Source organism: Campylobacter sp. CNRCH_2016_0050h, assembly GCF_025772605.1.
Lineage (GTDB): Bacteria > Campylobacterota > Campylobacteria > Campylobacterales > Campylobacteraceae > Campylobacter_D > Campylobacter_D lari_D.
This window is the reverse complement of record NZ_JAKMSK010000012.1, coordinates 1-44,682: the sequence shown is the minus strand read 5'-3', so window position 1 is coordinate 44,682 and position 44,682 is coordinate 1. Positions and strand designations below refer to the sequence as shown.

Sequence of the window (44,682 nt, the reverse complement as noted above, 5' to 3'; positions counted from 1 at the left end):
TTAGTTTACAAAATAAAAAGAAGGTTATAGTACTTGTTAAGTGGTAGAAAATCAGAAAAGTTATTTAGAAATTTTATTTAGTAGTAATACTTTAATTTAATATTTTTAATTAACCATAGTTGATATTTTTGGTTTTTGATATAAAATATTAATTTTTATAATGTATTGTATCTTTTTTATTTTTGGAGGATATATGAAAAAATTATTTTTAACTTTAACGCTTGGTTTTACAAGCTTATTGGCTAATGAAAAAATATTAAATATTTACGAAAGTCCCACTTGTGGATGTTGCGATCTTTGGGCTAATTATATGAAAGATAAAGGCTATAAAGTGCAAATACACAAAAGTGAAGATTTTTTAAAAATAAAAGAAAAAATGAATATTCAGCCTATGTATCAAAGCTGTCATACTGGCGTGATTGATGACTATGCTATAGAAGGGCATGTTCCTGAAGATGCAGTTGCTTGGCTTTTGGAAAATAAACCTGAGGATGTTATAGGTATTTCTGCTCCTGGTATGCCTCAAGGAAGTCCTGGAATGGAACAAGGTTATGAAGAAGAATATCCTGTAGTTTTGATGCTTAAAAATGGAGATTATAAAATTTATGGGATCTATAAAGGACATAATTTAATCAAGACAAACTAAGTAAAATTGCTTAGTTTATTTTGTATATTAAAGGTATTCTTATATGAAAAGTTTTTTCATATTGTGGAAAATTCTTAGATGCTATGCGTATAGTTTCTAAGGCACTATCATTTAATAGTTTATATTTTGATGGTTTTAATATTTTTAAGTTTAATAAGTTTTTATCCTTAGTCCATGTGAATTCTACTAAAATTTCACCACTCATCCGCATTTTTCGAGCTTGCCTAGGATAAATTAAAGCTTTATCTATAGCTTGCTTAACTTCTTTTAAAAGTTCATTGTTATTAGTTAAAGATATACTTTCTTGAGAATTTATCAGGATGTTTTTTTCTTGAGATGTTATTTTTTGAGATTTTATTTCCTCTTTTAATCGATTTGTTGCTTTAGTATCGGTTGAAGTATTTATTTTTTTAGGTTGAACGATAGGTTTTTCTTTTACTTGTTCTATTTTTTTTATTTTTTCTTGTTTAGATTGTTCGTTTTTTACTTTAGGAGAATCTTGTAAAAATTGTTTTATAGCTATATTAAATTTTTCTTCCTTTGTAGTGTTATGTTGTATATGTAAAAAATTCTTAGTATAAAGAAAAACAAAAAGTAAAGGTAAAAAGATAAATAAAGTAATGAAAAATGATTGATTTTTATGATTACTTATAAAAGTCTTCATCTTTTGTGCTCTGTTAAAATTTGAAAATTTTCATGATTTTTATTTTTTAAAATATCAATAATTTTTACAAAGCTTTCAAATTTTGCCTCTTTATCGCTTTTTAACTCTACTAAGGTTTTAGAATTTATAGTGTCAAATTTTTCTTTTATTTCTTCTATGGAAACTGTTTTTCCATCGATATAAAATTTATTTTCTTTATCGATTAAGATGCTTATTTTGTCTTTATTTTCACTTATGGAATTTGAATTTTCACTTTGAGGTAGATTGATTTTGATTTCACCATGTGCGATAAAAGTGGATATACTTAAAACAATGGCTAGTAAAACAAGCATTATATCTATAAAAGGAATAATATTTAAACTTTCATTTTTTGGTAATTTAAGCATTTTTATCCTTAAAAATACGATATGCATTACTCAAAGTTGATATTTTTCTAAGCAACCCATTATAAGCCATCAAAGAAGGGATGGCAACTAAAATTCCCAAAGCAGTAGCCTTTAAAGCCAGCGATAAGCCAATAACAATAGATTTTACATCAATATTTCCACTTGCTCCCATGTCGTAAAATGTAATTATAATCCCTACTACAGTTCCTAAAAGTCCTACATAAGGAGCGTTAGTGTAAATAATATAAAGCATGGTGATATTTTCACTAATTGCATCATCAAATTTTTCTTGGCATTGATAATCATTTAGTTTAATTTTTCTAAAAAATAAGATGCGTTCTATAGTGCACCATATAGCAATAAATGCCATTAACCCTAAAACAATAAATATAATTAAGTCAATATAAGTTTTTAAAAATTCCATACATCCTCGCTTTAAAAATTTTTGTGATTATATTACTGAAAATTAAATTATTTATTAATAACAATTATCATAATTGATATAATAAATTTATTTTAAATTAATAATTATTATCATAATATTCCAACTTTGAAAATTTTGTTTATTTAAGAAAGGAAATAATGAAAAATTATTGCTTGTCAGTTTGTGTTGCTAGTCTTTTGGTCTGTAATGCTTTATCACAAGAAGTTTTATTAGATAGTTCTATAGTGAGTGCTTCGGGATTTTCTCAAGATATTAAAGAAGCTCCTGCTACTATAAATGTGATTGGTAAAAAAGATTTAGAGAGTAAGCCTTATAGAGATGTTGCTGAAGCTATTGCTGATATTCCTGGTGTAGATTTATTTGCTAGTAAAGGAAAAACAGGCTCTTATAATATTACCATGAGAGGTATTACTGGATATACTTTAGTTTTGATTGATGGGCGTCGTCAAGGAATAGGCGGAGAAGTAGGACCTAATGGTTTTAATGAAATTTCAAATTCATTCTTACCACCAATTTCTAGTATAGAAAGAATAGAAGTAATAAAAGGGCCAATGAGCACTTTATATGGTTCTGAAGCTTTGGGTGGTGTTGTAAATATCATCACAAAAAAAGTAAGTAACGAGTGGGAAACATCATTTAGTTTGGATAGTATTTTTAATGCACATAAAGAATGGGGTAATACTTATGGCGCAAGTATATATTCTAGTGGTCCATTGATGAATGATCGTTTGGGACTTACTTTGCGTTTTAGAGAGTTTTATAGAGAACAATCTAATGTTGAATTTAGTAATGGGAGTGGTCAAAGAGTGCAAGGTGATCAAGCACAAAGTCCTACAAAAGCAAGTAATTTTAATTTAGGAACTAGATTAAATTACTTAATAGATGATTATAATACTTTGATATTTGATATTGATTTTTCAAGAAATCATTATGATAATAAAAAAGGCCAACTCGGTACATTAACAAAACCAACAGATAAAAATAATGGCTCTTTAACAGGTGGTTATACAGATACCATGCAAGTGGATAAGTTGGTAACTTATTTAAGTCATGAGGGGGTATATGATGATTTTTTAATTACTTCTACTTTGCAGTATAACCGTGTAAGTAACGATGGGCGTGAGGTAGTTGGCCAAGCAAATCAGCCATTTTTAGGGCAAAATAGAGATATAGTTGCTGAAGATATTATTATAGATACAAAATCAGTTATTCCTTTAGGTCAAAGTCATATTTTAAGCGTGGGTGGTGAGTATAGACTTGAGAAAATGCAAGATAAAATTGCTAATCCTACTAATTTTGATCAATATTTATTAGCTTTTTTTGCAGAAGATGAATATGGTATAAGAGATGATTTAAGATTTACTTTTGGAGCAAGATATAATTATCATGAAATTTTTGGAAATAACATTTCTCCAAGAGCTTATTTAGTTTATAATCCTACTAGTGAGCTTACTTTAAAAGGCGGTGTTTCAACAGGCTTTAGAACCCCATATGCTAATAGATTGATAGCTGGTGCTTATAATTATAGTGGACAAGGTAAATATCCTATGTATGGAAATCCGAATTTAAAAGAAGAAACATCGCTTAATTATGAACTAGCCGCTGTTTATAATAATGATTTGTTTTATATTTCAGCAACTGGCTTTTTAACAAATTTTAAAGATAAAATTTCTAGTCAAAAATTTAGTAAAGATAGTATGATTTTGGGTATTGGAAAATGTGAAGCTGATACATGCTATCAGGCGATTAATCATGGCAAGGTTGAGTATAGAGGCATAGAACTTGGAGCTGGGATTACTCCTGTAGAGCATTTAAATTTAGATCTAGCTTATACTTATCTTGATAGTGAAATTAAAGATGCGCAAGATGAAACTATGATAGGAAAACCAGAAATTGATAGTCTAAAACACAATATCATGTTAAAAGCAAGTTATAATATCTTTAGTAAATTCACTCCATGGATAAAAGGCGAATGGCAAATAGATCGTTATATGGGTGATACAAATATTAATAGAGAGTATTATCAAGATGTCTTTTTAGCTTCTATGGGTGTGCGTTATGATATTAATAAAAAATGGAATATTAATGCGGCAATTTATAATCTTTTTGATAAAAGTTTTACAAATGATTGGGAGTCTTATAAAAACAAAGGTGAGGATACTTGGGTAAATACTTATAATCGCATAGAAGAAGGAAGAAGAATTTATATTTCAATCAACGGCAGTTTTTAATTTTGTATAGTTGGGGAGCCAAAGAGCTTATTGAGAGCTTCTTTGGTTTCGTCTTTAGGATCGTATTTTTTAGCATCTTTTTTAAAATTTTCAAAATGTTCATTTAAATTCGGAGTACTTTTTATTTCTTGTTTTATAGGAGTTTTGAATATATCTTGTAATTTTTGGGTATCTATAGTTTCTATTTTTTGAATTTTAATTTGTGTTTTTTCTCCAAAAAGCTCATGAAGCAAGACTTTGATTAATTTAAAGCCATTGTTTAGGGTTTTTCTATCATCATCTTTAGCATGTGAGCTAATACTTAAAATATCATCTTCAAAAGAAATAAACTGCGTAGTTTTTTTGAAAACTTCAGCTAAATCATAATCTCTTTTGTAAATAGCTTTTAACAAACTTTCATAAGGATTAAGTTTTTCTTCTTTAATTGTTTGTGTAGAAAGAATTTCTTGTTGTTTTGGGCTTGGTGTGTTATCTTGTTTTGGACTTTTACTGTAAATAGCCTCATCAATACTTTTTAGATAAGTTGCTTCTATAAGCATGAAAGCCATAACACAAAGTACAAAACTATCATCATCGCTAGAATTTAACATAGTCTTAGCACGCGAAAGAATTCTAAAAAATCTTTCGTAAATTAACATAGAAAAAAGATTGTTTTTGGCAAAAAATGCTTCTTTTAAAAAAAATATCATCTCATCAATGACATTGCTTGCCTCGTAATCTTCAAATTCTTTTAAAAACTCAAGAACTTTATCTTTATCGCTAGCTAAAATGGCTTGATAAAATTCTTCAATTTTAGATGGATCTAAAAAGCCTAGCATCGCAGTAATTTTTTGTGTTTGTATATGATTTTGACAATATACTATGGCTTGATCTAATAAAGTTAGAGTATCTCTTAAAGAACCGTTTCCACTTCTTGCTATGAGTTTTAAAGCTTCTTTTTCATAATTGATATTTTCTTTTTCTAAAATCCACTCAAGATGATTTAAGATATCGTGAATAGAAATTTGCTTAAATCTAAAATGCTGCGTTCTTGAAAGAACCGTAGCAGGAAGTTTTAAAGGGTCAGTTGTTGCTAGTATAAATTTTACATAGCTTGGTGGTTCTTCCAAGGTTTTAAGCAAGGCATTTGCTGCTTGTGGGGTAAGCATATGCACTTCATCGATAATAAAAATTTTAAACCTAGCTAAAGATGGAGCGTATTTAACTTGCTCGATAAGCTCTTGAATGTCTTCTAAGCTTCTATGGCTTGCAGCATCCATTTCTATAATGTCTATATTAGAGCCACTGAGTGAAGATAAGCATTGAGAACATTCTCCACAAGGGTTAGCACTTGGTCCTTTTTCACATACTAGGGCTCTTGAAAAAATTCTTGCACTTGAAGTTTTTCCACTTCCGCGTAATCCTGAAAATAAATAAGCATGTGCTAAGCGATTATTTTCAAGAGCATATTTTAAGCTTGTAGAAACAGTATTTTGCCCTACAAGCTCATTGAAATTTTTTGGTCTGTATTTAACAGCAAGAGCTTGGAGCATTACTACTCATTCATGATGGATAACAACTCTTCATTGCTTTTGGTTTTTAGCATTTTAGAGTATAAGAATTTTAAAGCTTCTATATCATCCATTTGTGAAATAGCTGATCTAATTGCCCAAATTTTTTGAAGTTTTTCAACACCTTGGAGTAATTCTTCTTTTCTAGTGCCTGATTTTATGATGTTAATTGCAGGGTAAATTCTTCTGTCTGAAATATTTCTATCAAGAACGATTTCGCTATTTCCTGTTCCTTTAAATTCTTCAAAAATCACTTCATCCATTCTTGAGCCTGTTTCTATCAAAGCAGTTGCTATGATGGTTAATGAGCCACCATGTTCTATATTTCTAGCTGCACCAAAAAAGCGCTTTGGCTTATGCAAGGCATTTGCATCAACCCCGCCACTTAAAACTTTACCACTGCTTGGTGTGGCAGTATTATAAGCTCTTGCTAATCTTGTAATAGAATCAAGTAATATAATGACATCTTTACCTGTTTCTACCATCCTTTTTGCTTTTTCTATAACAAGTTCAGCCACTCTAACATGATTATAGGCAGGTAAGTCAAAAGTAGAGCTAAAAACCTCGCCTTTAACACATCTTTGCATATCTGTAACTTCTTCAGGACGCTCATCTACTAAAAGTACAATCAAATGAGCCTCCGGATGATTTTTAGCAATAGCGGTAGCTAGTTCTTTCATTAACTCAGTTTTACCAGTTCTTGGAGGTGCTACTATTAAGCTTCTTTGACCTTTTCCAATAGGAGCAAACAGATCAAGCATTCTACCTGTTAATTTTAAAGGATCATATTCTAATTTGATTTTTTCAGTTGGAAAAATTGGAGTAAGATTGTCAAATAAAGGTCTTTCTCTAGCTTCTTTTAATGGAAGATAGTTGATTGCTTCAATTTTTAATAAAGCATAGTATTTTTCTTGATCTTTTGGCTCTCTAACTTGACCAGTAACTATATCTCCTACACGCAGAGCAAATTTGCGAATTTGTGAGTTTGATACATAAGCATCATTTACACTATCGCTTAAATTTGAGTCCATTCCACGCAAGAATCCATAACCTTCAGGCGAAATTTCTAAAATTCCTGTAAAGAGTATAAAGCCACCTTTTTTGGTTTGTGCTTTTAGAATTTCAAAAATAAGATCTTGTCTTCTAAATTCTCTTGGATTTTCTATTTCTGCTTCATTTGCTATTTTTACTAAGCTTTCTAAATCAAGCAACTTTAAATCTTCTATTTTATAACCTTCAACAGGAATGTGTGTTCTTTGGTGTTGTTTCTTTTCTTTTGTATTTTCCATATATCCTCATAAAATGTAGAAAATGTAGTTTTTGTTTTAGTTTATTCAAAAAAGATTTTATTAAAAAAAATACTTTTTTGTCAAATTTTGGAAATTATAATATAGCTTTGTAAATAATTTTTAAAATTGAAAGTTTGAAAAAATGATAAAATATTGTAAAAACTTATAAAGAAAGTATAAAATGAGATGTAAGCATTGCCAATTAAGCTTTAAACAAGAACAAATGATAGAAAAAAATGGAAATTATTTTTGTTGTAAAGGCTGTGAAAGTGTATATGAAATTTTACAAGAGAATAATTTGGAGGAATTTTATGAAAAACTTGGTAATCAAACTTTAACCCCAGTAACAATAGAATATAGTATTAAAGACTATGAAAAATACATACAAAAAACAAAAGAAGGCTTTAGCGAGGTTTTTTTACTGATAGAAGAAATTCATTGTGCAGCCTGTGTTTGGCTTAATGAAAAAATTCTCATTAAAAGCGAAGGAGTGATAGAAGTTGATATTAATTCTATTACCCATAAAGCTAGAATTGTTTTTGATGAAAAAAGCATAAATTTAGCAAAAATTATCCAAAATATAGAAAGCATAGGCTATAAAGCTAGTGTGTATTTACCTACAAAAAATGAACAAAGAGCAACTCAAACCAAAAGAGATTTTTATGCGAAATTAATAGTTGCTATAGCTTGCGTAATGAATATTATGTGGATATCTGTAGCTAAATATGCTGGGTTTTTTAGTGGTATGGAAGCTGATATTAAAGATATTTTACATTTTGCTGAATTTTTACTTTGCACTCCTGTACTTTTTTACACAGGCTCGATTTTTTATAAAAATGCCTATTATGCTTTGAAATTTAAAAATGTTAATATGGATACTTTGGTAATTAGTGGAGCAAGTTTAGCTTATATATATTCAGTGTGGGCAATGTTTTCAAGAGCTTCACAGGTATATTTTGACTCTGTGGCGATGATTATTTGTTTTGTTTTTATAGGAAAGTATTTAGAGCTTTTAAGTAAGAAAAAAGCCCTTGATACGCTCGATCATTTGAGATCGTTTTTAGGTAATGAAGTAAGGGTATTAAAAAATGAAAAAATAGAAAATATTGATGTAGAAGAGGTGCAAATAGGAGATATTATAGAGTTAAAAGAAGGCGATAGGGTTTTAATAGATGGAGTGTGTATTAGCGGTAATATTAGTTTAGATATGTCTAGTTTAAACGGAGAGAGCTTACCACTTGATGTGCAAAAAGATGATATGATTTATTCTGCTTCTTTAGTTTTAAGCGGGAATGCTTTATATAAGGCAAATGCGCTTTATAAGGATTCTAAATTAGCTAGGATTATTAATTTACTTGAAAATTCAAGTGCTAAAAAAGCCAAAATAGAAAAAATGGTACAGCAAGTAAGTAAGTATTTTTCGCCTATTATTTTAATTTGTGCTTTGTTGTGCTTTGTTTTTACTTTTTTTGTACTAAATTTAGGTTTTGAAGAAGCCATGATACGCATGGTTTCTGTGCTAATCATAGCTTGTCCATGCGCTTTGGCTTTAGCTACACCGGTGAGTTCTTTAGTAGCAATTAGTGCTGGTTTGAAGGAAAAAATTTTATTTAAAGAAGCAGGTGTTGTGGAGGATTTGAGCAAGTGTAATGTGACTGTATTTGATAAAACAGGGGTTTTAACAAAGGCTAGTTTGGAAGTTAAAAAAAGCTTTTTAGATGAAAGGTTGGATAAAAATGAATTATTAAATTTCTTACATTTAACTAACCACCCAGTGGCTAAAAGTATTTTAAAATTTTTAGATAGAAAAATAGATAGTAGAATAGAATTTGAAAAAGTTCAAAATTTTCAAGCAAGAGGCTATAAAGCCTTTTTAGACAAAGATGAATTTTTGGGAGGGAATGAGAAATTTTTCAAAGAAAATCATATGCAAGTACAAGAATTTCAAACTACGCATTTTATATTTGCTAAAAATAAAACTATATTAGCAGTTTTTGAATTAGAAGATAGCATGAGAGAAAGCTCTGAAGAGTTGATTGAATTTATGAAAGAATGTAAAATGCAAATTTATATATTAAGTGGCGATAATTTAAATGCTGTAAGTAAGGTGGCTGAAAAATTAAAAATAAATAATTTCAAAGCTTCATGTATGCCAGAAGATAAGATGCAAACAATAGCTAGGTTAAATCAAATAGGTAAAGTTTTAATGGTAGGAGATGGAGTAAATGATGCTTTAGCACTTTCTTATGCAGGTGTTGGAGTTTCTTTAAAAGAAGGTTCTGAGCTTGCTATGGAAAATAGTGATATTATATTGTTAAAAAACGACTTAAAAAGCTTGCAAAAGGCTATACAAATAGCTAAAAAAACTTATCAAATTATTAAACAAAATTTAGCTTTTTCTTTATTTTATAATGCCTTGAGCATGCCTTTAGCTTTTTTTGGTTTGATTAATCCTTTAATTGCAGCTTTATCGATGTCTTTTAGTAGTATAATAGTGATTTTAAATGCTTTAAGGATTAAAAAATGAATGGTGTTTTAATGATGATGATAGGTGTTTCTATGGTTGCTTTATTTTTGGCAATTTGTGCTTTACTTTGGGGGATCAAAAATAAGCAATTTGACGATGATTATAAATTTACTATTTTAAATGATAGCGAAGAAGCTTTAAATGATGCAGCGATTTTGGAAAAAAGAAAAAAAGAAGCTTTGGAAAAGAAAAATCAAGAAAAACAGCCATAAAGGCTGTCAAATTATTTTTTTAAGCTCTCGATGTATTCTTCAATTGCTTTAAAATCTGCTTCTGTTAAACCTTTAAGGTTAATCTTCATGATTGCACCTTGGCCATAAGCATTTCTTTTACCTGCTGCATAATCTTTCATGTATTGTAATCTTTCAGCTGCAGTTAAAGTATTTAAAGCAGGAACTTTATTAAGATAAACTTTATCTGCTTTAGCACCATGACATACTGCACATTTTTTATAAAGTGTAGCACCATCCGCAGCAAAAGCTGAAACACTAAGACATGCCAAAGCTGATAAAACAAGTAGCTTTTTCATTGTATCACTCCTATATAAATTGAAAATAAAATGTTTTTAATTATATGCTTTTTTTATTTAAAGTCGCTTAAAAAACTTTTTTACTTGATAAATTATAGAATCTTAAAAAAAATTCATTATAATTTTTTTATGAAAACAAAGGCGTTATTTTTAGATAGAGATGGGATTATTAATATAGATAAAAAATATGTTCATAAGATTAGTGATTTTGAATTTTGTGATGGTATTTTTGAACTTTGTGAATTTTTTCAAAAGCAAAATTTTTTAATTTTTATAGCTACTAATCAATCAGGTATTGCAAGGGCTTATTATAATGAAAAAGATTTTGAAATTTTAAGCTCGTATATGCTAGGTGAATTTTTGAAAAAAGGCATTAAAATAGAAAAAATTTATCACTGCCCTCATTTAGAAAATTGTGAATGCCGTAAGCCAAAACCTGGCATGCTTTTAAAAGCACAAAAAGAATTTAATATAGATTTTTCACAATCTTTTTTTATAGGAGATAATTTAAGTGACATGCAAGCTGGAATTAATGCTGGTATAAAAAATCTATTTTTGATTAATGAAAATTATAATGATGATAAAAACTATAAGGTCTTTAAAAATTTAAAAGAACTTTTGTATTATTTAAAGGATAGGAAATGAAAATTGTGATAACAGGTGGAGCAGGTTTTATAGGCTCTGCTCTTGCTCTAGAACTTCAGGATAAACATGAGGTTTTGATTGTGGATAAAATGCGATCAAGTGCTACTTTTGAAAATGGAAATTTAGAAAGTTTTGGTCATTTTAAGAATATTTTAGATTTTGAAGGTGAGCTTTATGTGGGCGATATTAATGATGAAAAAACTTTAAAAGCTATAAAAGCTTTTAAACCTGATGTGATCTTTCATAAGGCTGCAATTTCAGATACAACTGTTTATGATCAAAACAAAGTTTTAAAGACCAATTTAAACACTTTTAAAGATTTTATAGAACTTGCTTTGGAGCTTAATGCAAAACTAATCTATGCAAGTTCAGCCTCAGTTTATGGAGATGCTCCAAGCCCGCAAACTGTAAATTTAAGTGAAGCCCCTAAAAACCCTTATGCATTTTCAAAATTAATGATGGATAAATTAGCAAAAAAATATTTTGATAAAATGCATATAGTTGGGCTTAGATATTTTAATGTATATGGCAAGGGAGAATTTTTTAAAAATAGCACTGCTTCTATGATTTTGCAATTTGGACATCAAATTTTAGCGGGTAAAAGTCCGCGTTTGTTTGAAGGAAGTGATCAAATTTATCGTGATTTTGTGTATATTAAAGATGTTGTGAGTGCAAATTTACAAGCTTTAGAAGCAAAAAGTGGAATTTATAATGTAGCTACAGGTAAAGCAAGAACTTTTCAAGATATAGTAGATATTTTACAAAAAGAATTAAATACTAATTATCCTTGTGAGTATATTCCTAATCCTTACAAAAATGCTTATCAATTCCATACTCAAGCAAAATTAGATGAGAGTTTTTCATATAAAGCTAAATTTAGTCTTGAAGAGGGTGTAAAAGATTATTTAGATGAGATCAAAAGGCTTTATGAAAAGGAAGTAAATGTTTGATTTTTTAAGTTCTAAAAAGCCAAAAATTTTAGTTGTTGGAGATTTTATGGTGGATCATTATATATGGTGTGATTGTACTAGAATTTCTCCAGAAGCTCCTGTAATGGTGATGAAATCACAAAAAGAAGATAAAAGACTAGGTGGAGCTGGTAATGTGTATGCAAATTTAAAAAGTCTTGGTGCTGAGGTTTTTGCTCTAGGGCTTGTGGGTGATGATGAGAGTGGGAGGTTTTTAAAAGAGAATTTAAATGCAAAATTATTAGTGGAAAAGGATAGAAAAACCCCTCTTAAGAGTAGGATTTTATCACATTCTCAGCAAGTTTTAAGACTTGATGATGAGAATGATTTTGATACTAAATTAGAAGATGAAATTATTCAAGAGTATAGAAAAATCGCAAAAGATTATGATGCAATTATTTTGAGCGATTATGCTAAAGGAGTTTTAACTTCAAAAGTAACAAAAGCTTTGATAGAGCATGCAAATACTTTAAATTTACCTATTTTGATTGACCCAAAAGGAAGTGATTTTAGTAAATATCAAAATGCAACCTTACTAACCCCAAATAAAAAAGAAGCTATTCAAGCTTTGGGTGTAGAAAAAATTGATAATTTGGAAAAAGCTTTAAAAAAATTAAAAGATAATTTGAATTTAGCTTATTCTATTATAACTTTATCCGAAGAAGGAATAGCACTTTTTGATGAAAAATTACATATTATTCCCGCAAAAGCCTTGGAAGTTTATGATGTAACAGGAGCTGGAGATAGTGTTATAGCTATGCTTGCTTATGCTTTAGCCTTAAAAGTTGATATTGTAAAAGCATGTGAGTTAGCAAATGATGCAGCAGCTGTTGTGGTAGCAAAAGTAGGAAGTGTGAGTGTAAGTTTAGAAGAGATTAAAAATCTAAAAAAAGCTTCTTTTGAAGATAAAATTAAAAGCAAAGAAGAGCTTGTGAAGTTGATACAAAATCAAAAAGTAGTTTTTACCAATGGATGTTTTGATATTATGCATTATGGTCATATAAAATACCTTGAAAAAGCTAAAAAACTAGGAGATATCTTAGTTGTAGGTTTAAATTCAGATGAAAGCGTAAAAAGACTAAAAGGAAACTCAAGACCTATAAATTTAGAATTCCAACGCGCATGTATGCTTGCGAGTATGTATTTTGTAGATTATGTAGTGATTTTTAATGATGATACTCCTTATGAACTGATAGACTTTTTAAAGCCTGATGTGCTAGTTAAAGGAGCTGATTATAAAGGCAAGGAAGTAGTGGGTTCAAATTTAGTAAAAAAAGTAGAATTAATTGACTTTGAAGATGGATTTAGTACTACTAATATAATTAATAGGATTGCAAATGATAAATAAAATTGAAAAGGAATTTATTCAACATCAAAAAACTTTAGAGCAAAGTTTGAATTTAAAAGAGCAAATTGCTACGGTTGCTCAAGAATTAAAAGTGTGCTTGAAAAGTGGTGGGAAAATTTTAATTTGTGGAAATGGTGGAAGTGCTGCAGATAGCCAACATTTTGCAGCTGAACTTAGTGGAAGATATAAAAAAGAAAGAAAGGCTTTAGCTGCTATTGCTCTAAGCACTGATACTTCTGCTTTAAGTGCTATAGGAAATGACTATGGTTTTGAATTTGTTTTTTCAAGACAAGTTGAAGCTTTAGCTAGCAATAATGATGTATTGATTGGAATTTCTACTAGTGGAAAAAGCCCAAATGTGATCAAAGCTTTTGAAAAGGCCAAAGAAATTGGCACTAAATGTATAGGGCTTAGTGGAAAAGGTGGTGGAGCGATGAATGCATTATGTGAGCATAATATAGTCGTCCCAAGTGATGATACGGCCAGAATTCAAGAAATGCATATTTTAATCATACACTGCTTGTGTGATCTAATAGAAGAAGAATATTAAGTTTGGGTTATTTTCCCAAACTTAAATAATATTCAATTTGATCTTTTTGTAAAATTCTAATTAAATTTGTACTTCCTGCAACACCTACTGGAAATCCTGCAGTAAGAGTGTAAACCCCATCTTTTTTCATAAGGCCTTTTTCAACTCCAAGTTTTACAGAATTGCTTAAAAGTTCTGTTAAATTTTCATGCTTTTCTATCAATATAGCAGGTTGAACTCCCCAGACTATACTTAAAAAATTTAAAGCTTTTTTGGAATGAGTAATAGCTATGATATCCATTTTTGGACGATACCTTGCTGTTTTAACCGCAGAAGCACCACTGCTTGTAATGGTAAAAATTGCATTTGCATTTAAATCAGTAGCTAATTGTGTGCTTGATTTGGCAATGATATCAGTTTCGTTAAAGCATTTAAAATTTTCAAATTTTTCATAAGGATAGTTTTTTTCTGTTTCAATGATAGTTTGAGTCATAATATCAACTGCATTTGCCGGATCAATCCCCACCGCACTTTCTTCGCTAAGCATAACCGCATCAGTGCCATCAAGTACAGCATTAGCAACATCTGAAATTTCAGCTCTTGTGGCAGTTTTTGATTTTGCAAGCGAAAAAAGCATTTGAGTGGCAGTGATTACAGGTTTATTGGCCTCATTAGCTTTTTTAATGATGAGTTTTTGTATATTTGGTACTCTATAATAAGGCACTTCAATGCCTAAATCTCCTCTTGCTACCATTATACCATCGCTGCTATTTATAATTTCATCGATATTTTCAACAGCATCAAATTTTTCTATTTTTGCAAAAATAGCAATTTTGGCATTATTTTCATCAAGTATTTTTTTAACTTCATCAATATCATGAGCATTTTGCACAAAAGATATAGCTAAAAAATCAACATCGTTTTTAATGCCCCATGCAAGATCATCTTTATCTTTTTGAGTTATAACATCGATATTGATTTTTGTATTTGGAAAATTAATTCCTTTATTTGAACTAAGCACCCCGCTATTTTCTACTTGGGTTTGGATAAAATCTTTTTCAACTTGTATAACTTTAGTTTTAATAGAGCCATCACAAAGATAGATGTATTCTCCCACTTTTAGCATAGAAAGAATTTCGGGATGATTAATACAGACTTTATAATGTTCATTAGAAAGTTTTTCGCCTTCAAAAGTATCTTTGTAGAAGTCTAGTCTATCTCCACTTTTTAGCTCAAAAGCTTCTGGAATTTTTAAGGTTCTAATTTTTGGCCCGCTAATATCTTGTAAAATTCCAATCCTTGCATTAAGTTCAGCTGCTACTTTTCTAATGGTGGCTAGGTTTTGACTATGATATTCATGAGTTCCATGTGAGAAATTTAAGCGAAAAACATTCACTCCATTAATAATCATTTGTCTTATTGTAGTTTCATTTTCACTTGCTGGTCCAATTGTTGCGACTATTTTTGTTTTTTTTAACATTTTCTATCCTTTTTATAGCAGTTCGCTAGTAAATAAATCTTCATTAAAATTAGCACCCAAGTATTGACAAATAAGTTTTGCATCTCTATAACCATTACCAAGACAACTCGTAGCACCTGGGCTTGGTGTCATATTAAAAATTATACCTGGAATTTCAGTGATGCTAGCCTCTCCAAGTATTAATTCTCCTGCTTTTTTATCAAGCACTTGAGGGCGTACCCCGCCAAAGTTTTTAGCATAGTAAATATCATCTGTTTTTAAACTAGGAACTATTTTTTTAGCATCTTTTACAAAAAGTTTTTTGTTGATATAAGGAATTTCAAATAAATAATTATAAAGAATATAATTTCTAATAGTAGAATCTTTAAAAAGATTAAAACAAATTTTAATTACATTCATATCAAGATTAAGTGTTTTGAAAAATTCAGGTAAAGATTTAAAGCCATGGTATCTTTCTAGCATAGGAATAACTAAAGCAGTAGGACCAAAACGGGTGTTCATGTTAGCTAGTAAATCAGGATCGCCATGTAATGCAGCAAATGGGAGTTTTGGATTTTGCACCATATAAACCTTACCATTTAAAATTTTTCTTTTTGCCATGTAAAAACTTCCTGCAACAGGAAAGCAAGATTTGTCTAAACCTATACCCATTTTATGTGCTAAAAATAACGAGTGTGCGCCTGCATTGACGATAATGGATTTTGCACTATATTCTTTAAAATCTCTTGTTTTTATATAAAAAATATCATCTTTTTTTTCTATAAATACAACTTCTTGATTGTAAGCAACATGAGTATCTTTACCTTGTTTGCAAGCTTGCTCTATGAGATTTTGACTCATAAGTCCAAAATCTACTGTGGTATAAATTTCACCTTCTTCTACACCCATAGCTACTATATTATCCGCCCTATCATTGACACCATCTTCACCTAAAACAACATTTGGTTCTATTTGTTTGATTTCATTTTTTGTGTAAAATTTAATATAAGGATATAATTCTTTAAATTCTTCATATCTATTTTTCATATATTCACATTCTTTTTCCCCAACTGCAAGTGCAAGTTTTTGGTGTGAATACATGAATTTATTTTGTGCATTTTGCAAGAGCCCATATTTTACAATCATATCTGCTGTTTTTTTAACTTTTTTTGCTTTTTCTAAGGTATAGTTAGTTTCTATATCACCGCAGTGGATGGTTTGTGAATTACTTGTGCTATGACTATTTAATGTTGCAGCGTTATTGTATTTTTCTAATAATGCAATACTTTTAATATCAGTATATCTTGCTAATTCGTAAAATGCTGCAGCGCCAGAAATCCCACCGCCAATCACTACGGCATCAAAGTGTTTTCGATCCATTATCATCAATTCCTTTTGTGTATGTTTGATTTTGCTAATAATATCAAAATATAGTTGTTTTGAGTTTAAATAAAGCTTATAATTGAAAAGCCAAAGATATGGTTAATCTTTTAAAGTATAAAATTTTCACAAACAGCTTTTTTCATACCTCTAAAAATCAAAAATTTATCATAAATTGCATAATCAAAAAAATTTGCAAGAAATTGCCCATCGCCACCTGTGAAATATAACTTTTTATCATATGCACTATCTTTTATAAGTAAATATATACTTTTAAAAACTCCATAACTTAAAGCATCAATAGTTCTTTGGGGAAAGGCATCAAAGTTTATTTGAGTGTTAAGTTCGTGTTTTAAGCGAGAAGAAATACTGGCAAAAGATTTTTTGTAGCTTTCAATACCAGGCAGGATAAATCCTCCAAGATGGATTGAATTTGAAACAATATCCACAGTTATTGCAGAGCCTGCATCAACTACTACCCCATCTTCTATGGTATAGCAAGCTGCTATTCTATCAACTCCTAAATTCTTATAAATAGTATCAAAATTAAAATATGGAGCAAGGTTAATAAATAAAGGATTTTGCTTTAATCTTTGCTCTAAATTTGGATTAACATTGATGTAAAACACTTTTTGTGTCGGCTCATACTGTAAAAATTGCTCTATGCTCATAGAATGAAATTTTTGCTCATTTAAAAAACTTGCAGTTGTATTGCCAATATCACACAAAAGCATAACTTTGAATTCCTTTGGTGAATAAATATTCTTTTGCTTTTGAGCAAATTAGAGACTGGTGAAAAATAAAATGATTTTTAAATTTTAAATTTAAAATTTGACTTATGTTTTGAAAAATATTTTCAAATTCTAAACCATCTTTTTTTAAAATCTTACTTTTTGCAAAAGAAAATAAAAATAAACAATATTGTTTTTTTGTATTTTCTCCATAAAAGCAAATTAGTTTTTTCTTTTTGCTAAAAGCATGGATATCTAAAGAATTAATATTTTTTAAAATAATTCCATGTTTAATAAGAATATCGCTTAGTTCTTGATTCATTTTAATTTAATTGTAAAACTTTATTGTGATAGAAAAATTTACCATTAGCCATAAAACTTTTTTTATCAATAGCTTCATTTAATTTATATACGGTAAAATCTTTCAGATTTGTATTTAATTTAATTAAATAGCCAGTTTTTTCAAATATATACAAAGAATCATTATATAATGTGCTTTTGGAAAATAAAGCAAATTGAAATTTTATTTCATCAATTTTTCTAAGATTATAATCATTTTTGATAACTCTTCCATCTTTTGTTAATATAAAAATTTCTTTATCATTAATATTTACCTCTTTAATGTTTTCGTTTAAGTATAAAGTTCTATTTGGTGTTACAACGATGATTTTTTGTGCTGTTGCGGCAACCATTGTATCGTTTTTAACATGAAGATAGATGATATTGTTAAAAAATTCTTCACTACTTACTAAAATTTCTTTACTAACTTTTAGTGTACTTTTGTTAAGTATGGCTAATTTTCCATTAAGCATAGGGTATATGATAATGGTATTTAAAAAATAAGGATTAGCATAGCGACTATCTTGAGCATAAGCAGTGCCTAAATTTTGTAGCATTCTTATACCAAGATTTTTATTAGCATACACTAAAGTATTACTTGCTAAAATCAAAGCTATATCATCCCCGTCTACATTAGCACTTACTACACTTTCGTTAAATTTATGAGAAAATAATTCTTCACCTTGTAAATTTAAAATTTTAAAATTCCCATCATTATCAGCTATAAGAATTTCTTCTTGACGGATATTTAAAATATTATAGTTTTTATCTATTTTTAAAGCAGTAATATTTCCTTTATTGTCTATGAAAGTATTATTATTTAACTGAGCAATGTTGTTGTTAAAATTAACTATTTTTCCATTAATATTTTTAGAATTATAAGGAAGTTGTTCTAATTGTGTTGGTTGATAGTATTCCCTTTTAGTGCCACAAGCACTAAAAAATATTAAAGTAATAATAAATAAATAAAAATGCTTCATTTTATTCCTTGATAGTGTTTTAAGCTTGTGATGATTTGCCATAAAGGAGAATTTATAGGTATTTTATTAAATTCAACATCTGCGTTTTTAAAATCATTTTGTTTTAAAAATTCAAAACCTATTAATAGAGTATTATAATCTTTTAGAAAATCTGATTTTTGATTATTTTGGGCAAGCACTATTTGTTTTAACAAAGGATCTATATTAAGACTCAAGGTTTGATTAAGATCTTGATTATTTTGACCCATAATATATATGGTATATAAATTTGCATTTTTTTGCTTTAATTCCTCAATTAATTTTTGATCTGAAGGATTTTTTAACAGATTATTAAAAATGATATTACTTTCTTGGATATTTTTTTCTTGTTTTATATTATAAATATAACTTCCACTAAAATAAAGAACTAAAAGAGCAATAAGAGCAATAAAATAATATTTGTATTTTCTTATAAAGCGTTCTGATTTGATAAAATTTTCCATCATTTGCTCTTGAGAGCTTAATTCTTCTTTTACTGCTTTCAAATTTTCTTTTAAAGCCATATTTTTCCTTTATTAATATAAAAAATGTTATTTTGTAATTTTAAAGTCTATAATTGTAACATATAAAAATGAAAAAATAAATTATTTTATGTTATAATTTTCAATCTAAACCAAAGAGTTTTATAAAATTAAAATTAAGGTAAATGATGCAAATTGATGATAAATTATTAACTAAACTTGAAAAGCTAAGTGCTCTAAAAATAGCAGATGAAAAAAGACAAGAACTAGAAGAGCAATTAAGCCAAATTGTTAATTTTGTGGAAAAATTAGATGAATTAAAACTTGATGATATAGAAGCCATGACTAGCACAACAAATGGTGGAACCTTATTGAGAAATGATGAGAGTAAAAAATCTGATGTGATAGATACGATAAGTAAGCATGCTCCAAATTCTCAAGATGGATTTTTTATAGTCCCTAAAATAATTGAATAAAATATTTGGAGTTTAGCGTAGATGGAAAATTTTTCGTGGTTTGATGTTTTTGTTTTAGGTTTGACTGTAATTTTAGGCTTAAAAGGCTTGGTAAGTGGCTTATTTAAAGAAATTTTTGGTTTATTGGGTATAGTTGGTGGGGTTTTACTTGCTTCAAGATATGCTAAAGAGGTAGCAGAGATTATCAATAATAATTTTTATGCAATTAAAAATGAAAATCTTGCTATTTTTGCAGGTTTTTTAGTTTTGTTAATTGTGATATGGATAGCATGTATGGCCTTAGGAAATATATTATCAAAAATGTTTAGCATGAGTGGTCTTGGTTTTATAGATCGTATAGGTGGATTTTTATTTGGAAGTGCTAAAATATTTTTAATTTTTGCAATTTTAGTTGCTTGTATTAATAATATAGAATTTTTAAATTCAAGTTTAGAAAAATATGCAAACAATAGTCATACTTTAAATTTACTTAGAAAAACAGGTGAATTTATAATGAATACTGATTTTACTCAAAATAGTTTAGAAAAAATAGAAGAAAGAATTAAAGATTCTAATATAAGTCTAAATTCGGAGGTAAATAATGCAAATTGAAAATATAGAATATGATGTTTTACTTGAGCGCTTTAAGAAGACACTTAAGGATAATGGCTTAAAATATACCAAACAAAGAGAAGTGCTTTTGAAAACTTTATATAATAGTGATATGCATTATACCCCAGAAAGTTTGTATGTGGAAATCAAGCAAAAAAATCCTGAATTAAATGTAGGTATTGCTACAGTTTATAGAACTTTAAATTTATTAGAAGAATCGGGCATGGCTACTTCTATATCTTTTGGAGCTTCAGGGAAGAAATTTGAACTTGCAAATAAACCCCATCATGATCATTTAATTTGTAAAAGTTGTGGAGAAATAGTTGAATTTGAAAATTCTATTATTGAGCAGCAACAAATGTTAATAGCAAAAGAATATAATTTTAAATTAACAGGGCATTTAATGCAACTTTATGGGTTATGTCCGCAATGTAGTAAAAAATAAAGGTAAAATTAATGTTTGATAATATTTTAGAACAACAAAAAATTCAAAAAGCGCAAGAATTAAAAAAGCTAGGAATTAATCCATATCCACATTTTTTGAAAAAAGAAATGAGTATAGTTGAATATAAAAATAAATTTGCATACATTAAAGATACGCAAAATCAGCGTGATGAAAAAGTATATGGAGTGTTAGCAGGAAGATTAAAACTTCTTAGAATAGCTGGTAAATCGGTATTTGCCAATATAGAAGATGAGCAAGATAATATTCAAATTTATTTTAATCAAAATATTTTAGGAGAAGAATATTTTGCTATTTTAAAAAAATATCTTGAAGCAGGAGATATTGTTTTGGTTAAAGGTTTTCCTTTTATGACTAAAACAGGAGAATTTAGTCTTCATGTAGAGCAAATTCAAATAGCTACAAAAGCCATAGTGCCTTTACCGGAAAAATATCATGGACTGACAGATATTGAGCAAAGATATAGAAAAAGATATCTTGATATGATTATGAATAGTGAAGTAAGAAAAGATTTTATTTTGCGTTCTAAAATTGTTTCTTACATTAGATCTTTTTTTGATAATAAAGGATTTTTAGAGGTTGAAACACCAATGATGCATCCTATTGCAGGAGGAGCAAATGCAAAGCCTTTTGTGACTTATCATAATACTTTAGGTGTGGAAAGATTTTTAAGAATTGCTCCAGAATTATATCTAAAGCGTTTGATTGTAGGTGGTTTTGAGGCAGTTTATGAGATTAATAGGTGTTTTAGAAATGAAGGAATGGATTTAACACATAATCCTGAATTTACTACAATCGAGTTTTATTGGGCTTATCACAATTATCATGATTTAATGGACTTAACAGAAGAGCTTTTTGCTATGCTTTTGGATAAATTAAATTTAGGTAAAAAGCTCGAATTTGATGAAAAAATAATTGATTTTTCTAAACCATTTGAAAGAATTACTTATAAAGATGCTTTGAAAAAATATGGCGGTTTAGATGATGAGCTTATTAATAATAAAGAATTAATCTTAGAAAAATTAAAAAAAGATGGCTTTGAAGCCAATGAAAAATTAGAATTAGGTCATTTGCAAGCTGAACTTTTTGATAATTATGTTGAAGATAAGTTGATTAATCCCACTTTTGTAATAGATTTTCCTGTTTCTATAAGTCCTTTGTCTAGAAGGAGTGACAAGGATAAGGATATTGCTGAAAGATTTGAATTGTTTATCGCGGGTAGAGAGATTGCTAATGGATTTAATGAGCTTAATGATCCGCTAGATCAATATGAGAGATTCTTAAAGCAAATTGAAGCTAAAAATGCAGGTGATGAGGAAGCATGCGAAATGGATGAAGATTTTGTTAATGCATTGGGCTATGCTATGGCACCAACTGCAGGTCAAGGTATAGGAATAGATAGGCTAGTTATGCTTTTAATTAATAAAAAATCAATTCGTGATGTAGTGCTTTTCCCAGCTATGAGACCACTTAAAAATGAGGTAAAAGGAGAGTAAATGTTGGAAAATTTTGATAAAGAAATTTTTGATTTAACCCAAAAGGAGCTAGCAAGACAATGTGATGGTCTTGAAATGATAGCGAGTGAGAATTTCACTATACCAGAAGTAATGGAAGTAATGGGGAGTATTTTAACAAATAAATATGCAGAAGGCTATCCTGGTAAAAGATATTATGGTGGATGCGAATTTGTTGATGAAATTGAGACAATTGCTATAGAAAGATGTAAAAAACTTTTTAATTGTAATTTTGCCAATGTACAACCTAATTCAGGTTCTCAAGCAAATCAAGGTGTATACATGGCATTGTTAAATCCTGGTGATAGAATTTTGGGTATGGATTTAAGTCACGGAGGACATTTAACTCACGGTTCTAAAGTAAGTTCTTCTGGAAAAGTTTATGAAAGTTTTTTTTATGGGGTAGAGCTTGATGGGAGAATTAATTATGATAAAGTTAGAGAGATAGCAAAAGAAGTTAAGCCAAAACTTATTGTTTGTGGTGCTAGTGCTTATCCTAGAGTGATTGATTTTGCTAAATTTAGAGAAATAGCAGATGAGGTTGGCGCATATTTATTTGCTGATGTTGCGCATATTGCAGGATTGGTTGTAGCAGGTGAGCATCCTAGCCCGTTTCCCTATGCTCATGTTGTAAGCTCTACAACACATAAAACTTTAAGAGGTCCAAGAGGCGGGATTATTATGAGTAACGATGAAGAAATTGCCAAAAAAATCAATTCTGCAATTTTTCCGGGTATTCAAGGTGGTCCATTAATGCATGTAATTGCCGCCAAAGCTGTTGGATTTAAATATAACTTAAGTGATGAGTGGAAAATTTATGCTAAGCAAATCATTAAAAATACTGCTACCTTGGCTCAAGTTCTAATAGATAGAAAATATGATTTAGTTAGCGGTGGTACTGATAATCATTTAATTTTATTAAGCTTTTTAAATAAAGATTTTAGTGGTAAAGATGCAGATTTAGCTTTAGAAAGAGCAGGTATTACAGCAAATAAAAATACGGTTCCAGGGGAAACTAGAAGTCCATTTGTAACGAGTGGTTTAAGACTTGGAACAGCAGCTTTAACAGCAAGAGGTTTTAAAGAGGAGCAAATTGCTATTGTTGCAAATTATATAGCTGATATTTTAGATGATATACAAAATACAAAACTACAAGAAGAGATTAAAGTTAAACTGAAAAATTTGGCAAGTAATTTTATTATTTATGAAAGGGCTTTATTTTGATTACAACTATGGATTTGGCTTTAATTAAAATGGTTACAAGCCATTATTATATTAAGCGTAATGCTATAATTAACAAATATGAGCATAAAGGTAGAATTTTTTTTGATAAATTCGAAAAAGTAAATGCTCCTTTGACAGCTAATGTTATACAAGAACATATGGAAAAAAAGATTATTGTAGCACACTCTTTGATTAATAGTTTTGATAAGGTTGAAAATATTGTATTTGATTACAATGGTTTTAACGCAGAGCGTTTTTGGCATAGAGCACAGCTTGTTTTAAGGGAAGAAGGTTTTATAAATTTTACTGCCTATAAAACAAGAACTAATAATCATTTGCATTTGTATATCCATAAAGGACATACTACTTTTAATGAAGCATGCTCTTTGGGATCAAAATTATCTTTGCTTTTTTCTCAAAAAATGCCTGTAGAGTGGAAAGTTTTTCCTAGTATGGATATACCTAAGGAATTTAATATTTTAACTTTACCTTATGAGGTTTATCAAAAAGAGCGTGGCGCTTCTTGGTCTAAACATATGTAATTTTTGAAAGGATGAAAAATGGAAGAAAACAACAAAAATGAGTTTGATGATATTATCTTGCAAAAAAGCAATAAAAGTGAAAAACTTAAAAAAATTTTACTCAGATCGATTATTTTAATTATTGTGTTTTTGGTAGTAATGATAGCAATGAAGTTAATTAATGATCCAGGCGAGGAAAAATCACTACAAATGCCATCAGAGCCGCAAGAGCAAGCTTCTTATGAAAATAATTTTAATTCTTTGCCTATTACGGATAATACTAAAGAAGAGGATGAATTTGAAGCTTTAGCTAGAAAACTGAAAGAAGAAAGTTCATTGGCTGATGCAAATAATACCATAGAGGAAAAACAGGAAATTCCAAGCAATAGTGTATTAGATCAAATTACATCAACAGAACCAAAAGAAGAGCCAGCTAAGGTGGAAGAAAAACAAGAAGAGATTAAGCCTGTAGAAAAATCTATAGAAAAACCAATTCAAAAACCTTCTGAAAAATCAAAAACTAATGTTGTTGAAAAGCCAAAAGCTCCAGAGCAAAGCAATGCAAATGAATTGTTTGAGAGCATAAAAACACCGCAGACTCAAACACACCTTGCAGCAGGTACTTATATCCAAGTTTTTTCTTTAAGTAGTCTTGATCCAAAGTCCAAAGAATTGAGTATACTTAAAGAAAATGGATATGATTATAAAATTTACAAAACAACAGTAAATGGCAAAGAACTTACAAAAGTTTTAGTTGGGCCTTATAAAGAAAGCGAATTAAAGGCTGAATTAGAAAAGGTGCGTTCTAAAATCGCAAAAGGTGCTTTTACTTTTAGAGTAAAATGAAAATTTTCACAGTTATAGGTGATCCTATTGTGCATTCTAAATCCCCAAGAATGCACAATAATGCTTTACAAGTTCTTAAAAAAGACGCAATATATACAAGATACCATTTAAAAAATAAAGCAAAATTAAAAGAAATTGTTCAAAAATTTGATGGAGCAAATATTACTATACCTTTTAAAGAAGAAGCGTATAAAATTGCAGATTTTTGTGATGAAAGTGTTAAGCAAATAGGATCTGCTAATACTTTGTTAAATAAAAATAACAAAATTTATGCTTATAATACAGATTATCTAGGATTTTTAAAAGCAATTGAAAATTTTTTTTCTATTAAAAATGCTTTGATTTTAGGTGCTGGTGGCACCGCTAAAGCTTTAGCTTATGCTTTAAAATCTATAAATATTGAAGTTGCAATAGCAAATCGCTCTAGTGCTAGATTTGAAAATTTAACCATCTATCCATGTTTTTTATATGATCAACTTGATTTAAATACACAATTTGATTTGGTAATAAATACGACTAGTGTGGGTTTACATGATGAAAGTTTACCTTGTGAAGAAAGGATTTTAAAAAATATTTTTCAAAAAGCTAAGTATGCTTTTGATGTTATTTATAGTAGAGAAACATCTTTTTTAAAGTTAGCACGAGAAAATGGATTAAAAATAAAAGATGGCACGCAAATGCTTTTATGGCAAGGTGTTTTTGCTTTTGAGTTATTTTTAGAGTGTCAAAAAACAGAAGAAATTTATAAAGCCATGGAGATGGCTTTAAAACTTCCTTAGTGACTAAACCAAGATTTGATTTTATCAAACAAGCTTTCTTGTTCTATAAAAGCTTCCTCATTTTCTAAGCCAAAGCTTTTTTCAAGTTGCAATAGTAGATTTTTTTGTTCATCAGTAAGTGTTTTTGGAAATTTTATTTCAATTTGTACAATATGTGAACCAAGTTTTCCATTGTGAATATTTTTAACACCTTCGTTAGCTAATTCAAATTTTTGTTTATCTTTTGCACCCACCGGAAGTTTAAGATCAGCTTCTCCTCTTATGGTGGAAATTTTAATTGTCTTTCCAAGAGCAGCTTGGGTAAAAAATACAGGTACTATGGTATATATATCATCATCATGTCTAATAAATTTATTATCATCTTCTACAACGATTTTGATATACAAATCACCTCTTTGAGAAGAATTTGGAAGCTTATTTGCTTTGTTTTGCACTCTAAGACTCATACCACTATCAATACCTTCTGGTATATCAAGTTCTATATGATCTTTTATTTCTTCATAACCATTTCCATGGCATGTTTTACACTTATTTTTTATTATTTTCCCACTGCCCTTACAATGATCACAAGTTTGTACAAAAGTCATAAAACCTTGTCTAACACCAACTTGTCCTTTTCCTCCACAATGAGAACAAATATCTTCTTTTCCATTTTCTGATCCACTACCATTGCATATTTTACAAAATGTTTTATAGGTAAAATCAATTTCTTTTTTGCAGCCAAAAACAGCCTCTTTGAAGCTAATCTTTACCGCTATTTTTAAATCATGTGGATATTTATTTCCTCTTTCTTTTTTACGCGTTGAGTTTCGAAAACCAAATCCATCTCCAAAAAAACTTGAAAATATATCCCCTAAATCAACATCTCCAAAACCACCAAAACCACCGGCTTGTCCTTTTAATCCTTCTTTGCCGTATCTATCATATATACTTCGCTTTTCATCATTGCTAAGTACTTCATAAGCTTCATTGACAAGTTTAAATTTTTCTTCAGCTTCTTTATCTCCTTGATTTCTATCAGGATGATATTTTAATGCCATTTTTCTATAAGCTTTTTTTATAGTTTCTTTATCTGAAGTTTGAGAAATTTCTAATATTTCATAATAATTAAGTTCCACTTTTTTCCTCTCTTGAAAAATTAATATTATAATTTTAGCAAAAAAATAAATGAATAGTTAAATTATGTGTTATAATATTAAGTTTGTAACATATTTTCACTAATAAGGGGTAGAGATGATTAATGTTTTAATGATCGAAGATGATCCAGATTTTGCAGAGTTTTTAGCAGAATATTTGGCCCAATTTAATATCAAAGTTACTAATTATGAAGATCCGTATTTGGGAATGAGTGCTGGTATAAAAAATTATGATTGTTTAATTCTTGATTTAACTTTACCTGGACTTGATGGTCTTGAAGTTTGTCGCGAAATAAGAGAAAAATATAGTATTCCTATTATTATTTCTTCAGCTAGAAGCGATTTAAGTGATAAAATTGTAGGACTTCAAATAGGTGCGGATGATTATTTGCCAAAGCCTTACGATCCTAAAGAAATGCATGCAAGAATTATGAGTTTAATCCGTCGTTCAAAACGCGTAAATGAAACTCCTGAAAAAATAATCAATTCAGCTTTTAAAATTGATGAAAAAAGACATGAGATTAGTTACAATGAAGAGGTTTTAATTTTAACTCCTGCTGAATATGAAATTTTAAGTTATATGATAAGACAACATGGATTTTCAGTTAGCAGAGAGCAGCTTGTGTATCACTGCAAAAGCTTAAAAGATAAAGATTCTAAAAGTTTAGATGTAATTATTGGTAGACTTAGAACTAAGATCGGCGATAGTTCGAAGGCACCAAAGCATATTTTTTCAGTTAGAGGGATAGGATATAAATTAATAGGATGAAAGTAACTATTAATCTTAAGATTACCGTTCTTTTTGCAACGGCTTTTTTGTTTGTTTGTGCTTTGTTTGTGCTCTTGGGTAAGGTTCAGGTTGATTCTTATTTAACCAATGAGCAAAATAGACAAAAAGAAATTGTAGAAAAAATTATATATAATTTAGAAAGAAAAGAAGGTTTTTCAATTCATGATTATCTTCTTTCTAAGTCTTTTAAAATAGTTGAAAATGAACGCAGTGCAAAACATATAGTTGCAAAAGGTGAAAAGGTGCTTAAGGTTAATTCTGCTTACGGTAGTTTTTCTTCTATTATTTACCATAATCAAATTTTTTTTTATGTTGAACAAGTTAATTTAAAGCAGCTTTATGAGCTAAATGCATCTACGCGTTTAGAGTATTTGTTTTTACTAAGTTTCTTTTTTAGTTTGATTTTGATTATATTTTTATATTTTTCTGTTTTAAGATCTTTAATGCCTTTAAAAATTTTAAAAAAGAAAATTAAAAATATTAGTGCTGGAAAAATAGAACCTTTATCCGAATATTCACAAATTAATGATGAGATTTCAGAAATTTCTTTTGAATTTGACCATGCTATTAATAAAATACAAGAATTAGTAAAATCAAGACAATTTTTTTTAAGAATGATTATGCATGAACTTAAAACACCTATTGGAAAAGGTAGGATAGTTTGTGAGATGCTAGACAATCAAAAACAAAAAGACCGCTTAGTAGCGATTTTTGAAAGACTTGAATTATTGATTGATGAATTTGGTAAAATTGAAAAAGTTTTATCTAGAAATTGCCAACTAAATTTGCAAACTTATCATTTGAGCCTAATTTTAGAGCAGGCTGAAGATTATCTCATGAGAGATGATTTTTATCAAAAAGTTAAGATTTCTTACAAAGAAGATACTATGATTGTTGCTGATTTAGAACTTTTTTCCTTAATGCTTAAAAATTTGATTGATAATGCTATTAAATATTCTGACGATAAAGCTTGTGAGATTATATGTTCAGGGGACTATGTAATTGTTAGAAATAAAGGGGTTCAACTTAAAAAAACTTTTGATTATTATTTGAAACCTTTTGTAAGAGAACAAAATACTCAAGTTGAAGGTATGGGATTGGGGCTTTATATTATCAATAATATTTGCAATCTTCATGGTTATAATTTAACTTATAGTTATGAAGATGGTTATCATATTTTTAAGATTGTTTTTTCAAGGTTAAAATGACTTGAAAGATTTAGAAAAATTTAATGAATTGGTAAATGCATTTTCTGCATTGCCTACTATCGGTAAAAAGTCCGCATTAAGACTCGCTTATCATGTTTGTATAAAAGATCCTTTGCTAGGTTCTAAACTTGCTTATAGTATTGAAGAATCCATTAGAGGGATTAAAAAATGTATACAATGCGGGGCTTTAAGTGAAAATGAATTATGTGAAGTTTGTTCTGATATAGAAAGAAATAATAATATTATTTGTATAGTGCAAGATCCTAAAGATATATTAATTTTAGAAGATAGTAAAAGCTATGATGGGCTTTATTTTGTACTAGAAAATACCAACGAAGAAAATATTACTAAATTAAGAGTAATGATTGAAAACAAAAATACTAAAGAAATTTTTTTCGCTTTTACTCAAGGCTTAAATTCAGATGCTGTAGTTTTTTTTATAGAGGAAAAATTAAAGGATTTAAATTTGAGTTTTTCCCAAATAGCCCAAGGTATTCCAAGCGGTGTTAGTTTGGAAAATGTCGATTTTATATCTTTACATAAGGCTATTAATCATAGAACTAAACTTGATTAATATATTTTTTAAGTAAAATTATCCATTCATTTTTGCTAATGTCATTTATAATTTCATCGGCAAAATCACAATTTTTAACTCTATTTTTGGTAAAAAGTAAAATTTTATTTTGTGAATTTTGTATTTTATATTCATGTAGTATTTGACTAAAATATAAAATATCGAACTTTATGACTTCATAATCAACCAAAATTAATCTAAAATTTAATTTTAAAGCGTTCTTAAAATCACTTAGGCTATCTACGATTTGATTATTTGAGCAAAATTGATTGGTTATATTTAAAATTAGATTATTTTCAAAACTAGAAGATTTAAAAATCAATACATTGTATAAATTTGCTATTTGATAACTTTCTTCTTTAAAATTTGTACTTAAAAAATTGATAAGATCTTTGACATTGACATCTACAAATGTGTAGTTTAGCGTATTTTTTATTTTCTTCTTTGAAATAATAAAGGAATATTTTTTCTCTACTTTTTGAAAATCATCAAAAATTTCACTACTAATGCCTATATCTAATAAAATACATTGTAATAAAAAATTTTCAATCACATCATCATTTACAATGCATGCGTGGATATTCTTAAAAATAATATTTTTTGTTTTTGTATTTATTTGATATTTTTTTAAAATCGGTTTTAGTGCAATGGAATTTTCTAATCGCATATAGTTAAAACTTTGAATAAGATATTGTAAGTTTTTTTGTAAAAGTTTGTTTTGTATTTTTTGATCTTGCAATTGTTTTTGCGTTAGCTCAAATGATGTTTTTAATTTTTCTTTTAGATCTATTAAAGAGGTTGAACTTGATATTTTTAAAAATTTTTCTATTTCTTGAATAATGATATTATCTTTTTTAAGTTTTTGATTTTTTATGATTAAATAAATACATGTAATGATAAATATTAAAATACTAATAGAGGTATAAATATAGAATAATTTTTGATCAATTGGATATAAAAAATAATAATTGAAAAAACATAAAATCAAAGTTAAAGAACTAATAAAAAATATCATAAATTTTCCTTAATTATTTTGGCTATTTTTATATTAGAAAGTGATTTTAATTCATTAAAATCGGCTTTACTGATTTTATCAAAACTACCATAATAATCTAAAAATTTTTTAATATAACCTTGAGAGATTCCAAGTTGTATCAACTTAGAGCTTTGTAGGTCCTGTTTTCTTTTTGTTTTTTGGTGAAAACTAATTGCGAAGCGATGTGTCTCATCGCGCAATTTTTGTAAAAATTGCAATTTTTTATCATCGGTAGAAAGTTGAATTTTTCCTTCTTGAGTATAAATTTTATCTTTCGCACTTCCTTTTGCTCTATAAGCTTTAGCATCTATTTTTTCTTTAGATATAGCTAAAATATCCACATTTGCTCCAGAACTTTTAATAATATCATTTGCTAGTTTCAATAAGGCATTCCCGCCATCAATCAGCCATAAATCAGGCGGTGGATTTTTATCAAAGGATAAAGCTCTTTTACTAAGGATTTGAAGCATTTGATCATAATCATTTTTATAAGATAAATGATAGTGTCTATAAGAGCTTTTATCAAATTTCCCATCTTTGAAGGTTACTAAAGCACCTACAATTGCATCACCTTGCATATGAGAATTATCAAAAATTTCTATATGATTGGGATAATTTTGCAGATTGAAAAAATCTTTTAATTCTTTTAAAAATAAATAATTTTCATTTTTTAAATGCTTTTGTATGTTTATTTTTGCATTTTCTAGAGCAAGCTCACACAGGACTTTTTTTTCACCAAGTTTTGGCGATTTAAGGTAAAATTTTTTAGAAAATCTCTCGCTGAGTAGATCTTGCAGTAGCTTCATGTCTTCAAAATCTTTGTGTGTATAAATACGAGTTGATTTTATTGGAGATTCTTGTGTGTAATTTTCTAGAATATATTGTTTATAAATTGCATTTAAGTCAAATTCGTTTTGATTATTAAGAGCTAGTATTTTATGATTTGAACTAATGATTTTACCATTATTTATTACAAAACGCACCATGGAGAGTATGTTTTCTTCGCAATAAATAGCATAAATATCAAAATCTTCTAATTTTGCAAGGTCTATTTGTATTTTTACACTTAAATCTTCAATTGTTTTAATTTGATCCCTTATAAGAGCTGCTTCTTCGTAGTTTTCACTTTTTGCGTATTCAAGCATTTTATTTTCTAAATTTTTTGTTAAAGATAAGGGATTTAAAAGAGCTTGTGTGGCTTTTTGGATAATTTTTTCATATTCTTGTTTAGAGATTTTTTGCTCGCACGGACCTTTGCAACGCTTAATCTGATAAAAAAGACAAAGTTCTTTGCAAGATTTTTTTTGTCTTAGCTCAAAAGATAAATATAAAGCATTTAAAAGCTCTTTTGCACCTTTAAAAAACGGACCAAAGTATTTTATTTTATTTTTTTTGATGATTTTTCTTGTAATCTCAAATCTTGGAAAATCTTCGTTTAAGTCTATATAAATATAAGGGTAGGTTTTATCATCTCTTAATAATATATTGTATTTTGGGTGTAATTGTTTTATAAAAGAATTTTCTAGTATTAAAGCATCGGCCTCGCTTTTTGTGGTAATAAATTCTAAATGATGGGTTTGACTAATCATCTTTTGAATTCTTAAACTATTGCTAGGATTTGGGCAAAGATTTGGAGTGAAATTAAAATAACTTCTAACGCGGTTTTTTAAATTCTTGGCTTTACCTACATATAAAAGCTTACCTTGTATATCAAAATACTGATACACGCCAGGTAAATTAGGCAAGGTTTTGAGTTCATTTTCAAGCATTTTTTATAAGCTTTCGTAGTTCTTCAAATTTATTATATAAAATAGGATTTTCAAAATGGTTTTTAAAATTTCCATTAGAAAGTTCTAGATGAGTTTTTTTATGTGCGTTAAAAGTATTGTTTTTGGATATAAAGTTTTTGTCGCTAAGTATTTTTATATTTTCCACTTTAGCAAAATTACTCATTGGCTTAGCTAAAATATAGTTTTTTATGAGACTTTTAATCATTTTTTTGGTATTATCGTGATTAAGCTCCATATATGCAATGTGGTGTTTAACTAAAATAATCAAAGTATTATTTTTTATAAAGAGTTTAGTAATCATTTGTTGGTGATTATAGTTAAACAGTTTTAAAAACTCTTTATATTGCAAAAGTGCTTTTAAAGGTCTATAATGTTTATATTTTTCAGAATTAGCAAATATATCAATAACATCACAACTTGTTTTAATATCATTTTTAACTTCCATTTAATTATTGTAACATTTTTTTTATTAATATTTTTAAGTGCATGTGGTTATAAAGCTGCTCCATTTTATGAAATAAAAGATAATAATGGCAGCGTAAAGGAAATAAAAAAATTCCAATCTTTGGAGAGTGAAATATGAGTAGAATACTTTTTTTACTTTGTTTTAGTATTAGCTTTTTATTAGCAGGTCAAACTCATGAGTTAAATTTGGCTTTTAGTGCTTTGGGTATAGGTGTTTTAATAATTTTTGTATTGGGGTATTATTTTATAGCAGCAGAAGAAAAATATCATATCAACAAAACTAAGCCTGCTTTGTTTATAGGAACATTTTCTTTTATTGTCATTGGTATATATATGGTAGTAAATGATTTAGACACGCAAATACTTGAAGAAAGTGTTAATCATCTTATCTTGGAAATCGCACAAATTGTGTTTTTCTTAATAGCAGCAATGACTTTTATAGAAGCGTTAATAGAAAGATCGGTTTTTGAAACTTTAAAATATAAGCTTGTAAGCAAGGGTTATACTTATAGAAAATTATTTTGGCTAACAGGAATTTTGGCTTTTTTTATCTCTCCGATTGCAGATAATCTTACCACAGCTTTGATTTTATCTACTGTGCTTTTAACTATAGATAAACATAATAAAGAATTTTTAATCCCAGGTGCTATAAATATTGTAGTAGCAGCTAATGCTGGTGGAGCTTGGTCGCCATTTGGTGATATTACTACTTTGATGGTTTGGACGGCAAAAAAAGCTACCTTTTTTGAATTTTTTGCTCTTTTTCCTGCTTCTTTTATTGGATGGTTTCTTACGGCTTATTTGCTATCGCGTTATGTGCCTGATGTTGAGCCAAATTTTCATAAAGATAATCTAGAAAAAGTTGAAATTAAGCCAGGTGGTAAAGTATTTATTGTGCTTGGTTTTTTAACTATCGCTTTAGCAGTTTTTATCCATAGTATTTGCGATTTGCCTGCAATGTGGGGTATGATTTTTGGTCTTTCTTTGCTCAGCTTATATATGTATTTTTTCAATAGAAAACAAGGTAAAAAAGATTTAAATATTTTTCATTATATGACGCGTATTGAAATGGATACTTTATTATTTTTCTTTGGAATTTTATCTGCTGTGGGTGCTTTACATTTTGTTGGATGGCTTGCTTATGCTTCCGATCTTTATACAAAATTTGGAGCTACTAGTATTAATATAGGCGTAGGATTTTTATCTGCTATTGTAGATAATGTTCCGGTTATGAGTGCGGTATTAAAAGCTAATCCAAGTATGGATGATACTCAATGGCTTTTAGTAACTCTTACAGCAGGAATTGGAGGATCATTGATAAGCTTTGGCTCAGCAGCTGGTGTGGGGGTAATGGGAAAAATGAAGGGAATTTATACTTTTAACTCTCATTTAAAATATGCATGGACGATTTTAGTTGGATATATAGTATCTATTATAGTTTGGTATGTACAATTTCAATTGTTAAATTTATAAAGGAGTTAGATGAAAAAAGCAGATATTTTGGTTTTGGACTTTGGTTCGCAATATACACAGCTCATTGCAAGAAGATTAAGAGAGCAGGGTGTATATGCAGAAATTTTACCTTTTAATGTAAGTTTAGATGAAATTAAAATTAAAGAGCCTAAGGGTATTATTTTAAGCGGTGGACCGGCTAGTGTATATGCAAATGATGCTTATTTTTGTGATAAAGGTGTTTTTGATTTAAATATACCAGTTTTAGGAATTTGTTATGGTATGCAACTTATGGCACATCATTTTGGTGCAAATGTAGCTCCAGCAGGTCATAAAGAATATGGCAAAGCAACTATAGATATTCAAAATGATAGTGACTTGTTTAAAAATTTACCTAAAAAACAAACGGTATGGATGAGTCATTCTGATAAGGTAGAAAATTTACCACAAGGTTTTGAGGTTTTGGCAACAAGCGAAAATAGTCCTTTTTGTGTATTTGGAGATGAAAAGCGTAAATTTTTTGCTTTACAATTTCACCCTGAAGTTCAACATAGTGAGTTTGGAAAAAGCATCTTAAAAAATTTCGCTAAGTATGCATGTAATTGTGATAGTATATGGAATATGGGATCTTTTGCAAAAACTCAAGCGCAAAAAATTAAAGAAGAAGTAGGTAATGATAAGGTATTATGTGCTGTTAGTGGTGGGGTTGATAGCAGTGTAGTGGCTGCATTACTAGCAAGTGCGATAAAAGATCAAGTGGTAGTAGTATTTGTTGATAATGGTCTTTTAAGAAGCGGTGAAAAAGAGCAAGTTGAATATATGTTTAGACATACTTTAGGTATTGATCTAATTAGTATTGATGCTAGGGAGATTTTTTTAAGTCGCTTAGCAGGTGTTAGGGATCCTGAACAAAAGAGAAAAATTATAGGAAATACCTTTATAGAAGTTTTTGAAGAAGAAGCTAAAAAACATAAAGATGTAAAATATTTAGCACAAGGAACTTTATATACTGATATTATTGAAAGTTCGGTTGTAGGGGCTAGTAAAACCATAAAATCTCATCATAATGTGGGTGGGTTACCTGAAAAGATGAATTTAAAACTTATTGAACCTCTAAAAGAAATTTTTAAAGATGAGGTAAGAGCTTTAGGAATAGAACTTGGCTTGAGTAAAGATGTAGTTTATCGTCATCCCTTCCCGGGTCCAGGGCTTGCTATACGCATTATGGGTGAAGTAAATGAGCCTAGTTTGGAGCTTTTGAGAAAAGCTGATGTGATTTTGATTGAAGAATTAAAAAGCAGTGGTTGGTATGATAAAACATGGCAGGCTTTTTGCGTGCTTTTAAATGTGCAAAGTGTTGGCGTAATGGGAGATAATAGGACTTATGATAATGCAGTTTGTGTGCGTGTGGTGAATGCAAGTGATGGTATGACAGCTACTTTTTCTCATTTACCTTATGAGTTACTAGAAAATATTTCACGCCGTATTATTAATGAAGTAGAAGGAATTAATCGTGTGGTGTATGATATTTCTAGTAAGCCGCCAGCGACTATTGAATGGGAATAGTTATTTAGTGCAAAAATAAACAAAAGCAGGAGGGAGATTTTGCCAAATGATAGGTGAAATTTCTACCTTGCTAAAAGTAGTAAAAAGTTTTTTCTTAAAAGCTCTTCCTTTTGGCGTGGGCAGTATATATGCAAATGTTGCAAAGCAACCATTTTCCTCTAAAACTTCATGAATGGATTTTAATAATAAATCTTGTTCTTTGGAATTTAATAAAGCCCAAGGAATTCCAGAAATAATTAAGTCTGCGTTGTTGATTGCTCTTTTTTCTAACATATCAGGTAGAAATTCCGCTGATCTAATTTCTAAATCTATATTTTTTATATTTTGTTGTAGTTTTTTTGCCATATGTGGATTAATTTCAACTGCAAAAAATCTTGCATCATGATTTTTTTGCTTAAGGATATATTTGGTAAAACTTCCTGTTCCAGGTCCTATTTCAATAATATTTTTTGCATGTTGGACATGAGAGGTTATGAGTTTGCTTAGTTTTTTTGAGCTTGCACAAAATGCTCCTGTTTGCTTTGGATTTTTAAAGTATTGATATAAAAACATAGATTAAATACCTAAGATAGTTATTTTTAATAAATTTTAAAATATTATTGTAAATTTATGAAAACAAAGTTAAAATAAGAATTTAATTTTTCTTTAGATCAAGGATTTGGATATGCATGGAAAAATAATGGTTTATGTGGATGGTACTGGAAGAGGAACAGTAATTAATCTTGCAAAAACATTTTTTGAATTTAACAAACATGCTTGGCACGATAAAAGAAGCATGCCAACGGTTGGTATGTTTGTTGAGTTTAGATCCGATGGAAAGCATATTACAGATTTAAGACCTTCTAAATTTCAAGAATTTGGAGATAATGATTTTATTAAAGAAAGAGATTTTTGGAAAACAGATAGTGATGATGAATTGGAGGATTTAAGACTAACAAGGCGTGATGCTTATGTTCAAGAGCTTTATAGAGAAACTGATTATGATAATCTTGATAAGATTACTCTAAATTTGACTATCCCACAAGCCATTCAAAGGTATTTTTATAATGAAACACTATCAATCAATGCTGTGAAAGATATTAATACAGATGAGGTACCATATATTATAGATTTTTTTGCTATGAAGCGTTTTTTACATAAAGCTTTGGATACTTTGCTTTTTTCAGATAATACTATTAACCAAGCTGACTTTTCTGCTATGAAAAATATTATAGTACATCTTGAAATGGCTTATAAAGATATGAAAGATAAACAAAAACATATCAACATGGAGCGTTTGTATGATGAGGTCTTTTTGTCTCATCAATGCCATTATCAAGCACTTCTTGCTTCGATCGATAATAGGAAAAATAGAAAATTAGCACTTGATCGCCAAATGAGTACTTTGATTACAGATATTAAATCAAAACAAGCGAGAATAGAAACAGAAAGTGGCAAAAAACGACAAGAATTTGAAGAAATGATACAAAGTAAAAAACAAAGGCTTGTTGAAATAAAAAATGAAGTAGATTATTTTACAAAAAGTATTGAAAAATTAGAGGCAATGAGAAAGTCTTTCTATGAAAAAAATCTTACCATTTTTAATAATAGTTTTAATATGGCTAGAGAGAAACTTTTTGAGAAAATTAAACAAGGTTTAAATATATGTGCTACAAAATTAGATATAGAAATTTGGAAAAAATCTTTAAAATCAACAAGTATAAAAAATTCTTATTTTAAAACTGCAAGCGAAATTTCTTTCTGCACTCTTTCTTTTGCTGAACTTTATTTAAATAGATTAAATAAACATGCACTAAATCCAAATGATCAATTATTACTTTCTTATGTTAAAAAAGTAAGAAAAGAATGTGAAAAAAGTTTTTTAATAGTTACTTCCAATCCTGATTTATATGTTAATATGAAAATCCAAATTTTTGCAATGAATCCTTATTATGTTGTTAAGCATGCACCTAAAAAAGTAAATTATCAAGGATTGATGAAAAATACTGAATTTGATATAGTTTATGTAGATGAAAAAACTATTTGGGCATCTGTTGCTGATGTTATTTTAGAAGGAAAGTATTTTTTAAAAAAGGACTCCAAAACTAAATTCAAAATTTTATAAAAATCCTTTTAAACCCTATTTTTAAGTTTTCTTAGTTATAATTAGAATGCCTAAATGGTTCGATATGGTATTAAAGAGGATCCAACACATTAATTATAAGCTGTGATGTGTGATTTACCGTGTTCTGTGACTTCGTTTGAGTTTTGAAAAAAAGCGAGAAGCTGCAGCCTTTAAAAATCACCTAATGGCATACTTTGACTTTTTGAGGGTCAGACACTTATACTCCGGCCATTTGGGTTTTGATATTTTAAGGAAAATAATGAAAATTTTAATATTAGGAAGCGGTGCTAGGGAATATTCTATCGCTTTGGCTCTTCAAAAAACAAATAATAATTTGGAATTTTATTTTGCACCAGGAAATGGTGCTACCGCTAAAATAGGAACAAATCTTAATATGAAAGATCCTAAGGTTATTACAGCTTATGCAAAGGCATCTGAGATTGATCTTTGTATAGTTGGAAGTGAAAATTTTCTAGCAGAGGGTATAGTAGATCTTTTTAAAGAAAATAATATTGCTATTTTTGGTCCTACTAAAGCTGCTGCTATGCTTGAAGCTTCAAAATCTTATATGAAGAGTTTTTTAAAAAAATATAAAATTAAAACAGCTAAATTTTTAAATACAACAGATTATGAGAAAGCTAAGAAATTTATTATGAGTTTAACTCCTCCTATAGTGGTAAAAGCAGATGGTTTGTGTGCGGGCAAAGGTGTGATTATTGCTCAAAGCCATGAAGAAGCTTTAGAGGCTACTAAAAATATGCTTAGCGGAGAGAGTTTTGGTGAAGCTGGTAAGATTGTTGTTATAGAAGAATATCTCAACGGATTTGAATTAAGTGTATTTGCAGTTTGCGATGGAGATGATTTTATATTGTTACCTGCTGCACAAGATCATAAAAGATTACTAGATAATGATAAGGGACCAAACACAGGAGGAATGGGTGCATATGCTCCAAGTATTTTAGCAAGTGAAAATTTATTAGAGCAAGTAAAAAAAGATATAGTAGTACCAACTCTTAAAGGTATGAAAGAAGAGGGTGCTGAATTTGTTGGAGTGTTGTTTATAGGTTTGATGGTTGTAAATAATAAACCTTATGTTTTAGAATACAATGTGCGTTTTGGTGATCCTGAGTGCGAAGTTTTGATGCCTTTGATAGAAAATCCTTTGGATTTATTTTTAGCATGTGTGAATAAAAATCTTGCAAATACTCGTATAAAAATCAAAGATGAATTTGCAGTAGGTGTGGTTTGTGCAAGTAAAAACTATCCTTATAAAGATTCTCCAAAAGCATTAATTGATATAGGAGAAATTCCGCAAAATTCTCATATTTCTTATGCTGGAGTAGTTTTAGAAAATAACAAACTATATGCTAGTGGTGGTCGTGTATTAGTTTGTGTAGGAATTGGAAAAAGTATTGAAGAAGCGCAAAAAAACGCTTATATGCTTTGTGATAATGTTCATTTTAAAGGAAAACAACATAGAAAAGATATTGCTTTTCAGGTTCTTAAATGAGTGCAAATCAAGAATTATTTGACAAACTAGAAAAAGAAGAGCTAAAAATAGCAAGTTTTAAAAAAAGATTTTTAGCTTATATTGTTGATAGTTTTGTGATTTTAGCTATTGTGAGTATTATTTTATTTGATAAGATTAGTTCTATGCAAACTTATGATGAAATTCACAATCTTTTAATACGTTTTGCTGGTGGAACTTTAATTTTGCAATTTACATATCATAGTCTATTTACATATTTATATGGTGCAACTTTAGGAAAAATGCTTTTGAAGATTATGGTTATTGATCAAAACTTATTAGATAAACCAAATTTCATTCAAAGTGCTTTAAGAGCAGGTGTGAGGCAAATTAGTGATATGTTGTATGGTTTGGGTTTTGCTTGGGCTTTAAGCAATATCGTTTTAAAAACTTGGCATGATTATGCGGCCAAAACAGTGGTGATAGATCTTGCGTAAAATATTACTTTCTTTGGCTTGCATAGGAAGTTTATATGCTTCTAAAGTGGATATCTATGCTTTGGATGTTGTCAAAAAAAATGATATTATAGAGGCAAAAAATAATGTAGTTGTGGTATCTGATTTTTATTTGATAACTGCAAGCGAGGCTAAATTTAATGAAACAACAAAAGATTTGGAGCTTTTTGGAGATGTTAATATCTTAAGGGGGCAAAAAGAAAGAACTAATTCTACTTATACGAAGATTAACTTAAAAGATAACACTACAGCTTTTAAAAATTTATTTTTTTCAAATAATGATTTGGAGGTTTGGCTACAATGTCATCAAGCTAAAATTGATGACAAATTTGTAATGAGTAAAAAGTCTGTTGTATCTAGTTGTAATGTTGAAAATCCTGATTGGGAAATTCGTTTTGATGAAGGCAAATTAAACAAAGAGAGTAATTTTTTACATCTTTATAATGCAAGATTATATGTAAAAAATGTTCCGGTGATGTATTTACCTTATTTTGGTTTTAGTGTAGATACTAAAAGAAAAAGCGGATTGTTAATTCCCCAAGTAGTTTTAAAACAAAGTGAAGGGCTATATTATAATCAGCCAATTTATTATGTTATTGATGATAATGCGGACGTTCAATTTGAACCTCAGATTAGAACAAAAAGAGGTTATGGCTTATACTCAACTTTAAGATTTATTGATACCCCTTATTCTCAAGGTGAAATTAGCGGTGGTATTTTTGGCGAAAAATCAAGTTATAAAAGAGAAGAAAATTTAAAAAATAAAGAACACTATGGTTTAGAGGTTAAATATTCAAATGAATCTTTATTTAAAAGTCTTTTAGGTGAAGAATTTCAAGAGGGTTTATGGGTTGATGCTACTTATTTAAATGATGTTGATTATATGAATTTAAGTTCTAGCGCAAAAACCGAAGCTTCTTTAGTTACTTCTAAAATAAATTATTTTTTATCAGATGATGATAATTATTATGGTGCTTATGCAAAGTATTATATAGACACTTCTAAAATTAGCAATAAAGATACTTTACAAGAATATCCATCTTTTCAATATCATAGATATTTAAATGGATTTTTTGATAATTATATGCAATATAGCTTGGATGCTTCTTTTCATAGGTATTATAGACATACGGGTATTTATGCTAAAACTTTAGATTTTGATTTACCTTTAATTTATCATACGAGTTTTTTTGATGATTTTTTAAATTTTGCTTTCACAGAAAGGATATATGCAAATTTTGTAGATTATTCTAACACAGATGTTAAAAACCAAGAACATTTATTTAGAAATTCTCATAATTTTTCTTTATATACAGATCTTTCAAAGCCATATGAAAATTTTTATCATACTCTATATTTAGGGGTTGATTATTTTCTACCTGGAGCTAAATCGGGTGAAATCACTGAAGATTTTGTAGAGTTAAAAAATGATCCTGAGCAACTTAATTTTTCAATGTATCAGTATTTTTACAATACTTTAGGCAAAAAAAAATTATATCATAACTTGAAGGTTAAATACTTTACTAAAGAAGGTGGCTTTGGTGCTTTTGATAATGTTGTAGAATATTTTTACAATGATTATATAAGTTTAAGAAATGAAGCTGAATATTCTGGAGCTGATAATCGTTTTGATAAGGTTTTTAGTGAAGCTTTGTTTGATTATGGTGAATGGAAGATTAGTTTAAACCATGCTTATAGAATGTATGAAAATGAAAAATATAATTTTATAGGAACTAAAGCCCAATATGATATAAATACTAATTATCAAATTTTTGGTGGATTGTGGTTTGATTTGAACAAAGATCCTGAAAAATGGGAAATAGGTTATACTTATCAAAGAAAATGTTGGAATTATTCTTTGATGTATCGCAAAGATATTTCACCTAAACTTACAAGTGGTGGTATTAGTGCTAAAGATCAAAGTGGTGTATATTTTATGTTTAATTTTTATCCATTAGGCGGGGTATCTTATGATTTTTCTTTAGAGGAAAATGAAAGGTCGATATGATATTTTTTGAAGATGAAAAAGATGCACTTGAGAAATTATATGATATATTACCATTAAACAAACTAAAAGATTATATTATTATTACACCTTCTTTAAAATCGATAGTTTTTGTTGATGCGCTAGCACAAAAATTAGAAATTCCATATGATTTTTTATTTACAGAACAAATTAAAGCTCCTAATAATGATGAATGTCAAATAGCTATGATTAGTGAAACAAAGGAGTTGGTTTATAATGAGGCTTTAGTTAAAGCTTTCGATATAAGTTTAGATTATATTTATGGTGAAGCCAATAGAACCTACGAAGAAAAAATTTTAAAAAATGTGTATCGTTATAGAAAAGGAAATCTTTTAAAGGATTTAAAAGGGAGAAATATTTTAATATTGCATGAAGGTTGCGAAAGTGGAATTACTGCTTCTTCATGTATTAAAAGTTTGTTAAAAGAAGAAGTAAATAGTATTGTTTATGCTACTGCTTTAATGCCAAGTGATGTATATGAATATATCGGTGTTTTTGTAGATGAGGTTTATTGTGTGCAAAAAATTGATCATTTTGTGAATATTGAGTTTTATTTTAAAAATAAAACGATTTTGCAAGCTCATGAAATTTTAGATATTTTAGAAGAAAGTAAATATTATCTTCCATTAAAGAGATAAATTTATATCTAAACAATCGGTTGTTTAGATATAAATTTATAGGCAAAACAAAAACAGGCTTTTTAAGTTTTAATTTTTAAAATTTAAAAAGCTTATTTGGTTTTTGCCTATGATGAAAATATTAAAGGAAAAATCATGCGACATGAAATAAATATTAATAATCATTTTGAAATATTTGAGACTAATAAGGTTGCAAAACAAGCAGCGGGTGCAGTTTTAATGCAAGAAAAAAATGCTGTAGTTTTGGCAACTGTTGCTAGAGAAGAAAAAATGGTAGAAGAGGATTTTTTACCTCTTACGGTACAATATATAGAAAAAGCTTATGCGGCAGGAAGAATTCCAGGTGGTTATGTAAAAAGAGAAACTAAACCAGGTGATAATGAAACTTTAAGTGCAAGGATTATAGATAGAAGTTTAAGACCTCTTTTCCCAAAAGGCTATGCTTATCCAACTCAAATTGTAGTAATGGTTCTTTCTGCTGATCCTGAAGTAGATCTGCAAGTGATGAGTTTAAATGCTGCAAGCATTGCTTTATATTTAAGTGATATTCCTATAAAAGCGCCAGTTTGTGGTGTAAGAATAGGTCGTATGAATAATGAATTTGTTTTAAATCCAAGCAATAGTGAATTAAAAAATAGCACCCTAGACCTTTATGTGGCGGGTGTTAAAGATGAGCTTTTAATGATAGAAATGAGAGCTTTAGCAAATAAACAAAATGGTCAACATTGTATGAATGAGCTTAATGAGGATGATGTTTTAAAGGCTTTAGAATTTGCAGGCAATGCGATTTTGCGTGGCTCTAATGAATATGAAAGAGTTTTTGCTGCTTATAGAAAAAATTCCAAACTTGAATTTAAAATAGAAACAGATGGTGGTAAAATTGTTGATTTTATTAAAAATTCTTATATCTCAAAGCTTAAAATTGCAATTAACCAAATGGCGAAAAGTGAAAGAGCAAGTGAAATCTCACAAATAGCAAAAGAGATTGAAAATGAAGCTAGTGCTATTGAAAATGAATGGAAAATTGAAGATATTGAGAAAGCTTTATATTTGTGCAAAAGAGAGCTTGTTAGAAGTCAAATTCTTAATGAAAATAAAAGGGCAGATGGTAGAGGTTTGAAAGATGTTAGAAAGATAGATATAGAGACAAATATTCTGCCAAATGCACATGGATCGTGTCTTTTTACTAGAGGACAAACTCAAGCTTTAGTTATAGCTACTTTGGGAAGTGATAATGATGCGCAAATGTCAGATTTGTTAACAGAGAAAAATCCAATATGCGAAAAATTTATGGTAAATTATAATTTTCCAGGTTTTTCTGTAGGTGAGGCTACTCCTATAAAAGCTCCAGGTAGAAGAGAGTTAGGGCATGGAAATTTAGCAAAAAGAGCTTTACATCCTAGTATTGATACGGATTATATTCATACTATTCGTTTAGTGTCTGAAATTTTAGAAAGCAACGGTTCTAGTTCCATGGCTACTGTTTGTGGTGGTGCTTTGGCTTTAAGAGCCGCAGGGGTAAAAAGTGAAAAACTAGTGGCAGGTGTGGCAATGGGACTTGTTTTTGAAGATGAAAAATATGCTATTTTAACAGATATTATGGGTCTTGAGGATCATGATGGAGATATGGATTTTAAAGTAGCAGGGAGTTACGAGGGAATCACTGCTTTGCAGATGGATATAAAACTTGGCGGTATAGAGCAACAAGTTTTAAAAGAAGCTTTATATCAAGCAAAAGAAGCTAGGGAATACATTTTACAATTAATGGAAGAGGCTAATCAAAACATAGTTGTTAATGAAACAATTTTACCAAAGATTGAAATTTTTAATGTAGATCCAAGTAAAATCCCTGATATTATTGGCCAAGGTGGTAAAACTATAAAAGAGATTATAGAAAAATTTGAAGTTAATATTGACTTAGATAGAGATAAAGGTGAGGTTAAAATAGCAGGAATTAATCATGATTTTATTTCTCAAAGCAAAGAATATATATTAAATTTAGTTCATTCTAAAGGTTCTAATAAAAAGCGCGATAGAAAAGAAGTGCCTAAATTTGATATCGGAGAAGAATTTATAGGAAAAGTTCAAAAAGTTGTAGAATTTGGAGTTTTTGTAGAACTTAGAGATGGCGTAGATGGTTTATTGCATAATTCTAAATTCAAGGAAAAGCTAGAAATTGGTAACGAGGTTAAGGTTAAGGTGGCAGAAATTAAAAATGGAAAAGTGTCGTTGGATTTAGCTTAATTGTTTAAATTTAAGCATATTTAAGAATATGCTTAAATTTTTATTTTAGATCTTGACAAAAAAATATTCTTTTGGCATAATTTCATTTTTTGATTGTCTCGTTAGCTCAG

The 44,682-nt window shown here is 28.8% G+C and carries 44 protein-coding genes; 27 read left to right on the top strand and 17 right to left on the bottom strand.

Annotation, left to right across the window (positions count from 1 at the left end; translation table 11 throughout):
• Positions 1–193: 193 nt before the first annotated feature.
• Positions 194–646, top strand: coding sequence for a DUF411 domain-containing protein (locus tag L8X28_RS06915; protein ID WP_220567152.1), 453 nt, complete (start codon positions 194–196; stop codon positions 644–646).
• A 10-nt stretch (positions 647–656) separates the two neighbouring features.
• Here the strand turns inward: L8X28_RS06915 and L8X28_RS06910 are convergent, their stop codons facing one another.
• The 3 genes from L8X28_RS06910 to exbB are packed head-to-tail and all read right to left on the bottom strand — an operon-like array spanning position 657 to position 2,120.
• The gene (locus L8X28_RS06910) at positions 657–1,310 is read right to left on the bottom strand and encodes an energy transducer TonB (protein ID WP_220567153.1); all 654 of its coding nucleotides are present in this window, start codon (positions 1,308–1,310) and stop codon (positions 657–659) included.
• A complete protein-coding gene (gene exbD, locus L8X28_RS06905; RefSeq protein ID WP_263665899.1) occupies positions 1,307–1,696 on the bottom strand; it encodes a TonB system transport protein ExbD in 390 nt (129 codons plus the stop codon). The genes L8X28_RS06910 and exbD overlap by 4 nt, the downstream gene beginning before the upstream one ends.
• On the bottom strand, positions 1,689–2,120 hold the full coding sequence (gene exbB / locus L8X28_RS06900; protein WP_263665898.1) for a TonB-system energizer ExbB: 432 nt from the start codon (positions 2,118–2,120) through the stop codon (positions 1,689–1,691). The genes exbD and exbB overlap by 8 nt, the downstream gene beginning before the upstream one ends.
• 158 nt (positions 2,121–2,278) lie before the next feature.
• Here exbB and L8X28_RS06895 point away from each other — a divergent pair, with 158 nt between their 5' ends.
• Complete coding sequence (locus L8X28_RS06895; protein ID WP_263665897.1) at positions 2,279–4,372, top strand: TonB-dependent receptor domain-containing protein; 2,094 nt, start codon at positions 2,279–2,281, stop codon at positions 4,370–4,372.
• Here L8X28_RS06895 and L8X28_RS06890 read toward each other — a convergent pair.
• Both L8X28_RS06890 and rho read right to left on the bottom strand, forming a co-directional pair.
• Positions 4,369–5,904: a DNA polymerase III subunit gamma/tau gene (locus tag L8X28_RS06890; RefSeq protein ID WP_263665896.1), complete on the bottom strand. Its 1,536-nt coding sequence runs from the start codon at positions 5,902–5,904 to the stop codon at positions 4,369–4,371. The two genes, L8X28_RS06895 and L8X28_RS06890, sit on opposite strands and share 4 nt — an antisense overlap.
• A 2-nt stretch (positions 5,905–5,906) precedes the next feature.
• Positions 5,907–7,211: a transcription termination factor Rho gene (gene rho / locus L8X28_RS06885; protein ID WP_039617780.1), complete on the bottom strand. Its 1,305-nt coding sequence runs from the start codon at positions 7,209–7,211 to the stop codon at positions 5,907–5,909.
• 181 nt (positions 7,212–7,392) lie between these two features.
• On the opposite strand from rho, the gene L8X28_RS06880 reads away from it, so the two are divergent.
• Together L8X28_RS06880 and L8X28_RS06875 are read left to right on the top strand one after the other, a co-directional pair.
• A complete protein-coding gene (locus tag L8X28_RS06880) occupies positions 7,393–9,738 on the top strand; it encodes a heavy metal translocating P-type ATPase (RefSeq protein WP_263665895.1) in 2,346 nt (781 codons plus the stop codon).
• Positions 9,735–9,950: a cbb3-type cytochrome oxidase assembly protein gene (locus L8X28_RS06875; protein ID WP_263665894.1), complete on the top strand. Its 216-nt coding sequence runs from the start codon at positions 9,735–9,737 to the stop codon at positions 9,948–9,950. The genes L8X28_RS06880 and L8X28_RS06875 overlap by 4 nt, the downstream gene beginning before the upstream one ends.
• 11 nt (positions 9,951–9,961) lie before the next feature.
• Here L8X28_RS06875 and L8X28_RS06870 read toward each other — a convergent pair whose 3' ends face one another.
• Positions 9,962–10,267, bottom strand: coding sequence for a c-type cytochrome (locus L8X28_RS06870; protein WP_133319851.1), 306 nt, complete (start codon positions 10,265–10,267; stop codon positions 9,962–9,964).
• Between the two features lie 129 nt (positions 10,268–10,396).
• Here L8X28_RS06870 and L8X28_RS06865 point away from each other — a divergent pair, with 129 nt between their 5' ends.
• The 4 genes from L8X28_RS06865 to gmhA are packed head-to-tail and all read left to right on the top strand — an operon-like array spanning position 10,397 to position 13,778.
• Positions 10,397–10,912, top strand: a complete 516-nt coding sequence (locus tag L8X28_RS06865; protein ID WP_133319852.1) for a D-glycero-alpha-D-manno-heptose-1,7-bisphosphate 7-phosphatase — start codon at positions 10,397–10,399, stop codon at positions 10,910–10,912.
• Complete coding sequence (gene rfaD / locus L8X28_RS06860) at positions 10,909–11,862, top strand: ADP-glyceromanno-heptose 6-epimerase (protein WP_263665892.1); 954 nt, start codon at positions 10,909–10,911, stop codon at positions 11,860–11,862. The genes L8X28_RS06865 and rfaD overlap by 4 nt, the downstream gene beginning before the upstream one ends.
• A complete protein-coding gene (gene rfaE1, locus L8X28_RS06855) occupies positions 11,855–13,228 on the top strand; it encodes a D-glycero-beta-D-manno-heptose-7-phosphate kinase (protein ID WP_263665891.1) in 1,374 nt (457 codons plus the stop codon). Before rfaD ends, rfaE1 begins: the two co-directional genes overlap by 8 nt.
• Entirely contained in the window at positions 13,218–13,778 is a 561-nt protein-coding gene (gene gmhA, locus L8X28_RS06850) for a D-sedoheptulose 7-phosphate isomerase (protein WP_263665890.1), read from the top strand. Before rfaE1 ends, gmhA begins: the two co-directional genes overlap by 11 nt.
• 7 nt (positions 13,779–13,785) lie before the next feature.
• On the opposite strand, the gene pyk is transcribed toward gmhA, so the two are convergent.
• The 6 genes from pyk to L8X28_RS06820 all read right to left on the bottom strand — a co-directional run bounded on the left by pyk (position 13,786) and on the right by L8X28_RS06820 (position 19,188).
• The gene (gene pyk, locus L8X28_RS06845) at positions 13,786–15,237 is read right to left on the bottom strand and encodes a pyruvate kinase (protein WP_214114012.1); all 1,452 of its coding nucleotides are present in this window, start codon (positions 15,235–15,237) and stop codon (positions 13,786–13,788) included.
• 12 nt (positions 15,238–15,249) lie between these two features.
• On the bottom strand, positions 15,250–16,596 hold the full coding sequence (locus L8X28_RS06840) for an FAD-dependent oxidoreductase (RefSeq protein ID WP_263665889.1): 1,347 nt from the start codon (positions 16,594–16,596) through the stop codon (positions 15,250–15,252).
• Between the two features lie 110 nt (positions 16,597–16,706).
• The gene (locus L8X28_RS06835) at positions 16,707–17,330 is read right to left on the bottom strand and encodes a type III pantothenate kinase (RefSeq protein WP_133319858.1); all 624 of its coding nucleotides are present in this window, start codon (positions 17,328–17,330) and stop codon (positions 16,707–16,709) included.
• Complete coding sequence (locus L8X28_RS06830; RefSeq protein ID WP_220567165.1) at positions 17,317–17,649, bottom strand: hypothetical protein; 333 nt, start codon at positions 17,647–17,649, stop codon at positions 17,317–17,319. The genes L8X28_RS06835 and L8X28_RS06830 overlap by 14 nt, the downstream gene beginning before the upstream one ends.
• Before the next feature lies 1 nt (position 17,650).
• Entirely contained in the window at positions 17,651–18,646 is a 996-nt protein-coding gene (locus tag L8X28_RS06825) for a hypothetical protein (RefSeq protein WP_133319860.1), read from the bottom strand.
• A complete protein-coding gene (locus tag L8X28_RS06820; protein ID WP_133319861.1) occupies positions 18,643–19,188 on the bottom strand; it encodes a hypothetical protein in 546 nt (181 codons plus the stop codon). Before L8X28_RS06820 ends, L8X28_RS06825 begins: the two co-directional genes overlap by 4 nt.
• A gap of 146 nt (positions 19,189–19,334) precedes the next feature.
• On the opposite strand from L8X28_RS06820, the gene gatC reads away from it, so the two are divergent.
• The 8 genes from gatC to L8X28_RS06780 are packed head-to-tail and all read left to right on the top strand — an operon-like array spanning position 19,335 to position 25,560.
• Positions 19,335–19,622, top strand: a complete 288-nt coding sequence (gene gatC, locus L8X28_RS06815; RefSeq protein WP_133319862.1) for an Asp-tRNA(Asn)/Glu-tRNA(Gln) amidotransferase subunit GatC — start codon at positions 19,335–19,337, stop codon at positions 19,620–19,622.
• A 21-nt stretch (positions 19,623–19,643) separates the two neighbouring features.
• Positions 19,644–20,213, top strand: a complete 570-nt coding sequence (locus L8X28_RS06810) for a CvpA family protein (protein WP_263665888.1) — start codon at positions 19,644–19,646, stop codon at positions 20,211–20,213.
• Positions 20,203–20,658 carry a Fur family transcriptional regulator gene (locus L8X28_RS06805; protein WP_043019516.1) on the top strand — a complete coding sequence of 152 codons (456 nt, stop codon included), beginning with the start codon at positions 20,203–20,205 and terminating at the stop codon, positions 20,656–20,658. Before L8X28_RS06810 ends, L8X28_RS06805 begins: the two co-directional genes overlap by 11 nt.
• A gap of 11 nt (positions 20,659–20,669) precedes the next feature.
• Positions 20,670–22,172, top strand: a complete 1,503-nt coding sequence (lysS, locus tag L8X28_RS06800; RefSeq protein ID WP_263665887.1) for a lysine--tRNA ligase — start codon at positions 20,670–20,672, stop codon at positions 22,170–22,172.
• A complete protein-coding gene (locus L8X28_RS06795; protein ID WP_133319865.1) occupies positions 22,173–23,414 on the top strand; it encodes a serine hydroxymethyltransferase in 1,242 nt (413 codons plus the stop codon).
• On the top strand, positions 23,411–23,956 hold the full coding sequence (locus tag L8X28_RS06790; protein WP_133319866.1) for a DUF1882 domain-containing protein: 546 nt from the start codon (positions 23,411–23,413) through the stop codon (positions 23,954–23,956). The genes L8X28_RS06795 and L8X28_RS06790 overlap by 4 nt, the downstream gene beginning before the upstream one ends.
• Before the next feature lie 18 nt (positions 23,957–23,974).
• Positions 23,975–24,781 carry an SPOR domain-containing protein gene (locus L8X28_RS06785; protein ID WP_263665886.1) on the top strand — a complete coding sequence of 269 codons (807 nt, stop codon included), beginning with the start codon at positions 23,975–23,977 and terminating at the stop codon, positions 24,779–24,781.
• Complete coding sequence (locus L8X28_RS06780) at positions 24,778–25,560, top strand: shikimate dehydrogenase (protein WP_263665030.1); 783 nt, start codon at positions 24,778–24,780, stop codon at positions 25,558–25,560. The genes L8X28_RS06785 and L8X28_RS06780 overlap by 4 nt, the downstream gene beginning before the upstream one ends.
• Here L8X28_RS06780 and dnaJ read toward each other — a convergent pair.
• Positions 25,557–26,678: a molecular chaperone DnaJ gene (dnaJ, locus tag L8X28_RS06775; RefSeq protein ID WP_263665885.1), complete on the bottom strand. Its 1,122-nt coding sequence runs from the start codon at positions 26,676–26,678 to the stop codon at positions 25,557–25,559. The genes L8X28_RS06780 and dnaJ overlap by 4 nt on opposite strands.
• 115 nt (positions 26,679–26,793) lie before the next feature.
• Here dnaJ and L8X28_RS06770 point away from each other — a divergent pair, with 115 nt between their 5' ends.
• The 3 genes from L8X28_RS06770 to recR are packed head-to-tail and all read left to right on the top strand — an operon-like array spanning position 26,794 to position 29,268.
• A complete protein-coding gene (locus L8X28_RS06770) occupies positions 26,794–27,465 on the top strand; it encodes a response regulator transcription factor (RefSeq protein ID WP_066006696.1) in 672 nt (223 codons plus the stop codon).
• Positions 27,462–28,694: an ArsS family sensor histidine kinase gene (locus L8X28_RS06765; protein WP_220567174.1), complete on the top strand. Its 1,233-nt coding sequence runs from the start codon at positions 27,462–27,464 to the stop codon at positions 28,692–28,694. The genes L8X28_RS06770 and L8X28_RS06765 overlap by 4 nt, the downstream gene beginning before the upstream one ends.
• Position 28,695: 1 nt before the next feature.
• Positions 28,696–29,268, top strand: a complete 573-nt coding sequence (gene recR, locus L8X28_RS06760; RefSeq protein WP_133319871.1) for a recombination mediator RecR — start codon at positions 28,696–28,698, stop codon at positions 29,266–29,268.
• Here recR and L8X28_RS06755 read toward each other — a convergent pair.
• The 3 genes from L8X28_RS06755 to L8X28_RS06745 are packed head-to-tail and all read right to left on the bottom strand — an operon-like array spanning position 29,255 to position 32,539.
• The gene (locus tag L8X28_RS06755) at positions 29,255–30,283 is read right to left on the bottom strand and encodes a hypothetical protein (RefSeq protein ID WP_263665884.1); all 1,029 of its coding nucleotides are present in this window, start codon (positions 30,281–30,283) and stop codon (positions 29,255–29,257) included. The two genes, recR and L8X28_RS06755, sit on opposite strands and share 14 nt — an antisense overlap.
• Positions 30,280–32,073, bottom strand: a complete 1,794-nt coding sequence (uvrC, locus tag L8X28_RS06750; RefSeq protein WP_263665883.1) for an excinuclease ABC subunit UvrC — start codon at positions 32,071–32,073, stop codon at positions 30,280–30,282. Before uvrC ends, L8X28_RS06755 begins: the two co-directional genes overlap by 4 nt.
• Positions 32,066–32,539 carry a hypothetical protein gene (locus L8X28_RS06745; RefSeq protein WP_263665882.1) on the bottom strand — a complete coding sequence of 158 codons (474 nt, stop codon included), beginning with the start codon at positions 32,537–32,539 and terminating at the stop codon, positions 32,066–32,068. Before L8X28_RS06745 ends, uvrC begins: the two co-directional genes overlap by 8 nt.
• Positions 32,540–32,673: 134 nt before the next feature.
• Between L8X28_RS06745 and nhaD the strand changes: the two genes are divergently transcribed.
• Both nhaD and guaA read left to right on the top strand, forming a co-directional pair.
• Positions 32,674–34,032, top strand: coding sequence for a sodium:proton antiporter NhaD (nhaD, locus tag L8X28_RS06740; protein WP_263665881.1), 1,359 nt, complete (start codon positions 32,674–32,676; stop codon positions 34,030–34,032).
• Positions 34,033–34,041: 9 nt separating this feature from the next.
• Positions 34,042–35,577 (top strand): glutamine-hydrolyzing GMP synthase, encoded by a 1,536-nt coding sequence (guaA, locus tag L8X28_RS06735; protein WP_220567179.1) that lies wholly within the window; start codon positions 34,042–34,044, stop codon positions 35,575–35,577.
• Here the strand turns inward: guaA and L8X28_RS06730 are convergent, their stop codons facing one another.
• The gene (locus L8X28_RS06730) at positions 35,578–36,129 is read right to left on the bottom strand and encodes a class I SAM-dependent methyltransferase (protein ID WP_133319878.1); all 552 of its coding nucleotides are present in this window, start codon (positions 36,127–36,129) and stop codon (positions 35,578–35,580) included.
• A 112-nt stretch (positions 36,130–36,241) separates the two neighbouring features.
• Between L8X28_RS06730 and L8X28_RS06725 the strand changes: the two genes are divergently transcribed.
• The 6 genes from L8X28_RS06725 to L8X28_RS06700 all read left to right on the top strand — a co-directional run bounded on the left by L8X28_RS06725 (position 36,242) and on the right by L8X28_RS06700 (position 44,572).
• On the top strand, positions 36,242–37,681 hold the full coding sequence (locus L8X28_RS06725) for a hypothetical protein (protein WP_263659810.1): 1,440 nt from the start codon (positions 36,242–36,244) through the stop codon (positions 37,679–37,681).
• A 259-nt stretch (positions 37,682–37,940) separates the two neighbouring features.
• Positions 37,941–39,191 (top strand): phosphoribosylamine--glycine ligase, encoded by a 1,251-nt coding sequence (gene purD / locus L8X28_RS06720; RefSeq protein ID WP_133319880.1) that lies wholly within the window; start codon positions 37,941–37,943, stop codon positions 39,189–39,191.
• A complete protein-coding gene (locus L8X28_RS06715) occupies positions 39,188–39,646 on the top strand; it encodes an RDD family protein (protein ID WP_133319881.1) in 459 nt (152 codons plus the stop codon). The genes purD and L8X28_RS06715 overlap by 4 nt, the downstream gene beginning before the upstream one ends.
• The gene (locus L8X28_RS06710; RefSeq protein WP_263665900.1) at positions 39,636–41,672 is read left to right on the top strand and encodes an LPS-assembly protein LptD; all 2,037 of its coding nucleotides are present in this window, start codon (positions 39,636–39,638) and stop codon (positions 41,670–41,672) included. Before L8X28_RS06715 ends, L8X28_RS06710 begins: the two co-directional genes overlap by 11 nt.
• Positions 41,669–42,328: a phosphoribosyltransferase gene (locus tag L8X28_RS06705; protein WP_133319883.1), complete on the top strand. Its 660-nt coding sequence runs from the start codon at positions 41,669–41,671 to the stop codon at positions 42,326–42,328. The genes L8X28_RS06710 and L8X28_RS06705 overlap by 4 nt, the downstream gene beginning before the upstream one ends.
• A gap of 135 nt (positions 42,329–42,463) precedes the next feature.
• On the top strand, positions 42,464–44,572 hold the full coding sequence (locus L8X28_RS06700) for a polyribonucleotide nucleotidyltransferase (protein ID WP_263665880.1): 2,109 nt from the start codon (positions 42,464–42,466) through the stop codon (positions 44,570–44,572).
• Positions 44,573–44,682: the final 110 nt, after the last annotated feature.

What these genes read in the sequence shown, in the direction of transcription:
- guaA (WP_220567179.1), top strand. Translation starts at nt 34,042, where the DNA reads ATGAAAAAAGCAGATATTTTGGTTTTGGACTTTGGTTCGCAATATACA.
- L8X28_RS06910 (WP_220567153.1), bottom strand. Translation starts at nt 1,310, where the DNA reads ATGAAGACTTTTATAAGTAATCATAAAAATCAATCATTTTTCATTACT.
- L8X28_RS06840 (WP_263665889.1), bottom strand. Translation starts at nt 16,596, where the DNA reads ATGGATCGAAAACACTTTGATGCCGTAGTGATTGGCGGTGGGATTTCT.
- L8X28_RS06700 (WP_263665880.1), top strand. Translation starts at nt 42,464, where the DNA reads ATGCGACATGAAATAAATATTAATAATCATTTTGAAATATTTGAGACT.
- rho (WP_039617780.1), bottom strand. Translation starts at nt 7,211, where the DNA reads ATGGAAAATACAAAAGAAAAGAAACAACACCAAAGAACACACATTCCT.
- L8X28_RS06895 (WP_263665897.1), top strand. Translation starts at nt 2,279, where the DNA reads ATGAAAAATTATTGCTTGTCAGTTTGTGTTGCTAGTCTTTTGGTCTGT.
- L8X28_RS06770 (WP_066006696.1), top strand. Translation starts at nt 26,794, where the DNA reads ATGATTAATGTTTTAATGATCGAAGATGATCCAGATTTTGCAGAGTTT.
- L8X28_RS06820 (WP_133319861.1), bottom strand. Translation starts at nt 19,188, where the DNA reads ATGGCTTTAAAAGAAAATTTGAAAGCAGTAAAAGAAGAATTAAGCTCT.
- rfaD (WP_263665892.1), top strand. Translation starts at nt 10,909, where the DNA reads ATGAAAATTGTGATAACAGGTGGAGCAGGTTTTATAGGCTCTGCTCTT.
- uvrC (WP_263665883.1), bottom strand. Translation starts at nt 32,073, where the DNA reads ATGCTTGAAAATGAACTCAAAACCTTGCCTAATTTACCTGGCGTGTAT.
- rfaE1 (WP_263665891.1), top strand. Translation starts at nt 11,855, where the DNA reads ATGTTTGATTTTTTAAGTTCTAAAAAGCCAAAAATTTTAGTTGTTGGA.
- lysS (WP_263665887.1), top strand. Translation starts at nt 20,670, where the DNA reads ATGTTTGATAATATTTTAGAACAACAAAAAATTCAAAAAGCGCAAGAA.
- gatC (WP_133319862.1), top strand. Translation starts at nt 19,335, where the DNA reads ATGCAAATTGATGATAAATTATTAACTAAACTTGAAAAGCTAAGTGCT.
- L8X28_RS06830 (WP_220567165.1), bottom strand. Translation starts at nt 17,649, where the DNA reads ATGAATCAAGAACTAAGCGATATTCTTATTAAACATGGAATTATTTTA.
- L8X28_RS06795 (WP_133319865.1), top strand. Translation starts at nt 22,173, where the DNA reads ATGTTGGAAAATTTTGATAAAGAAATTTTTGATTTAACCCAAAAGGAG.
- L8X28_RS06870 (WP_133319851.1), bottom strand. Translation starts at nt 10,267, where the DNA reads ATGAAAAAGCTACTTGTTTTATCAGCTTTGGCATGTCTTAGTGTTTCA.
- L8X28_RS06780 (WP_263665030.1), top strand. Translation starts at nt 24,778, where the DNA reads ATGAAAATTTTCACAGTTATAGGTGATCCTATTGTGCATTCTAAATCC.
- pyk (WP_214114012.1), bottom strand. Translation starts at nt 15,237, where the DNA reads ATGTTAAAAAAAACAAAAATAGTCGCAACAATTGGACCAGCAAGTGAA.
- L8X28_RS06890 (WP_263665896.1), bottom strand. Translation starts at nt 5,904, where the DNA reads ATGCTCCAAGCTCTTGCTGTTAAATACAGACCAAAAAATTTCAATGAG.
- L8X28_RS06785 (WP_263665886.1), top strand. Translation starts at nt 23,975, where the DNA reads ATGGAAGAAAACAACAAAAATGAGTTTGATGATATTATCTTGCAAAAA.
- L8X28_RS06745 (WP_263665882.1), bottom strand. Translation starts at nt 32,539, where the DNA reads ATGGAAGTTAAAAATGATATTAAAACAAGTTGTGATGTTATTGATATA.
- L8X28_RS06705 (WP_133319883.1), top strand. Translation starts at nt 41,669, where the DNA reads ATGATATTTTTTGAAGATGAAAAAGATGCACTTGAGAAATTATATGAT.
- L8X28_RS06915 (WP_220567152.1), top strand. Translation starts at nt 194, where the DNA reads ATGAAAAAATTATTTTTAACTTTAACGCTTGGTTTTACAAGCTTATTG.
- L8X28_RS06865 (WP_133319852.1), top strand. Translation starts at nt 10,397, where the DNA reads ATGAAAACAAAGGCGTTATTTTTAGATAGAGATGGGATTATTAATATA.
- nhaD (WP_263665881.1), top strand. Translation starts at nt 32,674, where the DNA reads ATGAGTAGAATACTTTTTTTACTTTGTTTTAGTATTAGCTTTTTATTA.
- L8X28_RS06715 (WP_133319881.1), top strand. Translation starts at nt 39,188, where the DNA reads ATGAGTGCAAATCAAGAATTATTTGACAAACTAGAAAAAGAAGAGCTA.
- exbB (WP_263665898.1), bottom strand. Translation starts at nt 2,120, where the DNA reads ATGGAATTTTTAAAAACTTATATTGACTTAATTATATTTATTGTTTTA.
- L8X28_RS06875 (WP_263665894.1), top strand. Translation starts at nt 9,735, where the DNA reads ATGAATGGTGTTTTAATGATGATGATAGGTGTTTCTATGGTTGCTTTA.
- gmhA (WP_263665890.1), top strand. Translation starts at nt 13,218, where the DNA reads ATGATAAATAAAATTGAAAAGGAATTTATTCAACATCAAAAAACTTTA.
- purD (WP_133319880.1), top strand. Translation starts at nt 37,941, where the DNA reads ATGAAAATTTTAATATTAGGAAGCGGTGCTAGGGAATATTCTATCGCT.
- L8X28_RS06880 (WP_263665895.1), top strand. Translation starts at nt 7,393, where the DNA reads ATGAGATGTAAGCATTGCCAATTAAGCTTTAAACAAGAACAAATGATA.
- L8X28_RS06810 (WP_263665888.1), top strand. Translation starts at nt 19,644, where the DNA reads ATGGAAAATTTTTCGTGGTTTGATGTTTTTGTTTTAGGTTTGACTGTA.
- exbD (WP_263665899.1), bottom strand. Translation starts at nt 1,696, where the DNA reads ATGCTTAAATTACCAAAAAATGAAAGTTTAAATATTATTCCTTTTATA.
- L8X28_RS06835 (WP_133319858.1), bottom strand. Translation starts at nt 17,330, where the DNA reads ATGCTTTTGTGTGATATTGGCAATACAACTGCAAGTTTTTTAAATGAG.
- L8X28_RS06805 (WP_043019516.1), top strand. Translation starts at nt 20,203, where the DNA reads ATGCAAATTGAAAATATAGAATATGATGTTTTACTTGAGCGCTTTAAG.
- L8X28_RS06730 (WP_133319878.1), bottom strand. Translation starts at nt 36,129, where the DNA reads ATGTTTTTATATCAATACTTTAAAAATCCAAAGCAAACAGGAGCATTT.
- L8X28_RS06755 (WP_263665884.1), bottom strand. Translation starts at nt 30,283, where the DNA reads ATGATATTTTTTATTAGTTCTTTAACTTTGATTTTATGTTTTTTCAAT.
- L8X28_RS06765 (WP_220567174.1), top strand. Translation starts at nt 27,462, where the DNA reads ATGAAAGTAACTATTAATCTTAAGATTACCGTTCTTTTTGCAACGGCT.
- L8X28_RS06825 (WP_133319860.1), bottom strand. Translation starts at nt 18,646, where the DNA reads ATGAAGCATTTTTATTTATTTATTATTACTTTAATATTTTTTAGTGCT.
- L8X28_RS06725 (WP_263659810.1), top strand. Translation starts at nt 36,242, where the DNA reads ATGCATGGAAAAATAATGGTTTATGTGGATGGTACTGGAAGAGGAACA.